This window comes from Haloferax sp. Atlit-4N (genome assembly GCF_003383025.1).
Classification (GTDB): Archaea; Halobacteriota; Halobacteria; order Halobacteriales; family Haloferacaceae; genus Haloferax; species Haloferax gibbonsii.
Genome location: NZ_PSYY01000001.1, coordinates 1,540,940 through 1,596,765, shown reverse-complemented (window position 1 = coordinate 1,596,765; position 55,826 = coordinate 1,540,940). Strand labels below are relative to the sequence as shown.

The following is a 55,826-nucleotide window of genomic DNA, read 5'->3' as shown; positions in this document are numbered from 1 at the left end:
CCTACCGGCCGCGGGTCGAACCGCTCCGCGACTGGCTCCGGGACCGCAAGCCGCGACACTACACCTACGACCTGACGAGAGAGCCGTCGGACGTGGAGAAATAGGAGCTACGACGCGCTGTCGCTGGTTTTTCTCGCTCTCACGACTCGAACGACGTACCCGACACCCGCTCCGAGACCGCCGAGCGCGAGTGAAAGCACCGCGCCGGCGACGAGCGGATACCCGAGCCACAGCGGCGACTCCATCGTCGATACCGGGGCGAACAGGTTGACCGCGAACGCGAGACACGGACCGAAGGCGAGCACGATACCCTCGCCGGCCCGTTCACCGACGCGCTCGCCTCGGGCGACGTGAGACGCGACGCCGGCGACGACGAGCACCGCGCCCGCGTCGACGACGAGCGACTGCACGTGCGTCGGCGGTTCGAGGTTCCACGCCCGAAGCGCGGTCAGGCCGCCGAGAACGACGACGAATGCGAGCGCCGAGACGCCGACGATTCTCGACCGGGGTCGCACTCTCATACCGAGACGACCCGTCGGCCGGGGTAAATGCCTTCGGGGAGTGACGTTCAGCGCGGTCGCTCACCGGTGGGAATCCGTACAAAGAAATCCGCCGTCGCGAGGAGACGGCCTACTCGTCGTCCGCGTCGGCTTCCACGTCGTCCGAATCGGCTTCCACGTCGTCCAGTTCCTCGTCTTCGGTCGTCATCGCGGCCGGAATCACGTCGACGGAGGCCACGTCGTCGCCGTCGTCGAGGTCCATCACGATGACGCCCATCGTGTTGCGGCCGACCGTCGAGATGTCCTCGACGGGCGTCCGGAGAATCTGTCCCTCGTCGGACATGACGACGAGGTGGTCGCCCTCGCCGACGGTGTTGATGGCGCAGACCGGACCGTTCCGCTCGTTGGTCTTGATGTCGATGAGTCCCTTGCCGTTTCTGGACTGCTTGCGGTAGGCGTCGAGGTCCGTGCGCTTCCCGTAGCCGTTCTCGGTGACGGTGAGAATCCAGCTGTGGTGGTCCTCGTCGATGGCGGCCACGCCGGCGACCACGTCGTCGCCGGTCAGTTTGACGCCGCGGACGCCGCGGGCCGAGCGGCCCATCGCGCGCACCTCGTCCTCGTCGAAGCGGATGGACATGCCCTGTTCGGTGCCGATGACGAGGTCGCTTTCGCCGTCTGTGACCTCCACGTCGACGAGTTCGTCGCCCTCGTCGAGTTTGGTGGCGATGATGCCCGTCGAGAGGATGTTCTGGAACCGGTCGGTGCCGGTCCGCTTGATGTAGCCGTTCTGGGTCACCATCGTCAGGTAGCCCTCGATATCTTCGAGGTCGTCGCAGTTGACGACGGCCGTAATCTCCTCGCCGTCGTCGAAGTCGAGCAGATTGACCGCCGACTTCCCGCGGGCGGTCCGCGACATCTCGGGCACCTGGTAGGCCTTCAGTTGGTAGACCTGTCCGTGGTTAGTGAAACAGAGCAGGTCGTCGTGGGTGTTCGTGACGAACACCGACGAGACGTTGTCGCCCTCCTTGAGGTCCGTGCCGATGATGCCCTTGCCGCCGCGGTGCTGGGCGCGGAACCGGGAGACCGGCATCCGCTTGATGTAGTCGTCCTCGCTGACGACGACGACCACGTCCTCCTCGGGGATGAGGTCGGCGCGGGTGACCTCGCCGGTGTTGGCGACGAACGAGGTCCGCCGGTCGTCGGCGTACTCGTCTTTGATGTCGAGCAGTTCGGACTCGATGACCGCGTCGAGTTCCGAGCGGTCCCCGAGGATGGTTTCGAGGCGCTCGATGGTCGCCTGCACGTCCTCGTACTCGTCTTCGATTTCGGCCGCCTCCATCGAGGTGAGCGAGCCGAGCTGCATCGAGACGATGTGGTTGGCCTGCTCTTCGGAGAAGTCGAACGTCGGCAGCGGTTCGCCGTCGACCTCGACTTCGACCTCGCCGCGGAGCGCGGCCTTCGCGTCGTCGCGGCTCTCGGAGTTCCGGATGGTCTCGACCACGTCGTCGATGTTGTCGAGGGCCTTCAGGCGGCCTTCGAGGATGTGCGCGCGGTCTTCGGCCTCGGCGAGTTCGTACTCGGAGCGCCGGCGGACCACGTCGCGGCGGTGGTCGAGGTAGTGTTCGAGCGTCTCCTTGAGCGTCAGCACCTGCGGCTGACCGTCGACGAGCGCGAGGTTGATGACGCCGAACGTGGATTCGAGGTGGTTGTCGAGCAGTTGGTTCTTGACGACCTCGGCCATCGCGCCGCGCTTGAGTTCGATGACGACGCGGATGCCGTCGCGGTCGGACTCGTCGCGGATGTCGCGGATGCCCTCGATTTTCCCCTCGTTCACGTCGTCGGCGATGCGCTCGATGAGGCGGGCCTTGTTCTCCTGATACGGGAGTTCGTTGATGACGATGCGGCCTTCCTCTTCGAACACGTCGTAGTCGGCGCGGACGCGGACGCGGCCGCGCCCCGTCTTGTACGCCTTGTGGACCGCGTTGCGGCCGACGATGTTCGCGCCGGTCGGGAAGTCCGGGCCCTTGATGTGTTCCATCAGGTCCGGAATGGTCGCCTCGGGGTTCTCGATGAGTTCGACCGTGGCGTCGATGACCTCGCCGAGGTTGTGCGGCGGGATGTTCGTGGACATCCCGACCGCGATGCCGGACGAGCCGTTGACGAGCAGGTTCGGGAACGACGACGGGAGGACCGTCGGCTCCTGCTTGCGGTCGTCGTAGTTCGACTGGAAGTCGACGGTGTCCTTGTCGATGTCGTCGAGGAGTTCCTCGGCGATGGGAGACATCCGGGCCTCCGTGTACCGCATCGCGGCCGGCGGGTCGCCGTCGACGGAGCCGAAGTTCCCCTGGCCGTCGACGAGCGGGTAGCGCATGGAGAAGTCCTGCGCCATGCGCGCGAGGGTGTCGTAGATGGCGGAGTCGCCGTGGGGGTGGTAGTCACCCATCGTCTCGCCCACGATGGACGAGGACTTGCGGTGCGACGAGTTGGAGGTCACGCCGGCCTGATGCATCGCGTAGAGGATGCGCCGGTGGACCGGCTTGAGGCCGTCGCGCACGTCGGGCAGCGCCCGCCCCGCGATGACCGACATCGCGTAGTCGATGTACGACTGCTCCATCTCGTCTTCGATGCGCGCGTTCTTGACTTCGGCCGCGATACCCGCGCCCGGTTCGAAGGAATCTGGTGCGTCAGAACTCATGTTAGATGTCCACCCACTCGGCGTCGTTCGCGTGGTCCTTGATGAACTGCTTTCGCGGCCCGACGGCGTCGCCCATCAGGATGTTGAACATCCGGTCGGCGGCGGCGGCGTCCTCGACGGTGATGCGCTTGAGGACGCGGTTCTCGGGGTTCATCGTCGTGTCCCACAGCTGGTCGGGGTTCATCTCGCCGAGTCCCTTGAACCGCTGGACCTGCGTGGGGTTGCCGTTGCACTCTTCTTCGATGATGCGGTCCCGCTCGGCCTCGTCCATCGCGTCGTAGGTGTTGCCGCGGTAGCGAACGCGGTACAGCGGCGGTTGGGCCGCATAGACGTAGCCGGCCTCGATGAGCGGGCGCATGTGGCGGTACAGGAGCGTGAGAAGCAGCGTCCGGATGTGCGCGCCGTCGACGTCGGCGTCGGTCATCAGGATGAGCCGCTGGTAGCGCGCCTTCTCGATGTCGAACTCGTCGCCGACGCCGCCGCCGATGGCGGTGATGAGCGCCCGTATCTCGTCGTTTTCGAGGATGCGGTCGAGACGGTGTTTCTCGACGTTCAGAATCTTCCCCTTGAGGGGTAAAATCGCCTGGAACTTGCGGTCGCGGCCCTGCTTGGCCGAGCCGCCCGCGGAGTCGCCCTCCACGACGAACAGTTCGGACTTCGAGGGGTCGCGGCTCTGACAGTCCGCGAGCTTCCCCGGTAGCGAGGTGGATTCGAGCGCGGACTTGCGGCGGGTGAGCTCCTCGGCCTGCTTCGCGGCCTTGCGGGCGCGGGCGGCCTCGACGGCCTTCGAGATGATGGCCGTCGCCGTGTCCGGGTTCTCCTCGAAGAACGTCCCGAGTTGCTGGTGGGTGACGCTCTCGACGATACCGCGCACCTCGGAGTTACCGAGCTTCGTCTTCGTCTGGCCCTCGAACTGCGGGTCGGGGTGCTTGACGGAGATGACGGCGGTGAGTCCCTCCCGGACGTCCTCGCCGCGGAGGTTGTCTCCGTCGAGGTCGTCCAGCATGTCGTGGGTGTTCGCGTAGTCGTTGACGACGCGGGTGAGCGCCGTCTTGAATCCGGTCAGGTGCGTGCCGCCCTCGCGGGTGTTGATGTTGTTGGCGAAGGCGTGAATCGACCCCTGCAGTTCGTCGGTCGCCTGCATGGCGATTTCGACCTCGATTCCCTCCGACTCGTCGTCGTAGTAGATGATGTCGTCGTGGAGGGCCGTCTTGGTCTCGTTGAGGTACTCGACGAACTCGCGGATGCCGCCCTCGAAGAGGAACGTGCTCGACTCGCCGGTCCGCTCGTCGCCGAGCGAAATCTCGACGCCGGAGTTGAGGAACGCGAGTTCGCGCAGGCGGTTTTCGAGCGTCTTGAAGTCGAACTCGGTCGTCTCGAAGATACCGTCGTCCGGCCAAAACCGGATGGTCGTCCCGGTGTCCTCGTCGGGTTCGAGGTCGCGCACGCGCTCGAACTGGTCGACCTGCGGCTCGCCGAACTCGAAGCGGTGTGTCCACACCGCGCCGTCGCGTTTGACCTCGACTTCGAGTTCGCTCGACAGCGCGTTGACCACGGAGACGCCGACGCCGTGGAGGCCGCCGGAGACCTGGTAGGACTTGTTGTCGAACTTCCCGCCGGCGTGGAGGACGGTCATGATGACCTCCAGCGCGGGTCGGTCGTACTGTTCGTGCGTATCTACCGGAATCCCGCGGCCGTTGTCGGTGACGCTGACAGAGCCGTCCTCGTGGAGGGCGACCTCGATGGCGTCGCAGTGGCCCGCGAGCGCCTCGTCGATGGAGTTGTCGACGACTTCGTAGACGAGGTGGTGGAGTCCGCGAGAATCGGTGGACCCGATGTACATCGCCGGACGCTTTCGAACGGCTTCGAGCCCTTCGAGGACCTGAATCTGTCCGGCCCCGTACTCGTTATCCTGTGACATCTGAACTGGCCTAGGATAGCCCGTCCCTTAAAGGCTCGCACGCGCGGGCGCGTACTACTTACTGGAGTCCCGCGTAGCGGTTTCCGCGCTCGCCGAGTTCGACTGGCCGGCGCGAACGTCGTGGGTGACTCTGTATAACACGATTCGGGTCTTCGTCGCGAGCGGGCCTCGAAGCGCGTCAACGTCGGAATTTCACTTTCACTCCGTTGCCGGTGAGTACTTAACGCGGGACTGGGTAGATGCGCATCAGGAAATGACCTCGTTCCAGTCGACACTCGGTGACGAGCCGGGGATCGCAGAGGAGCTGGCGAAGGGCCAGCGGGAGATCTCCATCGCCGAGTTCTTCGAGAAGAACAAGCACATGTTGGGCTTCGACAGCGGAGCCCGCGGGTTGGTCACCGCCGTCAAGGAGGCGGTGGACAACGCGCTCGACGCCACGGAGGAGGCGGGCATCCAGCCCGACATCTACGTGGAAATCGCCGAGGCGGGCGACTACTACCGCCTCGTCATCGAGGACAACGGGCCGGGCATCACGAAAGAGCAGGTGCCCAAAGTGTTCGGGAAGCTCCTCTACGGCTCTCGCTTCCACGCGCGCGAACAGTCCCGCGGCCAGCAGGGTATCGGTATCTCCGCGGCGGTCCTCTACTCGCAGCTGACGAGCGGGAAGCCCGCCAAGGTGACGAGTCGGACGCAGGGCTCGGAGGACGCCGAGTACTTCGAACTCGTCATCAACACGGACCAGAACGAACCCGAGATTCGCACCGAGAAGACGACCTCGTGGGACCGCCCCCACGGCACGCGCATCGAGTTGGAGATGGAAGCCAACATGCGCGCCCGCCAGCAGCTCCACGACTACATCCTCCACACGGCGGTCGTCAACCCCCACGCCCGCATCGAACTCCGGGAACCCGGCCTCGACGAGCCGATGAAGTTCGAGCGGGCGACCGACCAGCTTCCGAAACAGACGAAGGAGATTCGTCCCCATCCCCACGGCGTCGAACTCGGGACGCTCCTGAAGATGCTCGCGGCGACCGAGTCGTACTCCGTCTCCGGCTTCCTCCAAGAGGAGTTCACCCGCGTGGGCGCGAAGACATCCGACAAGATTCACGACGCCTTCCGCGACCGGCACTTCGGCCGCGAGATGACGTGGCGGACGCCCGACGCGACCGAGGCGGACGAACTCGTCGCCGTCGTCGAGGACGCCGTCGCCAACAAGGGCAAGGAGGCGACCGCGGCGTTCGCGGACGAACTGGTCGATGTCGTCGTCGGCAAGGACCGCATCGCCCACGGCGAACTCGTCACCATCGTCGAAAACGTCGCCGAGACGGTCGGCGAGGAGACCGACACCTCGTTCGGCGAGACGGTTCGGGAGAACGTCGTCGAGGCGCTGTGGCCCGTCCTCACCGACGATCGCGAGGGCGACGTGTACGCCATCGTCGACGACGTGACGACCACGCAGAAAGACGACGCCGGCAAGGTGTCGATGGCGCGCTCCATCGCCACGCAGTTCGCCGAGACGACCGGCCCGGCCGACCGCGCCACCCGCGACGACGTGGCCGAGTTCGTCGCGTGGGCCGCCGAGCGAACCAAAGAACGCGAAGACGAGACCTACGGCGAGACGGCACAGGAGAACGTCGCCGACGCCATCTGGTCGCGGATGCGCACCGTTTCCGACGAGGTGCCGAAGGTCCGCGAGATCGCCGACGACCGCGACGTGGCCCGCGACCTGCTCGACGCGATGCGCCAGACGGACATCCTCGCGCCGCCGACCGACTGTCTCTCTCCCATCTCCGCGGACCTCGTGGAAGCCGGCCTGAAAAAGGAGTTCGACGCCGACTTCTACGCCGCGGCGACCCGCGACGCCGAGGTCCACGGCGGCGACCCGTTCATCGTCGAGGCCGGCATCGCCTACGGCGGCGAACTGCGGTCCGAGGGGAAAATCGACCTGCTCCGCTTCGCCAACCGCGTCCCGCTCGTCTACCAGCAGGGCGCGTGTACCATCACCCACGTCGTCAAGGACATCGGCTGGCGGAACTACGGCCTCGACCAACCGGGCGGCAGCGGCATGCCGAACGGTCCCGCCGTCCTCATGGTCCACGTCGCCTCCACGAACGTCCCCTTTACGAGCGAGTCGAAGGACGCGCTCGCGGACGTGCCGGCGATTCAAGACGAGGTCGAACTCGCCATCCGCGAGGCGGCCCGCGAACTCAAGTCCTACCTCTCGAAGCGGCGGTCGCTCCAGAAGCGCCGCAAGAAACAGGACGTGCTCGGCCGCATCCTCCCGCAGATGGCGACGAAGCTCTCGGAGGTCACCGGGCGACCCGAGCCCAACATCGACGGCGCGCTCGGCCGCATCATGAACAACCTGACCGTCGAGCGGGCCGTCGAAGACGGCGAGGTGACGCTCACGGTGAAGAACTACTCCAACACGAACGAGTCGCCGGACATCACGGACATCGTCTCGGCGGAGCCGGCCGGCCTCGACGGCGAGGCGACGGTCGTCGACCTCGACGGGGAGTGGTTCGTCAAGTGGAACCCCGAGGTGTCGTCCGGTGAGACGGCGACGCTCACGTACTCGGTCGCACAGGACGCGTCGTTCGACATCAACGTCGACGGCGTCGAGACGGAGAAACTCACGGTGAACGTATAATGGCTCCAGAACCGAACACATCCGAGGAACGCGCCCGCGAGCGTCTCATCGACCTCGCGGCGGAGTTCTACGACCAGTTCGACGCGGGGGAGATTCCGCACATGACGCTCCCGACGCGGACGAAAAGCAACATCGAGTACGACGAGAACTCGAACGTCTGGGTGTACGGCGACCGGACCTCGACGCGCTCTGCGAACAGCGTCCGGGGGGCGCGAAAGCTCCTGAAGGCCGCCTACACCATCGAGTTCCTCGCGCGGCAGTTAGAGGAGGACCGCTCGTCCACCCTGCGTGAGCTGTACTACATCTCCGAGTCGTGGGACGCCGAAGAGGCGCACTTCTCCGACCAGGACGAGTCGAACCAGCTCATCGAGGACCTCGAAATCGTCTCCGAGGTCACCCGCGAGGACTTCCACATGCGGCCCGAGGAGTCGGGGGCGACCCTCATGGGCCCGCTCGAACTCCGCGAGCAGACCCGCCGCGGCGAGCGCGACATCCACTGCCAACTCGACGTGGGCGAGGGCGGCTACCAGATTCCGAACAACCCCGACACCATCGAGTTCCTCGACCACGACATCGACTTCGTCCTCTGCGTGGAGACCGGTGGGATGCGCGACCGCCTCGTCGAAAACGGCTTCGACGACGAGTACAACGTGCTCATCGTCCACCTGAAGGGCCAGCCCGCGCGGGCGACCCGGCGCATCACGAAGCGCCTGCACAACGAACTCGACCTGCCGGTCGTGGTCTTCACCGACGGCGACCCGTGGTCCTACCGCATCTTCGGCTCCGTCGCTTACGGCTCCATCAAGTCCGCGCACCTCTCGGAACACCTCGCGACGCCGGAAGCCAGGTTCGTCGGCATCCAGCCGCAGGACATCGTGGACTACGACCTCCCGACCGACCCGCTCGCGGACTCCGACATCAACGCGCTCCAGTCCGAACTGGAGGACCCGCGGTTCATGAGCGACTACTGGACCGAACAGATAGAACTGCAGCTCGACATCGGCAAGAAGGCCGAACAGCAGGCGCTCGCCTCCCGCGGTCTCGACTTCGTGACCGACGAGTACCTGCCGACGCGGCTCGACGAGATGGGCGTCATCTAACTCGGGCACCCCGGTCGCCGCTTTTCTAGGTCCCGGACCGATTGAACAGCGCCACGATAGTGTAGCCGCCGTAGAAGCCGAGGGTGTGAATCGTTACTTCGGTCGCGAACTCGGCGGCGGTTCGGACTGCTTGGACGTGGAAGAACAGCGCGTCGGTCGTCACGACGACGAGCGTGACGACGAAACAGACGAGGAGTCGGCGGCCGCTGAAAAGCGGGCTCGACCGGAGGGCGTCGCGCATGGCGGTTCGACGGCCGCCCGGCGTATGAGTCTGGTGCCGCGAGTGGTTTCGGGGTGTTACCCCTCCCGGTGCGAACTCACGGATAGAGCCCGTCGCCGCGGAACCCGTCGAAGTAGCGCCTGACGACGCCGTTCAGCGTTCGCGGCTCGCCGGTCGCGAGGTTGTGACCCGCTCCGGAGAACAGCGCGAGCGTCGCGTCCGCGACGCCGTCTTTGAGTTCTCGAATCCGCGGTTCGGGAAAGAGTCGGTCGGCCTTCCCGGCGGCGACGAGCGTCGGCGCGTCGATGTCGGCGAGTATCTCCCGGGAGTCGTGTTCGAGACAGGCCGTACAGGAGACGACGGCGTCGGCGGGAACGGCGGGCCGAAAGTCGACGACTCGGCCGGCCGCCTCGATGAGCGGCGGGGCGACGGTCGCTTCGAGGCCCGTCGCCGCCTCTCGCTCCGCGTCGGCGGCGACCTCGGCCCACCGTCCCTTGCCCGCCAACGAGCGCCAGCGCGTCACGACGTTCTCGCCGTGGCCGCCGAGTCGGGTCCCGGCGGAGACGACGGCCAGCGAGTCCACGTAGTCGCCGTAGTCGGCGGCGAGATACTGGGCGGCGAGGCCGCCCATCGAGACGCCGATAACGTCGGCCGGCCAGAGGTCCTGTTCGTCGATGACGCCGGCGTAGCCCGCGGCGATGTCGCGCGTGGTCGACCCGACCGGGAGGTGTCGCGGTCGGCCGACCACCCACACGTCGCGGTCGTCGAACTCGCGGAACAGGCCGGCGAGCGCCGCCGCGGTCGCGCGGTTCGGGTCGGTGCGCTGGAAGGCGTCCGAGAGGCCGGGAAGCACCACGAGCGGGTCGGCGTCGGCGTCGCCGAAGCGGTAGTAGGGCCGCCGGCCGCCGAGCATGCCGTAGTCGAGGTCCATACGCGAACGGACGGCCCGGCGCGGCAAAATCGTTCTGTCCGTCTGTCCGTCTGTCCGTCTGTCCGCCTCGCCGTCTCAGACTTGGTCGGGGTCGTCGAGGACGACCGGGATGCCGCGGTTCGCCACGTCGACGACGAAGGCGTCCGGGTCGGTTTCGAGAAGCGGAATCGTGTTGTAGTGAATCGGGAGCACGAGGTCGGGGTCGAGCGTCTCCGCGAGGTCGGCGGCCTCGTGGCGGTCCATCACGACCGAACCGCCGATGTTGGCGAGAAACAGCGAGACCTCGAGGTGTTTGTGGCCTTCGAGCACGTCGGAGTCGCCGGGCCAGAAGACGGTCCGGTCGGCGATCGAGATGTGGTAGCCGCAGCCGAAGCCCTGCGGGTGGACGATATCGCCGTCGCGGAGATGCGGCCCGTCGGGGTCGTTGAACGCCGGGAGCGACCACACGTCGACTTCGCCGACGGTGAGGTGGTCCTCCTCGCCGACGCGGACCGTCTCGTAGGGGAGTTCCTCGACCGGCACCACGTCGCGGTCGATGGTCGCGGCGTCGACCCCCTCGAAGGCGACGACCGTCGCGTCGGCGTCGGCGACCTGCTCGATGGCGTCGGAGTCGTAGTGGTGGTTGTGCGTGACCAAAATCAGGTCGCCGTCGCGGGCGTAGTAGTCGTCGAGGACGCCGTAGCGGCCGGGGTCGAAGTAGACGACGAAGCCGTCGGGCGACTCGATTCTGACGGTCGCGTAGCCGAGCCACGACACGTCGAGGCCGTCGTGTTTGATGGTCATACGCGACACCTCGAACCGAGGGGTAAAAAGCGCGGCTCTCGGGGCGAGGCGGTCGATGCGGACGGAGACGAGTGTCGGGCGGCGGGTGCGCGACCCCCGACTCAGACGAGCGTGTCGCGCAGGACGCCGAACACGACGAGGCTCCACAGGAACAACCCGGCCCCGTAGAACAGGAGGGTGAGGCGGAGCGAGGTGTCCGTCTCCACGGGCGACCACAGCCCCGCGTTCGAGACGACTCTGTTCGTCCCGCCCTTCTCGCCCGCGTGTTCGACGTTACTTGGGCCCATCTGTCCCACGGCCCCGCCGCCGAGTACGACGAGGAGTACGCCGGCTCCCGTCAACCCGAGTATGTACAATCCCGAGTGCGTCGCGAGATACACCGCGCCGACCGTGAGCAGACCGAGGAGGCCGGTGTAGAGGACGACCGGCTTCCAGAGGGCGTCAAGATTCATGGAGGACCACCGTCCGAAGCTGTCGGCACACAGATACTATATCTCTTTGGGCGACCCGCGGCGAGCGCCGGTCACTGCGAGTCGGCCAGTCGCTCGACGCGCTCCAGCGAGTCGGCCGTCTCGGCGGTCTTGTCCTCGCGGACGGTGACGAACCGCGGGAACCGGAGCGCGTAGCCCGAGGAGTACGTCGGCGACGCCTGAATCTCCTCGTAGCCGACCTCGAAGACGACCGAGGGGCGGATGTCGACTTCCTTGCCGGACTCCCGTTCGATTTCGGGTTCGAGGAGGTCGGTCAACTCGACTAACTCCTCGTCCGTGATGCCCGTGGCGACCTTGCCGATGGTCTCGAAGGCGTCGTCGCCGGACTCGGCTTCGACGCGGGCCGAAAGCAGGAACGTCCCGAGGAACTCCGCGCGGCGGCCCTCGCCCCACTCCGCGCCGGTGACGACGAGGTCCAGCGTCTCCACGTCGGGCTTGCGTTTCAGCCAGTTCTTCCCGCGGTCGCCCGGCGAGTAGGGCGCGTCGGGGTTCTTCAGCATGATTCCCTCGTGGCCGGCGTCGAGGGCGTCGGCCTCGTAGGCGGCGATTTCGTCGGCGTCGTCGGTCAGGAGGAGGTCGGAGACGGCCGCCGAGTCGTCGCCGAGGACCGCGGCCAGTCGGTCGTGCCGGTCGGACAGCGGGTCGGTCAGGAGGTCGTCGCCGCCGGCGTGCAGGCAGTCGAACGCCCGGAGTTCGACCCGGACCTCCTCGCGCATCCGGCCCACGTCGTGCTTGCGGCGGAAGCGCCGGAGAATCTCCTGAAACGGGAGGGGCTCGCCGTCGTCGTCCATCGCCACGACCTCGCCGTCGAGGATGACCGACTCGTCGACCGCGTCCGCGACGAACTCGACCACCTCGGGGAGCGCGCCGGTCACGTCCTCCATGTTGCGCGAGAACAGCGAGACCTCGCCGTCGGCGTCGCGGTGGACCTGCACGCGCGCGCCGTCGAACTTGGTCTCGACCGCGGCGGCGTCCCACTCGTCGAGCGCGTCGGCGGCGGTGCCGGCCTGCGCCAGCATCGCCTGTACGGGGCGGCCGACTTCGAGGCGGACCCCGTCGAGGCCGGCTTCGCCCTCGTCGCGGGCGAGTTCGGCGACCATGCCGTAGTCGTTCGACACCTGTAGGGCGCGGGCGACGGCGGCGACGGCCTCGTTCCGGCGGTCGCGGGCGGCGGCTTCGGTCTCCGCGTCGGCGTCGTCGTCGCGGATGGCGGCGGCGTCCGCGGGGTCGACCAAGAACGCCTCCGCGACGGCGTCGCGGACGGCCCCTTCGCCGACGCCGATGCGCATCTCGGAGAGGACGAGCCGTGCGAGGATGCGCGCCTCGTCGGGGTCGGTCCGATTGAACAGGCCGTAGAGCGTCTTGAGCTTCGTTTCTTCGCTCCCCGAGCCGGAAGCGGCCGCGAGCGCCCGGAGTTCTGAATCGACTTCGGCGACGGTTAGGCCGTCTTGACCACCCGAGCCGAAGGCGGCGAGGCCGCGCTGGCCGCCGAAGTCGTAGCTCGCGGCGACCGCGCCGATTTCGCCGCGGTCGGCGAGGCGGTCTTCCACGTCGTCGGCCGAGACGTTCGGGCCGGCGGCGCGGGCGATGGCCTCGTGGCAGAGCCGCGGGCCGATGTCGAGCGTGGTCGAGTCCCACGCCGGGAAGACGCGGCCTTGGACGAACCGGGCGACCGTCGGGAGGTCGTCGCCGGCGTCCGAAAAGAGGTCGGAGAGGAGCGAGACGACCGCGAGGTCCGCTGGCTCGGCTTCTATCTCGGCGGCGCGGGCGGCGAACTCGGCGAACTGCATCGTCCGTGGGTATCGCCGCGCGGGGCAAAAGCGTCTCGACAGTCGTCGGGGATGTGATTCGCTGCCGAACGACCGCGGTGCCGGGAAGTTGAAGGCGTTCGACGCCGGAACGCCGGGTATGAGCGACGACCTCGCAGAGCGCGTCGAAGACGTGCTCGCGGTCGACGCGGCCGAGTTCGAAGCGCAAGCGAAAGCCGACGCCGAGGTACTCAAGCGCGAACTGCGCGAGGGGACCTTCGACAACCACCAGTCCATCGTCGGCTTGGAGTACGAGTTCTACGCCGTCTCCGACGGTCGCTGGTCCGCGAGCGAAGACGACGTGCACGCGCTCATGCGGGTCCCGCGCCGGCTGCTCGGGCTCATGGGCTTCGAGAAGGAACTCGGGCTCCACAACGCCGAGATGACCACGAGCCCCCAGCCGCTGAACCCCCACGGGCTCCGCGCGCAGGAGTCCGAGGTCCGCGCCCGACTCGACGCCGCGCTCGACTGCGCCGCCGCCGAGGGGATGCGCCTCGTCTCCGACGGGATGTGGAGCATCCCGCCAGCCGGCGAGAGCGCCCGCGAGTACCTGACAGACTCCGTCACCGACGGTGGCGTCCGCCTCGCGACGAACATGAGCAACTCCGTGCGGTACCACGCGATGGCCAACGGGCCGACCGCCCCGGAGTCGTTCACGCTCGACGCGCCGCACGTCTCGCTCGAAGCGGACACCGTGATGCCCGAGGCGCTCATCACGTCTATCCAGCCGCACTATCAGGTCCCGCACGCGGCCGACCTGCCGTACCACTTCAACTACGCGCTGCGGGTCGCCGGGCCGCTTCTCGCGCTCGGCGTCAACTCGCCGTTTTTCCCCGCCGACCTCTACGACGAGGGCGTGACGGCCGACGAGATTCTCGCCGACGGCTGGGACGAAAACCGCATCGCGGTGTTCGAGTCGGTGCTCAACTCCGGCGACCACGAGAAGGTCGCCTTCCCCGGCGACCTCGACACCGTCGAAGACGCCGTCGACCGCGTCGTCGAGGACTCCACGATGGTTCCCATGTCGGTCGAACGCGGCGACCGCTTCGACGACGACTTCGCCACGCTCCGCCGTAAACACGGCACCTACTGGCGGTGGGTCCGTCCGGTGTTCGACGGCGCGTCCCGCTCGTCGGCCAACGCACGCATCGAGTTCCGCCCCATCGCGGGCCAGCCAACCGTCCGCGACTCCGTGGCGTTCCAGGCCGCCTTCGCGGGACTCATGGAGCGACTCCCCCGACTGGACCACCCCGTCATCGACCTCGACTGGGAGACCGCGGAGGAGAACTTCTACACCGCGATGCGCGAGGGCCCCCACGGCGACCTGCGCTGGATAGACGTCGACGGCGACGACGTGACCGGCGCGGACCTCTACGAGGACCTGCTCGTCCACGCCCGCGACGGGCTTCGGCTCGCGGGCTGTTCCGAGGAGGAGGCCAACTACTACCTCGAACCCCTTCGCAAGCGCGTCGAGACGGGCGTCACGCCGGCCGACTGGAAGCGCGCTCGCGTCCGCGACGCCCTCGACGACGCCGACGACTTCGAGACGGCGCTCCGCGAGATGCAACGCGAGTACGTCGAGCGCCAGTCCGACTCGCTGCTCGAAGGCGCGTTCGCCGACTGGTTCTGAGCCGGCGGGCGCACTCGGCTCCGCGCGCCTCGACGACGGCGGGGCGGTCTCGGCTTCACGCACTTTTGTCGGAGAAATAACTATTATCGCGCCGCTCGAACGCCGCGTATGGTCTCCCGCCGGACGAAAGCCGTCGCCGAATTCGGTCTCGCGCTTCTCACCGCGCTCTGGATGGTGTCGATGCGCCGTCTGCTCCGCTCCAGCGACGACGAGTCGTACGAGCCGACGCCGCTCTCGCCGGGCGGACTCGCCGTCGGCGGGGTGTGGGGAGCCGGGCAGGTGTGGGCGTACGACCGCGATAGCTGGAAGGTTCGCACACGCCGACGTCGCGCGCTGGTCGTCAGCTTCCTCGGTATCGCGGTCGAGCGCCGACTGCTCCCCCGAACCGAGTCGTTCCGGTACAGCCTCGGACTCGGGCGCGTTCTCGGCGTGCTCGGCTACCGGGCGTGGTACGGGCTCCTGCGGCCGCTTCCGGGCGACGAGTGAGCGGATTCTCCGCGGGGGTTCGGTCGCGGGAGTCCGACCAGTCCAGCCGGTCGCGACTCGTTAAAACGAAGAGAAACCGCCGACTGCGGGCGACTTATTCGAGGCCTTCGAAGTTCTGGTGGCGCTGGATGTCGACGCCGTCCTCGGTGACGACGGCGATGTTGATGCCGTTACCCGAGGCGAGGTCGCGCTCGACCGCCGAGCGGATGGCCTTCGTGGCGACCTGCTTCGCCTCGTCGATGCTGAGGCCGTCTTCGAACTCCTGTTCGAGCACACCGAGGGCGTACTGGCTGCCGGAGCCGGTGACGGTGTACTCCTCTTCGAGGATGGAGCCGGCGGGGTCGATGCTGTAGATGTGGGGGCCGGTCTCGTCGACGCCGCCGAGGATGGGCTGGACGACGTAGAACCCGCCCGAGCGGAGGAAGTTGCCGACGAGCGTCGACAGCGCCTGCATGCTCATGTCCTCGCCGCGGCGGGCCTCGTAGAGGCGGACCTCCGCGCGGAGGGAGCTGATGAGCGACTGGGCGGCCGAGACGGAGCCGGCGATGGTCAGCGCGCCCGTCGGGTGAATCTCTTCGACCTTCTGGACGTCCTTCGAGGAGACCATGTAGCCCATGCTCGCGCGCATGTCGGTCGCGAGGACGACGCCGTCTTCGGTCTTGATACCGACGGTAGTCGTTCCGGTCTTCGTCTCCTTGTCTCCGAGCGAGTCGGCGCGACGCTCGGCGTGTGGGAACTCGCCGAGCTCGGGACCGAACACGTTCGAGCGGTCGCCGTTCAGCGAGTCGAGACGGCCGGAGAACTCGTCGTGAGTCGGGGTACGCATTGTCAGCGATTGCACTTCGGCGCTGATAAATGCAACCCTTCACCTCGCCGTTGCCGGTGCCAAAGCGTCAGACGCGCGTCGGCGGCGGCCGCGCGGTGCGGTCGCTCGCGGGAAGTACCGTCGGGAGGAGGGAGGGCGCGCGAGTCGGCTTAGCGAGCCGCGGCGCGTTCGTAGGCGGTTCCGGTCGTTTCCACGAGCCGGCGAATCGGGAGGGTCACACCCATCCGGCGAGCGGCGAGCGCGACGGGGAGCAGCGCGATGCCCATCGCGACCGATAGCTGGTAGGCGGCGAACAGGACGTACTTCGTTAGGCGGGGTATCATCACCGTGTCCTCAGTCGAGGCTCGGGAGGTGTCGGTATATAAATCTTCTCTCAGCCGGCCGCGTGATACCCCGACGCTGTCTATCGATTAAAGTACACTTGTCTCTACACCAACTAGACCGACTATTCGGCGTGAGACGCGCGTGACCCGCGGAGCGCTTTTCCATAAGTTATAGCGATAATCCCCGTGGCATGCGCGGGTCGTGCGCGCTCCGGTCGGTGGACGGGAGTGTCGTGGATCCGGACGCGTCGCGGTCGGTTCGCGGCCCGGGTGTGTGAATCCCACGCGCCCCGGCGCTCGAACCACAAGACACGAAACCCCACCGGCGCGTAACGTGTGTATGAGCAACTATCTCGTCGCGATGGAGGCGGCCTGGTTGGTCCGGGACGTAGAAGACATCGACGACGCCATCGGCGTCGCGGTCAGCGAGGCCGGCAAGCGACTCAACCAGAAGGACAAGGAGTACGTCGAGGTCGAAGTCGGCGCGACGCCCTGTCCCGCCTGTGGCGAACCGTTCGACTCCGCGTTCATCGCGGCCAACACCGCCCTCGTCGGCCTGCTCCTCGAAATCAAGATTTTCAACGCGGACGGCGAGAAGCACGCCTCCCGCATCGCCAAAAGCGAGGTCGGCGGCGCGCTCCGCGACGTCCCCCTCGACGTCATCGACATCCGCGAGTTCGACTCCGACGAAGACCAGTAACCCCGCGCCGTCGCGCCCGGCCGCGTCGGGTCGTGCCAAACCGCACCGACCGGTGTACTTGGGGCGACCGCCCGACACGAGCGAGCGATTTTCGCGGCGCCTGCGAACCCCTGCCCCGATGAGCGACCGGAACACTTTTTCATAACTACGGGTTATCACTCCGGCATGGAACTCCCCACGCCGCAGGACCTCAGGGAACGGCGGAACTCCCTGGAGTTGACGCAGAGCAAACTCGCCGACATGGCCGGGGTCTCCCAGCCGCTCATCGCCCGCATCGAAGGCGGCGACGTCGACCCGCGCCTCTCGACGCTCCGGCGCATCGTCGAGGCGCTGGACGAGGCCGAGGGTCGCATCGTGCGCGCGGAGGACATCATGAACACGACCGTCCGGAGCGTCGCTCCCGACAACTCAGTCCGCGAGGCGCGCGATATCATGCTCGACGCCGGGTTCTCCCAACTGCCAGTCATCGAGAACGGCCGCCCGCTCGGCATCATCTCGAACGCCGACATCCGCCACGTCCAGGAGGACGACGTGACCGACCGCCCGGTCAACGAGGTCATGTCCGAGGGCGTCACGACCGTCGAACCCGAGACGACGCTGGACGAAATCGGCGTCTACCTCGACCACAACTCGGCTATCATCGTCGTCGAGGGCGGCGAGACGGTCGGCATCATCACCGAGGCCGACATCGCGGCCCACATCTGAGGTCGAGTCCGGCGACCGGCGAGACGCCGGAGGCGGTCCGCCGTCCGAAACTGCGAAACTGCGAAACACCGGCACTCCCACGGGACAGACTCAGCGCCGACGGACGACGAGCGGCGTTTCGCCCTTCGGTTGGGTCGTCATCTCGGGCGTGATTTCTAACTCTCCGTCGCCGCCCCAGCCGAGGTCGAAGTCGCGGAGGACGGTCGCGAGCACGATTTTCGCCTCCGTGAGCGCGAACGCCCGCCCGAGACAGCTCCGCGGCCCGGCCCCGAAGGGGAGGTAGGCGTAGGCGGGGCGGTCGGTCTCTCCGTCCCAGCGCTCGGGTCGGAACGCGAGCGGGTCGTCGTACCACCGGTCGTCGCGGTGGATGCGGATGACAGAGAGGTGGATGTCCGCGCCCGCCGGAACGGCCCGGTCGCCGGTCGGAAACGGCTTCGCCGTCTCCCGCGGGAGCGTGTGAACCGGCGGGTAGAGCCTGAGCGTCTCCTTGATGACGCGTTCGAGCACCGGGAGTTCCCCGGTCGCCTCGGCGGTCACGGGGCCGTCGCCGACGACGCGGTCGACCTCGTCGGCGGCGCGCTCGCGGACATCGGGGTGCGTCGCGAGCAGGTACAGCGCGTAGGTGAGCGCGAGCGCCGTCGTCTCGTGGCCGGCGAAAATCAGGCCCACGAGCTGGTTCTCCAGCGACTCGACGGTCGCCGGGTAGTCGGCGTCGGTCCCGAGCGCGTCGGCGAGTCGGCGCGTCAGGCTCTCCTCGTCGGCGGTCTCGACCAGCGTTCTGACCTCCTCGCGGAGGACTCGGTCGGCCCGGTCGAACCGACACCTGCTCGGCGTCGGGACCCACGACGGCAACACCCACGAGGCGGGCGCGAAGCGGCCGTTGAGGCCGTCGGCGGCCGAGCGAACTCGGCGGTCGCCGTCGAGGTCGAGTTCCCGCCCGAGGATGGTGGCGAAGATGATGTCCAGTGTGACGGACTTCATCTCGGCTTCGAGCGACAGCGTCCCCGAGTCGGGCCACGTCCACAGGCGGCGCTCGACCTGCCGGCGCATCACGGACGCGTACTCGTCGACCCGCTCCCAGCGGAAGAACGGCTCTAGCTCGTCGCGCTGTCGCCGCCACTCGTCCCCCTCGGCGGCGATGACGGCGTCGCCGAAGGCGGCCTCGAACTCGCCGCCCTTGACGATGGTATCGCGGTCGGTCACGAACGCCCGCTCGAAGTGGTCGGGGTGGGCGAGGACGTACAGGTCGCCCATACCGACCACGTCGAGTCCGACCGCGTCCTCGACGCCGTGGTCCGCGAGGAGGTCGGCGACGAAGCCGAACGGGTCGGCCGCGAAGCCGACGGTGTGGCCCACGAGCGGGAGGCCGTTCGGTGTCGGTGGCGGTGAAGTCACACCTCCACTATGGCGAACATCGATAAAATAGTGCTTCTAATCGAACAGTTCGATTTGGCAAGCTATCCGCGCTCAGAGGTCGAGGCCGCGAATCGAGACGCCGTCGCCCGCTTCGACGCGGCCGATGACGCGGCCGTCGGTCGCCTCGACCAGCGCCTCGGCGTTCGCCTCGGGGACGGCCGCGACGAAGCCGGTGCCCATGTTGAACGTCGTGTGCATCTCCTCGTCGGAGACGCCGCCGCGCTCCTGGACGAACTCGAACACCGGCTGGGGGTCGAAGGCGTCGTCGACGACGTAGCGGAACTCGCCCATGCGTTCGAGGTTGGTCCAGCCGCCGCCGGTGACGTGGGCCGCGGCGTTGGTCTCGGCGGCGCGCAGGTCGTCCAGCAGGTAGGTGTAGAGCCGCGTCGGTTCGAGGAGCGCCTCGCCGACGGTGTCGTAGTCGTCGCCGTCCCACGCGTCGTCGTAGTCGCCGTCGGCCGTGGCGGCCTTGCGGGCGAGCGTGAGTCCGTTCGAGTGGATACCCGACGACGGGAAGCCGACGAGCGCGTCGCCCTCCTCGGCCTCCCCGGGGAAGATAGCGTCCTTCTTCGCCAGTCCGGCGCAGGTGCCCGCGAGGTCGAGACCGTTGATGACCTCGGGCATGACCGCCGTCTCGCCGCCGACGAGTTCGATGTCCGCCTCCTCGGCACCCGCGGCGAGGCCCTGTCCGACCTGCTCGGCGAACGTCTCGTCGGGCGCGTCGACCGCGAGGTAGTCCACGAACGCGACGGGCCGGACGCCGGCCGCGACGAGGTCGTTGGCGTTCATGGCGATGCAGTCGATGCCGACCGTCGAGTAGTCGCCGAGCGCCTCGGCGACGAGCAGTTTGGTGCCGACGCCGTCGGTGGCGAGCCCGAGGTAGCGGTCGCCGATGTCGAGCAGGCCGGCGTAGTCGCCCGACCCGCCGCCGACCTGCGCGACGAGCGCGGCGGTCGCGGCCTCGCTCGCCTCGATGTCGACGCCCGCGTCGGCGTAGGTCATCCCTTCGGAGTCGTCGTTCGTCATGTTCGTGTACGAGATAGGCCGAAATATAAAATCACAGGGTACGAATCATACACGTTCTCGCATAAGTGAGCGTTCGCCGCCGGTCGGTCGTCGGTCGTACCGGGGGTCGCTCCTCCGGTTGTTCACATCCTGCCGGTCGCGCGCACGCTCTGACGACCCCGCTACGACCCTCCTAATCGACGGCTCTCCGAGCCGATTGTGTTGAATAATCTATAACTTTTGCAATATTTGCGAAAAAGCACCAGAGGACAGTATAAAATTTCTCGGCGCTTCTAGTGCCTTCATAAAACGTTACGAAAGAAGAATGTTCGCCCTAAGCCGGGTCTGAACAGTCGAAAAAGAAGCGAATTCACGGTAACGCTCGACCCCTTATATGATGGTCCCCGTCGTATGCAGGAGTGACGATGTCCGGAATCCCCTCCACGACCGACTCGATCGCGCTCGACTTCGCATCGACCATCGGCCGCCTCGCGTACGCCCCCCTCGAGACCGTCGCGTTCTGGTCGGCAGTCGCGCTGCCCCTCGCGTACCTGCCCGTCCTCAGCGGCGGTCTCTCAGCCGGCGAACTCCCCCTCTTCGCCGGGCTCATCGCCGTCCACGCCGTCGCGCTCGTTCTCGGGCGCGACCACGGCCAGCAGTAACCGCGACCCCGACGCGTACGACCAACCCGGATTCGTCTCGGTTCCCCGCCGACGCTTTCCCCTCCCCACGGCGCGCGTCAGCACCCCCTGCCCGACCGCGAACCGCCCGCAAACCAGCCCACCTGACACTGGCCCAACCCAACCCAGCCCAACCTGACTCCGACGCCGACTCCAACTCCAACTCCAACCTCGACGGCCCGACCTGTTCCCGTCGCACTCGCGCGGTCCCCTCTTCTCTCCGTTCGTTCCCGCAGACCCCGTCCCCCGCCGGGTCGTTCCCCCTCGTCTGTTTCATCCGTTGAACCCGTACGCCTCGGCAGTTCCTTCCGGTCTCCCGCTTTCGCCGCTTCGGTGAACCGGGGCCGCCGCCGCGTGAGGCCGCAGCTATCGGTTGTCGCTTCGGGGACGTGGCGGAGAAGTCGAAGCCGGATGGACCAGCAACCGAATTTCGGAGCCGTGCCGAATCTCGGAACCGCCCCGAATCCCCGTCAGTGGGTCAGAACCCGACGAACAGGAACAGACCGACCGTGAGGAGAACCGACAGGACGAGCACGCCGGCGAATGCCGGTGTGCTCCACGCCTTGACCGTCTTGCCGTCGAGCGACCCGAAGGGAAGCATGTTGAACGCCGCGAGGAAGGCGTTGATGATGAGCCCGCGAGAGCCGACGAGTTGGACCACGTCGGAGCCGACGAGGACGCCGACGACGAGCACCGGCGCGAAGGCGACGAGGAGCAGCAGGTTCGTCACCGGGCCCGCGAGGGCGATGAGGCCGTGTTCGCGCTCGGTGAGCACGCCGCGGTGGTAGACCGCTCCGGGCGCGGCGAAGATGAACCCGACGAGCGCGCTCATGATGGCGACTGCGAGCATGCCGTAGTCGGCGCGGAACTCGGCGACCTGATTGAACCTGACGGCGACGACCTTGTGTGCGACCTCGTGGAGGAGGAAGCCCACGCCGGCCGTCAGCAGGCTCACGACGAGCGCGAGGCCGAACGACCCGCTCGTCAGCAGTTGGATGGTTCGGTTGCCGCCGCCGGCGAAGAAGATGGCGAAGGCGAGGCCGAGTGCGACCCACGCGACGAGCAGGTCGCGGAGTTCGCGCGAGGAAAAGGAGACGTTCACGTCAGGGACCTCCAGATGAGGTCGGCGCTGTTACGCGCGCCCTCGAACATCAGGTTCGCCACGCCCGCGACGCCGCCGAGGTCGGAGGCGATGACGGGGATGACGTAGGTGACGAAGAGGAAGCTCGCGATGATGCTCCCGATGTTCGTCATGGCGACGACCATGATGAGCTTGAACAGCGGCACGTCGAACATCTGGCCGACGAGTTCGACGATGGGCGTCTCCTCGTCGGAGAGCAGTTCGTTCAGTTTGCCGATGTCGCCGACGTTGACCGGCGTGTGTCGGAGTTCGACGTAGCCGGTGAACCAGCCGGGCGCGAGAAGCGGGTTGATGGAGGTCATCCACGCGACGAGGCCGCCGACGAGGGCGGAGGTCCACCGCGCACCGGCGACCTTGGCGAGCGCGGCGGCGAACACGCCGTTGATGAGGAACCACGCGCCGAAGATGGTCAAGAGCCGCTCGTTGCCGACGCCGGCCATCGCCAGGAGGACGAAGAAGGCGATGAACACGGCGGTGACGCCGAAGCCGAGCAGTTTCCCCCACGGGAAGCCGTCTTTCTCCGCGACGCCGACGAGCGACTCCATCGGCGGGAGCGTCTCGGGGTGTGCGAGGTAGTTCTCGATGCCCTCGCGGTGGCCCGCGCCGACGATGGCGACGACGTGCCGACCGGACTGCCGGAGCGCGACGAGTTGGTGGGCGATGTAGGCGTCGCGCTCGTCGATGAGCGCCTCCGCGCCGCCGGGGCTGAACCGACGGAACTCCTCCATCATCGCCGAGACCACGTCGCCGTCGGTCAGTTCGGCCATGTCGAACTCCTCGTAGTCGGCGTCGCCCTCGGCGGGCACGAACAGGCCGAAGGCGTTCAGGACCGCGCCGGCGGTGACGCCCACGACGACGCCCGCGAGGACGCCGATGACGAGGCTCCCGACGATGGCGGTGCCGAGGCTCCCGAGGATTCCGGAGACGAGGCCGGTGCCGAGTCCGAGGCCGAAGCCGGCGACGATACCGATTGCCGCGCCGCCGCCGAGCCCCGCGAGAACCGCGTCGTCGCCGTCGAGGGAGAACGAGGCGGCGGTGTAGAGCAGGTACGCGGACGCGGCCCCGAGGACCGCGGCGGTCGCGGTGCGCGTCAACAGGAGGTCGGTGACGCCGACCGCGCCCCCGAACAGGCCGACGAGCGGCCCGAGGAAGACGCCGACGGCGATGCCCAACACCGCGCCGACCCCGCGGGCGTCGGCGACGCCGAACAGGAGGTCACCGGCCATGCGCACCTTTTCGAGCGTGCCCATCCGCCGCCAGAAGCGCTGGATGGTGACTTGGATGTCGCGGTCGACGAGCGCCACGTCGAGGCCCTCGTCTTCGGCGGTCTCGACCGCCGCGAGCATGTCCGCGCCGGGCTTTACGTCGAACTTGTCTCCCATCCGCGACTGGACGTACGAGAGCATCCAGTAGGCGATAAACTGGAAGACGGTGTTGCCGCGAAGCAGGTCGCGCGCTTCGATGTCGTCGGGCGTTCCGCCCTTCATCTGCCGGTAGCGACCCTCGTCGAGTTCGACCGCGACGACGTCGGGACGCTCTTCCCTGACGGTCTCTTCGACCTCTCTGACGCTGTCGGCCGAGACGTGGGCCGTGCCGACGACGCGGACGTGACCCTCGCCGGGCGACGAATCGTTCATCGCCGGGTTTACCGCCCCACGGTTTTTATCCGTGTCGGCATCTCCCACGAACTATGCAGGATTTCGACGCGCACACCCCGACGCCCGCCCACGAGACGGCCATCGACTGCCTGCAGGCCGGCGTCGAGGCCGTCCTCCCCGACCGCGTCGTCCGCGAGTCGGTGTCGCTCGACGGCGACACCCTGACCGTCGCGGACGAGACCTACGACCTGACCGCCTACGACCGCATCCTCGTCGTCGGCGGGGGCAAAGCCGGCGACGGCGTCGCCGACGCCCTCGAAGCCGTCCTCGGCGACCGCATCGACGATGGTGTCGTCGTGACGCCCGACCCGACGCCGAGCCCCGACGGGCGCATCGAGCGACTCCCCGGCGACCACCCGGTCCCCTCCGCGCGCGGCGTCGAGAGCACCCGGCGGCTCGTTGACCTCATCTCCGACCTCGACGACCGCACGCTCGTCCTCGCCGCCATCACGGGCGGTGCGAGCGCGGTTCTCCCGTCACCCGCCGAGGGCATCTCGCTCGCCGAGTTGCAGGAGACGACCGACAGGCTGCTCGAAAGCGGCGCGGAGATTCACGACCTCAACGCGGTTAGAAAGCACGTTTCGACGCTGAAAGGCGGCGGCCTCGCACGGCTCGCCGCCCCCGCGACGGTCGTCGGCCTCGTCCTCTCGGACGTGGTCGGAAACGACCTCGGCGTCATCGCCTCCGGCCCGACCGCGCCCGACGAGACGACCTACGACGACGCCCTCGACGTGCTGGACCGCTTCGACCTCGACGTGCCGAAATCGGTCCGCACGCGCCTCGCCCGCGGCTCCGCCGGCGACATCCCGGAGACGCCGAAACCCGGCGACTCGGTGTTCGGCCGGGTGACGAACCACGTTCTCGCGGACACGTTCACCGCGCTCGACGCCGCCCGCGAGGTGGCTGCGGACCGCGGTTACGACCCGCTCGTCCTCTCCTCTCGCGTGCGCGGCGAGGCGCGCGAGGCCGCGAAGACCCACGTCGCCGTCGCGGAGGAGTCGCTCGCGACCGGGAACCCGATTTCCGCGCCCGCCGTGGTCCTCTCGGGCGGCGAGTGTACCGTGACGGTCCGCGGGGACGGCGACGGCGGGCCGAACCTCGAATTCTGCCTCGCGGCCGCCGCCGAACTCCCCGAGGAGACCGTCCTCGCCAGCATCGACAGCGACGGGAAAGACGGCGGGACGGAGGTCGCGGGCGCGGTCGTGGACTCGTCGACCGTCGACGCCGGGGACGCCCACGACGCGCTGGCGAGAAACGACGCGCTCCCGGTGCTTCGGGAGGCCGGCGCGCTCGTCGAGTCCGGCGCGACGGGGACGAACGTCAACGACCTGCGCGTCGTCGTGGTCGGCGAGGGCGTCTGAGCGCCGACAGTTCCGCGGGCGACGGACAACAGGTTTGTATCCTCCGGCGGAGTACTCACCCCCATGGCCGGTTTGTTGCCCTCCACTCCCGACACCTCCGCCGCGGACGAATCCTCCCCGCGGGTCATCGGACTCGACGACGACGAGGCGTCGGACCTCCTCTCGGCGCTCTCGTCGGAGACGGCCCGCCGCGTGCTCGCCGCGCTCCACGACAAGCCGACGAACGCCGCGGACCTCGCGGAACGCGTCGACACGTCGCTTCAGAACGTCCAGTACCACCTCCGAAAGCTCGACGACGCGGGCCTCGTCGAGGTGGTCGACACCGTCTACTCCGAGAAGGGCCGCGAGATGAAGGTGTACGCGCCCGCCGACAGGCCGCTGGTCGTCGTCGCCGCCGGCGAGGAGACGCGGACGGGGCTGGCGTCCATGCTGACGAGCCTGCTCGGCGGCGTCGCCGTCTTGGGCCTGCTCTCGGCGTTCGTCCAGTGGGTCGCGTCGCGGGGCCTCGGCGTTCTCGGCGGTGCCGGCGGTGCCGCGGAGTCCGCCGACGCCGGGACGGTCTCGACGATGGCCGCGGAGGCCGCGCCCGCGGCGGCGCAGGGAATCCCGCCGGGGCTCGCCTTCTTCGCCGGCGGCCTCGCCATCCTGCTCGTCATCGCGGCCGTTCAGTTCGCCCGACGCTGAGCGCTCACGGGGAGCGACGGCGACCGGGTCGGCGACTCGTTCTGGGGTAACTATTCGTACTCCGGCCAACTACAGCATAGCATGAAACACCGTGCCGTGGTCCGCGGTATCGGGGTCGGCGTCGGCGAAGACGGCTCGAACGTGCCGGCGGTGGTCCTCGAAGCGCGCGACGAGTTCCTGCCCATCGTCATCACGTCGGACCAGGCTCAGGCCATCCAGCTCGGGCTCTCCGGCGAGCAGTTCGAGCGCCCGCTGACCCACGACCTCCTGGTCGAGATGGTGACCGAGTTCGGCGGGGCCATCGACAGCATCCGCATCGACGACCTCTCGAACGGCACGTTCCTCGCCAAGGTCGACGCCGAGCGGTACCACGACGGCGAGGCGCGGACGTTCGTCTTCGACGCCCGCCCGAGCGACGCCATCGCCCTCGCCATCCGCGTGGACTGTCCGATTCTCATCTCCGACGAGGTGCTCGACGCCGCCGGGCAGTCGCCCGAGGCGTTCGACGCCGACTTCGAGGAGTGAACCGGGGCCGTCGCCGCCGCGCCCCACGATTTCAAGCCCCCTCGGCGCGACCCTGCTCGCATGAGCGAATCCACCGCGACGCTCGACGAGTCGCGCACCGAGATGACCGAACTCCTCCTGCCGAACGACACCAACAACCTCGGGCGAGCCCTCGGTGGGGCGGTCCTCCACTGGATGGACATCTGCGGGGCCATCGCGGCGATGCGCTTTTCGAACCGCCAGTGCGTCACCGCGTCGATGGACCACGTCGACTTCATCAGCCCCATCGACCTCGGCGAAGTCGCCGTGATGGAGGCGTACGTGTTCAACGTCGGCCGAACCAGCGTGGACGTGAAAGTCGACGTGCACGCCGAGAACCCGAAGACCGACGAACTCCGCAAGACGACCACGTCGTTCCTGACGTTCGTCGCGCTCGACGACGACGGGAAGCCGACGCCGGTCCCCCGACTCGTCTGCGAGACCGACGAGGAAGCGGAACTCCGCGCCGAGGCGGTCGCCGCCCGCGCCGAACAGCTCGAATCCGTCATCGAGCGCATGGAGAACTGAGGAAACTGGCGTCAGCGCCGAACCCTTTTCCCGGACGGCGACCGACTGGCGACCATGCTCGACGTTCCCGTTCCGGACCCGCCGTCGCTCCCGACCGTCGACCCGAACCAGTACGACGACGCGCAGGTGGCGGCCGACGCCGACTTCAAGCGCGCCGAGTTGGAGGACTTCCTCGAAGCCGGCGCGTGGGCCGACGCCTTCGAGGCGTGGGCCGCGGAGACGCCCGTCACCGAGGCGCAGTGGGAAATCGTCCTCGACCTCGACCTCCTCTCCCACTTCGACTTCTTCTGGGACGACTTCGCCGACCGCGTCGGCTACCACGCGCCGGGCATCCCCGAGGACTGGAAGGAGCGCGAACTCCACCCCGAACTGACCTCGTGGGGCGAGGTGTCGTCTATCAACGCCGGCCTCACCGAACTCGGACAGGACGTGTGCGACGTGCTCAAAGACGACTACATCGACTGGGAGTCCGAGTACGAAGCGCCCGACGACCTGCCCGACTTCTGAGGCCGGTCTCCCCTCCCTTCGTTGGCTTCCGTGCGGACTCCGACGCCGCTTGGAACCCGGTTCCGAACATTCACAAAATAATGACGTTATATGTTGACATTCACGTAGGAAGGACATATTTCTGGAAGCATTGTGGCTGAATTTGGGAAAACGGTGATATTCCAATCGCCGCTCTCATCTCTCGTCACTATGACGAACATGAAACGCCGCGACGTACTCCGTGGATTCGGTGGCGTCGCCATCGCGGGCGGGCTCGCAGGTTGTATGGGCGGCGGCGGGACCGACGACGAGACGGAGACGACCACGACGGCGACTCCGACTCCCACCCCGACACCGACGCCGGAACCCGAGACGGCGATGCTCCGCGTCGCCCACCTCTCTCCCGACGCGCCGAACGTCGACGTGTACGTCGACGGCTCGGTAGCCCTCTCTGACGTGCCGTTCGGCGCGGTCAGCGACTACCTCTCGGTTCCCGTCGGGACCCGGACGGTGAAAGTCACCGCCGCCGGCGACGAGTCCACGGTCGCTTTCGAGGGCGACCTCGACGTCGCCGAGGCGACCTACACCGTCGCCGCGGTCGGCGAACTCACCGAGGAGACGTTCGAACCGCTCGTCCTCGAAGACGACGTGTCGCTCCCGGACGACGACACGGCCCGGGTCCGCGTGGTCCACGCCTCGCCCGATGCCCCCGCGGTCGACGTGACCGCCGGCGACACGGTGCTCTTCGACGGCGTGTCGTTCACCCAGTCCGGCAGCGTCGAGGTGCCGGCCGACACCTACGCGCTCCAGGTCAGGGGCGACACGGAGTCGAACGACGGCGACGCGGTCGCGGAGTTCGACGTCGAACTCGGCGGCGGCACCGTCTACACGGTGTTCGCGGCGGGCTACCTGACGCCCGACGACGAGCCGACCGACGAGGCGTTCCGGCCCGTCGCGGTCGTCGACGCCGGGTCCGGCGGCGGCGGGCTCGTCCAGCGCGACGTGTCCCTCCGCGCCGCGCACCTCTCGCCGGACGCGCCGAACGTCGACGTGCTCGTCGACGGCGCGGTCGCGCTCTCGGACGTGCCGTTCGGCGCGGTCAGCGACTACCTCGCGCTGACCGCCGGGTCCCACCAGGTGACGATTCGCGCGACCGACGCGCCCGACACGGTCGTCTTCGACGAGACGCTCGACCTCGCGGCCGGCGCGTACACCGCCGCGGCGCTCGGCGAACTCGACTCGGCGGCCGAGAACGGCTTCGCCGTCACCCTCCTCGAAGACGACCGCTCGGCCCCCGCTGACGACGCGGCCCGCGTCCGGGTGCTACACGCCTCGCCGGACGCGCCCGCGGTCGACGTGACCGTCGCGGGCTCCGGGGACGCTCTCGTCGACGGCGCGGCCTTCGGCGACGCCGCGACCGTCGAGGTCCCCGCCGGGGACTACACGCTCCAGATTCGGGGCGACACGGAGTCGAACGACGGCGACGTGGTCGCCGAGTTCGACGTCACCGTCGAGGGCGGTCGCGCGTACACCGCCATCGCGCTCGGCTACCTGACGCCCGACGACGAGCCGGCGGACGCCGCGTTCGACCTCAGCGTCGTCGCGGACAACTGACCCGGAGCGAGCCGCCCACCCGCCCTGCCGTCGCCCCCGCTCCGACGCCGGTTTCGAGCGAACCACCTCCCGAACGAATGACGCCGATGCGAACCCGACGACGTGAACCGCCTCGCGCCCAGCGGCGGCCATGAGCGTCTTGGTCGACGCCGCGCGGTTCGCGCTCGGCGCGAGCGCGGTGTTCCTCGTCGTCCTGCTCGGAATCTGGGGGCGGAACTACCTGCTGTTCCGGTCGAAACACGCGCTCGGCCTCGTCGTCTTCGGCGTCTTTCTGCTCGCGCAGAGCCTCTTCGCGCTGTACTACTACCTCGTGGACCCGACGCTGTCGGTCTGGTTCGCCACCGCCGTTCCCGCCGCGGCGTGGCGGGTGCTGATGGGCGTCCACGTCCTCCAGGCGGTGGCGCTGGCGGTCCTCCTGTGGATTACGTGGGATTAAACCGATAGCCGCCGTCAGCGTCGGACATGCACCGCCGAGCCCTCCTTTCGAGCGCTGCCGCGCTCTCGCTGGCGGGCCTCTCGGGCTGTCTCGCCGACGCCCGACGGACCGCGAGCGGTCGAATCCGCGCCGACACCGGCCACTCGAAACTCCACCCGGCAGACGAGCAGTACGTGAACGGGTCGTTCCCCGACGACGCCGACTTCCGCGGGTGGCTGTTCGCCGACCCGCCGGACGACCAGACGGACGTGTTCACCGACCGCGCGATGCAGGGGCAGTACTCGAACGACCTGCTGTGGGCCGAAGGCGACTCGTTCGTCCTGCTGTTCGAGGTCCGAATGCCCCGCGAGGACGCCGCGTTCTACAACGCCGCGGGGTCCCCGTCGTGGACCGGCTGGCGCGACGCCGACCTCCCGATTCGGCGGTCGCCGCCGTCAGACCTCGAACCGTTCGACGCGGACACGCTCGTCTGCACTCACCTCTCGAAGTTCGACGTGGCGAGGGGTGCCGCGCCGACGAACGCCACGCTCCGGATGTTCGAGCGCGACGACGAGTCCGGGACCACGCACGGGTCGGCGGTCGAGTCGGTCGTCGCGACCCACCGCGTCGGTCGCTGGTCGGACCGATAGCGTCGATGCCGGCGTCGATGTCGGTGTCGTCACCGGAGTAAGCGTTATGCCGCTTCCGAGACTTCGTTCGGATAGCATGCGACGACACCGGAGCCTCTCTCGCTCACCCGCGGTCGGCCAGTCCCGACCGTCGGTCGTCGCTCCGTCGCTCATTATTGCGGGGCAGTAGCCTCGCACACTCCTCATCCTCGACTTCCGTCCGTATCGACCTCCGAGCGACTGCAGTCCCTCCCGGTGTGACACACCGGAACTCCCATGGAGCGACACACGCACCACACCCGACAGGCGTATCGACAGCGACCAACAGACCGCCGACAGCGGAGGGTCTCCCGTGTCTGAGTCGGACCCGCCGGAACGCCCGACCGACGCGGACCAGACCCGCCGTTTTGATATATATCCGCGAGAAGGACGGGGTATGGAAGACATCGCAGACCAGTACACGCCGTCGGACGTGGAGTCCGTCGTCGGCGAGTACTGGGACGAGAACGACGCGTACGAGGCGACGAAGGAGGCACACGCCGACGACCCGTCGTTCTTCTTCGTCGACGGCCCGCCGTACACGTCCGGCCAGATGCACCTCGGCACGGCGTGGAACAAGACGCTGAAGGACGCCGTCATTCGGCACAAGCGCATGACGGGGCATCAGGTCACGGACCGCCCCGGCTACGACATGCACGGCCTCCCCATCGAGGTCAAAGTCGAAGAGGAACTCGGCTTCACCTCGAAGCGCGACATCGAGGAGTTCGGCATGGAGCAGTTCATCCAGAAGTGCAAGGAGTTCGCCGTCCGCAACCGCGAGGCGATGGACGAGGACTTCCAGTCCATCGGCGCGTGGATGGACTGGGACAACCCCTATCAGACGCTCTCGCCCGAGTACATGGAGTCCGCGTGGTGGGCCTTCTCGAAGGTCGCCGAGAACGGACTGGTCGAACAGGGCAAGCGCAGCGTCAACTACTGCCCGCGCTGTCAGACCGCCATCGCGGCAAACGAGGTCGAGTACGACGAAATCACCTCGCCGTCCATCTACGTCAAGTTCCCCCTGAAGGGCCGCGAGGGCAACCTCGTCATCTGGACGACGACGCCGTGGACCATCCCCGCCAACACGTTCGTCGCCGTCGACGGCGAGATGACGTACCAGGAGGTCCGCGCCGAGAAGGACGGCGAGAGCGAGGTGCTCTACCTCGCCGAGCCCTGCGTCGAGGAGGTCCTGAAGAAGGGCCGCTACGAGGACTACGAGGTCCTCTCGGAGGTCACGGGCGAGGAGATGGTCGGCTGGGAGTACGACCACCCGCTCGACGGCGTGGTCGCCGAGTACGCCGACTTCGAGGGCGCGGGACAGGTGTACACCGCCGACTACGTCGAGGCCGACCGCACGGGCCTCGTCCACTCCGCTCCCGGTCACGGTCAGGAAGACTTCGCCCGCGGGCAGGAACTCGGCTTGGACGTGTTCGTCCCCGTCGACGACAAAGGCGAGTTCACGGAGCAGGGCGGCGACTACGCGGGAACCTTCGTCCGCGACGCCAACCCCGAAGTCATCGAGGACCTCGACGAGCTCGGCCACCTGCTCCACGCCGGCGAGCACGACCACCGCTACGGCCACTGTTGGCGCTGTGACACGGACATCATCTTCCTCGCCACCGACCAGTGGTTCATCACGGTCACGGACGTGAAAGAACAGCTTCTCGACAACATCGAGGAGTCCGAGTGGCACCCGCAGTGGGCCCGCGACAACCGCTTCCGCGACTTCGTGAGCGACGCGCCCGACTGGAACGTCTCCCGACAGCGCTACTGGGGCATCCCGCTTCCCATCTGGGTCCCGCAGGACGCCGACGCCGAGGGCGCACAGGAGATGATTGTCGTCGGCACCCGCGAGGAACTCGCAGAGCGCGCCGACCAGGACGTCGACCCCGAGACGGTGGACCTCCACCGGCCCTCGGTCGACCCCATCACCATCACCGAAGACGGCGTGACCTACGAGCGCGTTCCCGACGTGTTCGACGTGTGGATAGACTCCTCGGTCGCCACGTGGGGCACGCTCGACTTCCCCGGCGAGACCGAGGCCTACGACGAGCTGTGGCCCGCCGACCTCATCATCGAGGCGCACGACCAGACCCGCGGGTGGTTCTGGTCGCAACTCGGCATGGGCACCGCCGCGACCGGCGAGTCGCCGTACAAGGAGGTCATCATGCACGGCTTCGCCAACGACAAGGACGGCCGCAAGATGTCGAAGTCCGTCGGCAACATTGTGACGCCCGAGGAGGCCATCGACCGCGCCGGCCGCGACCCGCTTCGCGCCTATCTCCTCAGCCACGACCAGCAGGGCGTGGACCTCTCGTTCGAGTGGGACGGCCTCGCCGACACCCAGTCGACGCTCAACATCTTCTGGAACGTCTTCCGGTTCCCGCTTCCGTACATGGACCTCGACGGCTACGACCCCGCCGAGGCCGACCTCTCGGAGGGCGAACTCACCGTCGTCGACGAGTGGGTGCTCTCGCGGCTCCAGACCGTCGAAGCCGAGATGGCGGACGCGTGGGACGACTACGAGGTCTCCACCGCGCTCAACACGCTTCTGGACTTCATCACGCAGGACGTCTCGCGCTTCTACGTGAAGGCCATCCGCGAGCGCATGTGGGACGAGGAGGACTCGGCGTCGAAGCTCGGCGCGTACGCCACGCTCTCGACGGTGCTCTCGGAGTCCATCCGGCTCATCGCGCCCTACGCGCCCTACATGGCCGAACGGATGTACCAGCGGCTCGACGGCTCGGAGACGACCGTCCACATGCTGTCGTACCCCGAGGCCGACGAGGAGCGCCGCGACGAGGAACTCGAAGCCAACATGGCCGTCCTCCGCGACGTGGAGGAGGCCGCGGCGCACGCCCGCCAGCTCGGCGGTCGCAAGCTCCGCTGGCCCGTCTCGCGCATCGTCGTCGAGTCCGAGGACGCCGAGGTCGCCGACGCGGTCGGAGCCCTCTCGGACCTCCTCGCGGAGCGCGTGAACACCCGCGACGTGCAGGTCGTCGAGGGCTTCGACGAGCTCGTCGAGACCGCGGAGCCGCAGATGAGCGTCATCGGGCCGGAGTTCGGCGCTGACGCCCAGAAAATCATGGAGGCCGTCGAGGGCCTCTCGCGCGCCGAAGTCGAGTCCGGCGTCGAGGTCGACGGCGAGACGTACGACCTCACAGACGAGATGGTCTCGTACCGCGCCGAACCCCCGGAACACGTCACCGGAGCCGACTTCGAGGGCGGCACGGTCTACGTCGACACCGAACTCACCGACGACATCGAGTCCGAGGGCTACGCCCGCGACGTCATCCGCCGCATCCAGGAGATGCGCAAACAGCTCGACCTCGACGTCGAGGCCGAAATCGACGTGTCGCTCGCGGTCGACGACGACCGCGTCGCCGGCTTCGTCGAGGAGAACCGCGACCTCATCGCCGAGGAGGTCCGCGCCCGCGAACTCGACCTCGGAAGCGCCGACGGCGAGACGGTCGAGACGTGGGACGTCGAGGACGTGTCCGTGACCATCGCGGTCACGCAGCTCGACTGAGGCGGCCCCGCGCGGTCCCCGGTCGCTGGCGGCGGTCGGCCGTCACTCGGTCGCCGCGCCCACCTCCCGCAAAATAGCGGGTGACGTGCCTCGATTTTCGCAGACGACGCCGGCTTCGACTTCCGGCTGACCAACACTTTTGGCCTCATCGACCGTGATGGACTGTGAGTCATGAAGAAACTCATCAACGAACCCGGAGCGGTCGTAGACGAGATGCTCGACGGGATGGTGGCGGCGCACCCCGAACTCCGCCGGCTCGACGGCACGAACGTCCTCGTCCGCGGCGACGCGCCGGTCGATGGGAAGGTCGCGGTCGTCTCCGGCGGCGGGTCGGGCCACGAGCCGACGCACGCGGGCTATCTCGGCGAGGGGATGCTCGACGGCGCGGCGGCGGGTGAGGTGTTCACCTCGCCGACGGCCGACCAGTTGAACGAGATGATTCAGGCCACGGACGCGGGCGAGGGCGTCCTCTGCGTCGTCAAGAACTACGAGGGGGACGTGATGAACTTCGACACCGCGGCCGAGATGGCCGCCATGGAGGGCGTCGAGGTCGAGCAGGTCGTCGTCAACGACGACGTGGCCGTCGAGGACTCGCTGTACACGTCCGGTCGTCGCGGCGTCGCGGGCACCATCTTCGTCCACAAGTGCGCGGGCGCGAAGGCCGCCGCGGGCGGCGACCTCGAAGCGGTCACAGCCGTCGCCGAGAAGGTCGTCGACAACGTGCGCACGATGGGGATGGCGCTCACCTCCTGTGTCACGCCGGAGAAGGGCGAACCGACGTTCGACCTCGGCGAGGACGAAATCGAACTCGGCATCGGCATCCACGGCGAGCCGGGCACCGAGCGCGCCGACATCATGAGCGCCGACGAGATAACCGAGCACCTGACCGAGAACGTCCTCGACGACCTCGAACTCGACGAGGGCGAGGAGGTCGTGACGATGGTCAACGGCATGGGCGGCACGCCGCTGTCGGAGCTGTACATCGTCAACCGCAAGCTCCAGTCCATCCTCGACGACCGCGGCATCGAGACGTGGGACGCGTGGGTCGGCGACTACATGACCTCGCTCGACATGATGGGTTGTTCGGTCTCCGTACTCCGCGTCGACGACGAACTGAAGGAACTGCTCGGCGCGCCCGCGGAGACGCCCGGCCTGACCGTCACCGAGTAAGCGGCGACGCTCGCCGAGCACGTTCGGGGGCGACTCCCGACGCGTCCACCGATTTTTCGCGGCAGAACAGTCCCGCGGGACAAGGGATTAACGACAGGCCGACGAAGGACAGCCATGGCTGACGCAGAGACACAACGCGAAGCGGTGCTGGACGCGCTCGACAACGTCGCCGAGCGCCTCGCCGAGGAGAAGGAGTACCTCACGGACCTCGACTCCGCCATCGGCGACGCCGACCACGGCGCGAACATGGAGCGCGGCTTCGGCAAGGCCGCCGACAAGCGCGGGGAGTTCGCCGAGATGGAGCCGAACGAGGTCGTCAAGAACGTCGGGACGACGCTCATCTCGAACGTCGGCGGGGCCTCCGGTCCCCTCTACGGCGGCTCTATCATGTTCGCCAGTCAGGAACTCGAAGGCGGCATCACCGCCGAGACGTCGGTGGCGTTCGCCGAGGCGTACCTCGACAAGGTCAAGGACCGCGGCGGCGCGCAGGTCGGCGCGAAGACGATGGTCGACGCGCTCGTCCCCGCCGTCCACACCTACAAGAAGTCCATCGAGCAGGACGACCTCCCGCCGCTCGAAGCCCTCGCTAAAGCCGTCGACGCGGCCGAGCGCGGCGTCGCCTTCACGGTCCCCATCAAGGCGCTGAAGGGCCGCGCGTCGTTCCTCGACTGGCGCTCGGTCGGCCATCAGGACCCCGGCGCGACGAGTACGCTGTTCATCCTCGAAGAGCTGCTTGAGACGGCCGAGGAGTACCTCGACGGCGAGGTCGACCGCGACGCTCGGGCCGAAGACGCTGTCGGGAGAGCGGAATGATTGGCCTCGTCGTCGTCTCGCACAGCGCGAAGGCCGCTGAGGGAATCGCCGAGGTCGCCGCGCAGATGGGCGGCGGCAACGCCCGCATCGTTCCCGCCGGCGGCGACGAGGACGGCATCGGAACCTCGCCGGACCGCATCCGCGAGGGCATCGAGGAGGCCGACGACGGCGACGGCGTCGTCGTCCTCGTGGACCTCGGCAGCGCCGTGATGAACGCGGAACTCGCCATCGAGATGGCGACGGATTCCGAGGCGGTCATCGCCGACGCGCCGATTCTGGAGGGGACGCTCAACGCGGCCGTCGAGACGACGAGCAAGAAGGCGACGCTCGACTCGGTCGTCGAGCGCGCCGAGGACGCCCGCGACTACCGAAAGCTGAACTGAGCGACCGTCTGGCGACCCGGCCGCAGCCGGCGACGCGTGCCGAGAAGAGACACCGCCGCGGGGCGCGGCGGACCCGGACCGGGGTTTCCTATTCTTCGTCGCCGGCTTCGGGCGTCGAGAGCACTGCTTCGAGGGCGTCGAGCGCCGCTTCCGCGTCGTCGCCCTCCGCGACGAGGCGAATCTCCTCGCCGTGACCGACGCCGAGGCCGGTGACCGCGAGCATACTGGCGGCGGGGACGAGGTCGTCCTCGTCGGCGCGGCCGAGTTGCACGTCGGCGTCGAAGGAGTTCGCGGTCTCGACGAACTGCGAGGCGGGACGAGCGTGGAGGCCGTCTTTCGGGACGACAGCGACGATGCGTTCCATACGTTCGGTATCGACCGGGGAGCGTTATCGCTACCGGTTGCGGAACGCGGCGAAGAAAAATCGTGAACGACGTGTGCGGGGCCGGAGGCGTCCGGGCTGTTAGGGACCGAGTCCGAGGTACGCCGAGTTGGGGATAGCCCCGAGCAGGAACAGCACGCCGATGATGAGCGAGTAGATGGTAATCGACATCGCCGGCGGGTCCACGTGGGTCCCGGAGTGGGCGTACGCGACACGCTGGGTGACTTCGCCGAGCAGCGCGCCGATGAGACCACCGACCGCGGCGGCGACGATGATGAGCGGTTCGCTCCCGCCGACCATCGGCGCGGCGACGGCTCCGAACGCCGACCCACCGAGGGTGATGTGGTGGGTGACGGGAATCTTCTCGACGCCGAGGTTCAAGAACAGCAGGCTGGCCGCGGAGATACCGTAGGCGAGGAAGAAGCTCTCCGTGATGAGCCACGTCCAGCCGCCGAGGATACCGGCTCCGAGACCGATGACGACGATGTTGACCCACTTGTACTGGTGGGGAAGCCACGGTTCGGTCGCGGGCCGACCGCTGCCGTCGCCGCGCATCGTTCCCTTCTCGAACGGCGACATGTCGAGGAGGCCGCTACCGGCGGGCGAGCCGATGAGCGGGTAGCCGAAGGCGATGCGCGCGATGAACGCCGTCGTCATGACGGACAGCGCGACGCTGTCGAGCGGGAGGCCGATACCGCCGGCGACGCGGGAGATGAGGAGCCCGAGGACGCCGAACAGACCCCCGACGGCGAGGATGTCGGGCTGCGTGCCGAACGCGTACGTGATGTCCTTACCGAAGTGGTAGCCGCCCTCGCTGGGGTTCATGTCCGCGTACCGCTTGCCCGCGTAGGCGCTGGCGGCGACGCCGCCGGCGAAGGCGATGTGCGGGCCGACGAACGGGCCGAACCCGATGCTGCCGGTGATACCCGTGCCGAGTTCGCCGGCGGTGATGAGGTCGGCACCTTCGAACTGTCGGATGACGATGCCAGCCGTCTCGCCGAGCAGCACGACGAAGCCGGTGAAGATGAACGACGGCAGTGCGCCGATGGCCGCGCCGAACATCCCGCCCGCGAACGCCGCGAGCAGGAGGACGACGAACCGCTCGGCGCTGACGCCGATGACCGGAATCTGGAGTGCGAATGCTTCGAACACGAGTTACTCCTCCCGTGCCCAGTCGAGCGAGCGGTCGACGGCCTCTTTCCAGCGGCCGTAGCGCGCTTCGACGTTCTGTGGGTCTTTCGGGGCGAACTCGCGGTCGACCTGCCAGTTCTCGCGGAGTTCGTCGAGCGTCTCCCAGTAGCCGACGGCGAGGCCGGCGGCGTAGGCCGCGCCCAGCGCGGTCGTCTCGTCGACCTGTGGGCGGACGATCTCCGTGTCGAGGATGTTCGACTGGAGCTGGCAGAGGAAGTTGTTCTTGACCGCGCCGCCGTCGACGCGGAGGCTGGAGAGGTCGATGTCGCTGTCGGACTCCATCGCCTCGGCCACGTCGCGCGTCTGGAACGCGATGGACTCGAGCGTCGCGCGGACGATGTGCTCGCGGCGGGTGCCGCGGGTCATACCGACGATGGTGCCGCGGGCGCGCTGGTCCCAGTGGGGAGCGCCGAGGCCCGTGAACGCGGGGACGAAGTAGACGCCGTCGGTGGACTCGACCGACCGAGCGAGCTTCTCGGACTCGGCGGCGTTGTCGATGAGCGTCATGTCTTCGAGCCACTCGATCGCCGCGCCGGTGATGAAGATGGAGCCTTCGAGGGCGTACTGGACCGGTTCACCGGAGCGCTGGAAGCCGACGGTGGTGAGGAGGCCGTGTTCGGACATGACGGCCTCGTCGCCGGTGTTCATCAGCATGAACGAGCCGGTGCCGTAGGTGTTCTTCGCGTCGCCGGCGTCGAAACAGGTCTGGCCGAACAGCGCGGCCTGCTGGTCGCCGAGCGCGCCGGCGACGGGGACTTCCGCGCCGAGGAAGCCGTCCGCGTCGGTCTCGCCGTAGTGGTCGTCGTCGGACGACGGGCGGACCTCGGGGAGGAGTTCGCGGGGGACGTTGAACTCGTCGAGGAGTTCGTCGTCCCACTCCATGTCGTGGATGTTGAACAGCATGGTCCGCGACGCGTTCGTCACGTCCGTGATGTGGTTCCCCGTCAGATTGTAGATGAGCCACGTGTCGATGGTCCCGAAGGCGAGTTCGCCGTCGGCAGCGCGGTCTCGGATATCTTCGGGTCGGGAGCGCTGGAGCTTGATGGGGTCGGAGTTGTCCAGCAGCCACTCGGCTTTCGTCGCGGAGAAGTACGCGTCGGGTTCGAGACCCGTCTTCGCGCGCACGTCGTCGGTCTTGCCGTCCGCCTCGAGCGTCTCGATGCGGTCGGTCGTTCGACGGTCCTGCCAGACGATGGCGTTGTGAATCGGCTGTCCGGTCTCACGGTCCCAGATGAGCGTCGTCTCGCGCTGGTTCGTGATACCGATGGCTTCCAACTGCTCGGCGTCGAGTCCGGCGCTTCCGAGCGCCTCGTCGATGACCTTCTTCGTGTTGTCCCAAATCTCGTTCGCGTCGTGTTCGACCCAACCGGGCTCTGGGTAGATCTGTTCGTGCTTCTCGTAGGCGTTGGCGACCACCTTGCCGTCGTGGTCGAACACCATGAACCGCGTGCCTGTGGTACCCTGGTCGATGGCACCGACGTAAGTTTCTCCTGACATTTCTAACCAACCTCGATACGAACTCTCGGTGTGAGAGTCCTACCACTACAAACGTGTACAAATTATATGATAAATGTTTCTTTACTACTGCCTCGCATATTGTGGAGAGCAAAATCACTCTATAGGGACTGAAACGCCAGAATACGGCGTCTACTATTTCACACGGGCACTATTTCACCCGTTTTAATCGAGGACAGAATCGGGCGGACAAAACGGACGATTCGGTCGAACGACGGACAAATCCGGCGATTAATGAGCAACAATCACCGGAAAGTCGCCGTCGAATCGTCGCGCGCGCCGAGCGCGACGGCGTTCGAGTGGTCCGGCGCTCGAACGAAGTCGTTCGTCAACCGTGCGCGCGTGTCAGACCAGCGCCTCTTCGAGGAGCTGGAGCGGGTGTTTGATGTCGTAGCCCGTTCCGTGCTCCATCTGCATCGAACAGGTGGGACATTCGGTCATGCCGACGTCCCCCTGGGCGTGCTCCATGTGGTCGAACATGTCCGCGCCGATCTGCATCGACTTGTCGTACTTCTCTTCCTTCCAGCCGTAGGTGCCGGAGATGCCGGAACAGGAGTCGCCCACGTCCTCGATGTCGACGCCGTCGAGCTGGCGGAACAGCTCGACCGCCTGCCGGTCGAGCCCCTGATTGCGGCCGTGACACGGCGCGTGGTACGCGAACGACTGGTCCTCGACGGACGCTTCTCGAACCTCACTTTCGAGGTCCTCGTGGATGCGCAGGTACTCGAGCGCCTCGTAGGTGTGCGCCGAGAGGTCCTCGATGCCGTCGATGTCGAACAGTTCGGGGTACTCCTGGCGGAGCGACATCGAACAGGAGGTACACGACGCGATGATGTCGTAGCCCTCGGGGATGAGCCCCGCGAAGTTCTCGACGTTGATGCCGGCGGCGCGCTTTGCGTCGTCGAGCATGCCGTTCGCGAACATCGGCGTCCCCGAACAGCGCTGTTTGGGGACGACGACCTCGTAGCCGAACGACTCGAAGAGGCGGACCATCGCCTTGCCCACCTCGGGCGTGTTGTAGTTGGAGTAACAGCCGTGGAAGTAGGCGACGCGCTTCTCCTCGGAGCGGACCTGCGGGCCGCCGCGTTCGTTCCACCACTCGCGGAACGTCTGGGTGGCGAACTCGGGGAAGTCGCGCTCGGCCGTGATGCCGAGCACCTTCTCGTTTATCCGCTGGACGACCGAGTTGCCCATGACGGCGTTCGCCAGCCGGGGGAACATGCTGCCCAACTGGGCGAGCGTGCCGTAGTTGGCGAGGATGCGGTTGCGGATGTACTCCCGCGAGAGCTTGTCCATCTCCTCGTCGACGTACTCGCCGCGGGCCGTGTTGTGCATCTGGCTGAGCGGGACGCCCGAGGGACAGGCGTCGTCACAGCGCATGCAGTTCGAACACGACATGATGGAGTCGTCGACGGCCTCGTCTTCCTTGCGCTTGAGCCGCCACTGCTCCGGGCCCTGGAACTTCGGCCCGGGGAACTCGTCGTCGACTTCCGCGACCGGGCAGGACACGTCGCAGGCGGTGCACTTGTAGCAGTTGTCCGCGCCCGGTCGGAGGTCCATGTCGGTGCTGTCGGGGAACACCTCGACGGCCTCGAAGTCGTCTGTCTGTGCGTCGGGAGTCAGCGTCGGGTTGCCTGGGGATTCTGCGTCACTCATCTGGTTGCCTCCTCGCCCGCGAGTCGGCCGGCGACGGCACCCGTCGCCAAGGAGACGCCGCTCGCGGATTTCTCGCGCGCCACGTCGGCACCGCCGACGACGCCGCCCGCGGCGCGCAGGTTCTCGAAGTGCGGTTCGCCGTCTTCGCCGGTCGGTCGGAGTCCGTCGTCGGGGACGACGCCGAAGCGTGCGAACGCGTGGTCGCCGAACGCCTCGGGTTCGGACCAGTCGTAGCGGTCCTCGGGGTGCGGGACGTGACAGCCGAAGACGGGCTCAGTGACCGATTCTCGGTCGGAGTCGAGGCCCTTGCCGACGAGGCCGCCCGTCGCGAGAACGACCTGGTCGGCCGAGTAGGGCGTCGGTCGGCTCTTCTGGTCGACGACGACCGTCTCGACGCGGCCGTCTTCGGCCTCGAAGTCGACCGCCGGGTTGCCCGCCGAGATTCGGACGCCCGCCTCGTCGAGCGCGTCGAACAGCATGTCTTCGAGCTTGAGCCCGAGCAGGCTCGGCGGGCCGGTCGGCACCTCGAAGACGGGGACGCCGAGGCGGTCCGAAAGCTCCGCGCGGACCTCCTCGTCGTGGTCGTCGCCGAGCATCGCCGGGAAGCCGACGCGCGACTCGCCGTCCAGTTCCTCGGCGACCGTGTCGGCGAGGGCCGAGCGAACCGTGCCGCCGTCGACGTCCTCGTCGCGGTCGAGCGCCTTGGCGAACCGCGTCACCTTCGCGTCGGCGCGGAACCGCTTGGGGAACTCGACGGTGACGCCGCGGGGCGAAAACGGCACGCCGGCGGCCGTCAGGTGGTCGGCCGCGACGGGCGCGTCGAAGTCCGTGAGGCCCGCGAAGCCGACCAGAAGCATGTCGCCGGAGGTGCTGGCGAGACCGGGCGCGACCGACTCGGGGTAGCGCGCGGTCGGCTTCACCGCGCCGCCGTGAGTCATCACGAGCGCGTTCGAGTCGGTGTGGCCGCCGCGGTAGGCGTCGCCGACCGCCTCGTCGAAGATGCGGAGGCCGGCGCGGACGCCGTCCTCGCCGACGACGTGGTAGGGGTGTCCCTCCGGGAGCGCGTCGAGACCGGCGTAGGGGTCCGAGAGGGGACCGTCGCCGCCGGCGTAGCCGAGCACGTCGACGAGGCCGCTGGCCTGCCGGAGCGTGCTCTTCTTGTGGGCGAGCAGGCGCACGCGAGCGCCCGTCTCCGCGGCCGAGAGCGCGGCCGTGCAGGCGGCGATGCCGCCGCCGATGACGAGCACGTCGTCAGTTATCGCCATCGGCACCTCCGAGCGCGTCGTCGTCCGCGCGGTCGGTTCGCTCGCGGCCGCCGTCCGCGACCGCCCCGCCGGACGCGACGCCCGAGGCGTCGCCCTCCGAGGCACCGCCGTCGTCGAAGGCGGCGAAGTCGATGTCGGCGTCGGCCGCCGCGGGGTCCTCGTCGCGGTTCATCGTCGCCGCGTGGAGCATGTGCTTCAGCGCGGTCTGTGAGAGCTGCGTGCCCCACATGGCGTGGCGCTCGCCCTTCCAGCGCTCCTGGTAGAGGTCGTCGAGGGACGCGCGAATGGTCTCCTCGTCGTACTCGGGGGCGAGTTCGTTCGCCATCCGGTGACAGCAAATCGCGCCCTGACAGTTGCCCATCGAGGCGCGCGTCTGGATGCGCACGGAGTTGAGTTCCGTACCCGCGGTGTCGAGAGAGTCCTGAATCTCGGCGCGGGTGACGGCCTCGCACTCGCAGACGACCGGGTTGGGGTCGACGCTGTTGAGCACCTCGTCGGCGCGCGAGCCGAGTCGCTGGGCCGACCGGCGGCCGATGGGCGACCGCAGGCCGAAGTCGTCCATGTAGTCGCGGAGGACGGTGAAGTCCTCGCTGCCCGGCAGCGGCACGTCGGCGGTGCGGCACTCGGCCTCCACGTCGAGCTTCTCGCAGACGTGGTCCGAAATCTGCTCGGCCATCATCCGGTAGGTTGTGAGCTTGCCGCCGACGATGCTCGTCATGCCCGGCAGGTCGTCGCGGTCGTCGTGGTCGAGCAGGAAGAACTCGCGGGTGATGTCCGTCGGGTCCTCCGTGCCGGTGCCCGGCGGCTCGTACAGCGGACGGACGCCCCAGAAGGAGCGTATCGTCCGCGCCTCGGCCAGCATGGGCACGAGCTCCGACAGCGTCTCTATCATCAGGTCGACCTCCCAGCCCTCCTCGGGGTAGTCCTCCGGGTCCTCGACCTCCTCGTCGGTCGTCCCGAGGATGCACGTCGTCTCGTGCGGGACGATGATGTCGGCGTCGCCCTTCGGCCGACAGCGGTTGACGACCGTGTCGACCTGCCGGGTGTTCATGATGGTCATGACGCCCTTCGACGGGCGGACTTCCACGTCGACGCCGGCGAGGTCACCGATTTGGCCGGCCCACGCGCCCGTCGCGTTGACGACGTAGTCGGCGCGGATTTCCTCGACTTCTCCGGGTTCGCCGTGGACGTAGGGCCCGGTGCCGGTCTGGTGGGTGACCTCGACGCCGACGACCTCGCCGTCCTCGACGAGCACGTCCGTGACCTCCGAGTGCGTCTCGATGCGCGCGCCGTGTTCGACGGCGCTCGCGGCGTTCGCCACGCAGAGACGGAACGGGTCGACCGCGCCGTCCGGCACCTTGATGGCGCGCTTGATGTCCTTCGCGAGGTACGGTTCTATCTCGCGCGCCTCCTCGGCTGACAGCACCTCGGCGGGGATGCCGCACTCGCGACAGCCCTCTAACTTCTTCTCGAAGTACTCGTCGGAGTCCTCGGGGCGCTGGACGAACAGTCCCCCCGTCATCTCGACGCAGTGGCCGGCGATTCGCCGCAGGACCCGGTTTTCCTCGATACACTCCTTGGCGGACGGCTGGTCCGACACCGCGTACCGGCCCCCGCTGTGGAGGAGTCCGTGCATCCGCCCCGTCGTCCCGTGTGTGAGATTCCCCTTCTCGACGAGGGTCACGTCCAGCCCGCGCATCGCGAGGTCGCGCGCGATGCCCGTGCCGGTCGACCCCCCGCCAATGACGAGGACGCTCGGCGATTTTTTCATCTGTCTTTCGTGAGGTAGGACCGACGGCACTTTATTTTACCTTCACTCGTCTCGCGCCCCGTTCGTCTCACGGAACGGACCACTTCGGCGGCCGGATTGCCATCGTACTGGCCGTAGAATACCGTAGCTCGGCGTTTCTACGCCTATTCGAAACGACGGTAATAATTCAAAATTATTGTTCTTATTAGTTACGTCCGGTATGGAATCTCCGCCGGCAACGAACCTCTCAACTGGCTTTGAAGCGCCCCGGACGGCCGATTTCCGTGTTTCATGTTCTCACTTCTCAGGGATGATGTCGGTAGTGGTCGATTTTTACGCGTGCGCCGGATACCGTCTGCCACGGACTTTCCACGCCATGCGCCTCGAAGACAGAATCACCAGGCGACGCCGCCGCGGCGGGACGAGACGTCGGCTCGTCCGGGACCTGAACGCGCTCGACCCGACGGCCCACCCCGAGGAGCCGACCGGCCGCGGGCCGACGCTCGAACGCATCCTCGACCACCTCGACCCGGTGTTCGACGGCGACCTGCCGTCCGACGCCCACGTCCACGGGCCGAAGGGAGCCGGGAAGTCGGCGGTCGTCGCGACGCTCTTCGAGCACCTCTCCAGCGCGCTCCCCTCCCAGCGGTCGGTCATCCACACCGCCACGCGCACCGCCGCCACGCCGACGACCTCCTTCGCCTACGTCGACTCCCGCGACGCCTCGACCGAGTTCGCGCTCCTCCACGCGGCGCTCGACGCGCTCTGCGAGGAGCCGGTGCCGTCGCAGGGCGTCGGCGTCGAGGCGCTCCGCGAGCGACTCACAGACCGTGTCGCCCACGACGAACACGCGGTCGTCGCCGTCGACCACGTCGGCGAGCCTGAGACCTACCCCGCGGCGACGGCGGTGGAGACGCTCTCGTCGGTATCGCCACACGTCTCGGTGCTCACGGTCGGCCGCGACCCTCGAAGCGACGCGAGCGAGCGCGACGACGGGGACGGGGCGACCGACGCCACCGACGCGGCGTCCATCGCGGTGCCGGCCTACGAGCGCCACAGCCTCGTGGACATCCTCGTCGCGCGCGCCTCGGACGGCGTCACCCGCAACGCGCTCCCGCACGAGGCGACGCGCGAGGTGGCCGAGTGGGCCGACGGCGACGCCCACGACGCGCTCTCGGCGCTCTACGGGGCGGCGACGCTCGCCGCCGCCGACGGCGCGGACGCCCTCGACACCGAGTACGTCTGCGCCGGCATCGACGCCGTCCCCGACGACGGCTGTTCGCTCGGCCGCGTGTTCGCGCTCCCCGAGAGCCGCCGGCGCGTCCTCCGGGCGTTCGTCGCGCTCGACGACGAGGCGACGGCCTCCGTCTCGGCGGCGACCGAGAACATCGCCGCGTCCCCGCGGGTGTCGCTGTCGCCCGCGACCATCCGGCGCGTCCTCTACGAGCTTTCGGACCTCGGCATCGTCCGCCGCGTCTCGGACTGCGACTCCACCGACGGGCCGGGTCGGCCGGCGACGCGGCCCATCCCGAACTTCTCGACGCTGGCGTTCCGCGGACTGGACGACGCCGAACGCTGAGCCGCGGGGGGCGACCTGCGAGAACGAGACCTGCGTGACCCGCGAGAGCGACGACCCGCCCGGGCCGTCCTGCGGCGCGCTTCTCCCCGACCGCTGAATCTTTTTCCCCCGTCTCCCAACTCCGGGTATGGTTCCGCCGCTCGTACTCGACATCGACGGGACGCTCACCGACGCGCAGGGCCGCCTCGACTCGCGCGCGTTCGAGGTGCTCCCGACGTGGGACGCGCCCGTCATCCTCGCCACCGGCAAGGCGTTTCCCTACCCGGTCTCGCTGTGTCACTACCTCGGCCTCCCGCAGACCGTCATCGCGGAGAACGGCGGGGTCGTCCTCGCCGACGGCGAGGTGACGTTCACCGGCGACCGCGAGGCCGCGCAGGCCGCCGCCGACGAGTTCGTCGCGCGCGGCGGCGACCTCGGATGGGACGCCGCAGACACCGCGAACCGCTGGCGCGAGACCGAGATAATCGCCCGTCTCGACGCCGACGAGGCGCTCCTCCGGGAGGTCGCCGACGAGTTCGACCTCGAAGTCATCGACACCGGCTACGCGTACCACATCAAGACCCCGGGCGTGGAGAAGGGCGTCGGCCTCGAACGCGTCTGCGAGACGATGGGCTACGACCCGGCGGAGTTCGTCGCCGTCGGCGACAGCGTCAACGACGCCTCGACGTTCCGCGTCGCCGGTCGGTCGTTCGCCGTCGCCAACGCGGACGACGTGGCCAAGGAAGCCGCCGACACGGTGCTCGAACAGTCGTACATGGACGGCACGCTCTCGGTGCTCGAATCGCTCCGGGAAGAAGACGCGGCGTAGCGCGTAGCCGCCGACCGCGCGCAGTTCGTCGGCGTCTCAGGCCGGCTCTTCGAAGGGAGCGAAGCGGCCGTTGATGTCCCACTCGTGGATGCAGTAGGGGCTTCCGACCCGTTTTTCGCCGTCCTCTTCGGCGACGACCCACGTCGCGGCGTCGTCGTCCCAGCGTTCCACCCGACCGCAGCGCTCGCAGACGCGTCGCGTCGGTCGTCGAAGTTGGGGTTCCATACGTGTGAGACTGACTGCCGGGCAAAAAAGCCCATCGCCGTCGGCAGTTTCGCGGTCGCACGGCCGACCGTCCCGACTGTCCGACTCCTCGCCGCCGGAGCGAACTAACCGGGGCGGTTGTGTGCGAGTCGAACACGCGTCTTCCGGAACCGATGGGACTTACGGGTCGGGACGCGGAGTGGTTCGCATGGGCTTTCACACCTTCGACGCCGACAGGGCGGCGAAACTCGACGACCCCGCGCGGTTCCGATTCGTCTCCCGAGAGGAACTGCTCTCGCACCTCGGCGTCGCTCCCGACCGGGTCGTCGCCGACCTCGGCAGCGGTACCGGCTTTTTCACCGACGAGGTCGCTCCCCACGTCGGCACGCTCTACGCCGTGGACGTACAGGAGGTCATGCACGACTACTACCGCGAGAAGGGCGCGCCCGACAACGTCGAGTTCGTCACGGCCGACGTGGCGTCCCTCCCGTTCGACGACGACCACCTCGACGCCGCGTTCTCGACGATGACCTACCACGAGTTCGCCACCGACGACGCGCTCGCCGAACTCGCCCGCGTCGTCCGCCCCGGCGGCACCGTGGTCGTGGTCGATTGGTCCACATCCGGTTCGGGCGAGGACGGGCCGCCGCTCGACGAGCGCTTCGGTCTCGGCGACGCCATCGACGCGCTCGAATCGGTCGGCTTCACCGTCGCTCACGGAGAAACGAGACGCGAGACCTTCGTCTGCGTCGCCCGGCGCTGACGCGACCGACAGGGCGGAAGCGAAAATCCCTCACAGGAATTGGAATGTGTGAGTCTGTGTGGTTGATGTAGTTTCCACTCACACACCAATTCGGTGTTGAATATTAACATGCTAGAGTAATTTGGTGAATATCAGGACAACGCTTACCACGAAAACTGTGGTAATTGGTGTCATGGCATTGCATAACTCAGTCATCGACGACTATCACCCGACAGAGGGGTACTACGAGTGTCGTTCCTGTCGCACGCGAACGGTCAGTGCGTCTCACCTGTCGGAATGCCCCGACTGCGGCGGGTCGGTTCGTAACATCGCCGTCGCCCGCGAGTGAGATTCGCCGCCGCCCGCGCGAGTCCGTGAGCGCATCGAGTCCGAACAGACAGCCGACTTCCTTCTCACCGGGTCGCCGTGGCCGCCCGCCACGACGGCCCGCTCAGGATTCGATGATGCCCGTGTACCGGTCGACAAGTAGGACGACCGCCGCGCCGACGACCGCGGCCACGGCGAACGCGGCGTAGAGCTCGGTCGACCACGACCGACCCGCGTCGACGAGCGCGTTGGTGCTCTCGACGACGGGAGCGCGGAGCGCCCCGACGATGAGACTCACGAGGAACGCCAGCGTCGCCCGGCGGTGGTGTTCGAGCGCCCAGCGGACGACGTGCGCGATGCTGAACAGGCCGACGACCGCCCCGAGCATGAACGTGATGACGACCGTTCCCGGTTCGACGATGACCGACAGCGACGCGCCGCCGGCGATGTCGATGAGGCGGTCGATGAACGTGTTGAGCGCCGCGTTCATGTACTCGTACTGGCCGAGAATCAACAGGAGAAGCGACCCCGAGACGCCGGGGAGAATCATGGCGCTGACGGCGATGCCGCCGGCGACCGCAATCGCCGGGAGCGAGTGCCCGAACGCGCCGCCGCTCCCGCCGGAGGCGACGAAGGCGAGGACGAACCCGGCGACGGCGGCCGCGATTTGTCGCGGGCCGTCGAGCGAGACCTGCGCGTACAGGACGACCGCCGACGCGGCGATGAGCCCGAAGAAGAAGCCGTAGGTGGGGACCGGTGCGTCGTTGAGCGCGATGTGTAGCACGCGCATCACGGTCACGATGGCGGTGGCGATACCCGCGCCGAGCGCGAGCAGGAAGCCGACATCGACCTCGCGCATCGCCGCGATTGCGTCGGCCCGGCGTCCCGGGACGACGACGCCGAGAGCGCGCTTGATGCGGCCGGGCGTGATGGCCGTCACCGCGCTGATGAGCCGTTCGTAGATGCCCGTGATGAGCGCGATGGTGCCGCCCGAGACGCCCGGAACGGCGTCGGCGGCACCCATACAGACGCCCTTCAGGTAGATGAGAAGCCACGAGAAACGGGATGTCGCCCCGTCTGAGTTCCTCGACATTTCGTTGTCGGATGCTCTCTCGGGAAGGATATCAGTCCACCGCTCTGTCGGTCGGCGGCGAGAAGAGAAACGCGTCGAAACGGCGGTCTGAAACCGGGCGACTGCCCGGCCCGGCTCGAAACCTTACGCGGCGACCGAAACCGCGCTGGCGTCGACTGACGCCGAGGTCGATGCCGACTCGTTCGTCTGCGAGTCGTCTGAATCGGAGTTCTCAGTCAGGTTGAACTCCTGTTCGTTCCGTTCGAGAGTGACCTGCACGGTTCCGTCTTCGGCACCGTTGACGAGGCCTTCCTCGACGGCGACGTTCTGCGCCTGGTAGCTGACGATGGTGTTGTTCCCGGCGAAGGTCGTCGGCCCGGTGAACGTGTAGTCGCCCGTCGCGCGGACGTCGACGTTCGTGTAGCCGTTGTCCGGACCGTACTCGTCGTAGCCGGTCGTGGAGTACGGGAGCGTCATCGTGAACTCACCGTCGGCGTCGGTCTGCGCCTGTTGCGTGTAGGTGAAGTTCGTGCCCGTGGTCTGGTCGCGCATCTGGACGCGGGCGGTCACCGTCGTGTTGGCCGGGGCACCGCTGCCTTCGACCGTCGCGCCGGGGACGCGCTCGAACGTCTTGACCCACGAGGGGTTGTTGGGAACGAGCGCCTGCGCTTGGATGCCGTAGGTGTTGCCCGCCCGGATGAACGAGTTCTGGTAGGACCCCGAACGGAGCGCCGAGTTGTTTGAGGACTTCACGAGGCGGTAGTGTTCGAGGGCGGCGACGCGTTCCTCGGGGAACGTGCCGATGCCGCCGATCTGCGAGGTCGGGTCGTTCGCGACGTACTCCTCGGCGGCGGTCATGTTGTCGAACACTCTGACCGCCTGCCCGTCGGACGGCGTCACCTTGAACGTGGTTTCGCCGTCGGCGGACGTTCGTTCTTCCCAGTCGACGACGATGGGCGACGCCTCACGGGCGCTGCCGTGGTACGCGTAGAGCCGGACCATCAGGCTCTCGTAGTACCGCTGGTCTTTGAGGCTCGACACGGCGGCGACTCTCGTCTGTCCCTCCTGCTCTTGCAGGCGGTACATCGTACTGTAGAAGTCGGACGTGGAGACGTTCGACTCGTCGTAGAAGACGGTCGGCGCACCGAACTTCGAGTCGGTCGAGGCCATCTGCCAGTCGACCATGACGTAGCGGGTCTCGTTACCCTCCTCGCTCATGTCGGCGAGGACGTCGGAGGCCTGCTCCTCGTTCGGCGCGAGGAGGAAGTTCGCGGCCTCGGTCGCGCCCTGCTGGAACGGGTTAGCGTTCGGGATGCGCTCGCCGAGGACCGTTATCCAGTGCCCGTAGTCCCACCACGACATGACGCCGTACGTTCCCTCGGCGTAGTCGAAGTCGTCGGTCCGTTCGTAAGTTCCGTAGTAGTCCATCTCGTTGGATGCGCCGCCGAACTGCCCCTCTTCGGGCGTGCTGTTCTGCATCCACTCGAAGCTGTCCTGCCACTGCGTCACCGTGCCCGGTCCGGTCTGGGACGACTGGAGGGCGTTGCTGCTGGTGCCGGCGTTGCCGAGCTGAATCGGCACGACGAGCACCGGGGTGAGGACGAGAAGCAGGGCGACGGCGACGACGGCGACCGTCCCGTACGACACGTCGTCGAGGCGGTCGGTGCCGGCGAGGTCGATGATACCGAGCGAGAGAATCTCGCGGAGGAGGTACGCGTTCATCACCGCGACCACGACCGCGAGGTAGTAGTTGAAGCGGACCTGCGTGAAGGCGGCCGAGGTGATGATGGCCGCCCAGACGAGGACGAACAGGTGTTCGCTCTCGTAGTCGGCCTGCAGCACCGCGCCGACGATGAGGGCGCTCGCGATGGCGAGGCTGACGAGCGAGGATTCGAGGCCGAGGAGCCCGCCGATGCCGGCCGGGATGGCCGGAATCAGGAAGATAACGCCGAAGGCGGCGAGGCTGCCGGCGACGTAGCCGATCTTCCGAGTGTCGCCGTCGCGGACGAGCGGCTTGCCGACGAGCCAGATGGCACCGACGAGGCCGGTGAAGAACGTGAAGCCGTACTCGGACATGATGCGCTCGGTCGCGGTCATGCCGCTGTTCTGCAGGACGCTCGCGGCGATGAAGGGCTGTGCCTCGCCGATGGTGCGCGTCGCCGCACCGGCGCTGAAGCCGACGGTGCGGAGGAAGTTGACGCTCACCTGGCGGAAGGCGTCGGGGAGGACGACGGCCGTGCCGATGACGGCGACGAGGCCGAGGGCGGCGACCGCGACGGGGTAGCCGCGGTCGTCGATGTCGTTAGACTCCCACCACCGGGCCAGCGCAGCGAGGAACACCGCGCCCGCGCCGATACCGAAGGCGAACACGGGGTGGAGGAGACTGAAGTTCGTCACGCTGAACGAGAAGTCGGTCAGCGGGACGAACATCAGGAGGCCGGTGACGAGCATCGAGACCGCACCGACAAACGCGACGTGTTCCGGGGACTGTCCGCCGACGTAGTCGGCGACCATCTGGAGGACCAGGTACAGGCCGAAGATACCGACCAGAAGGACGCCCGGCGGCCACGCCCACATGTAGAGCGCCATGCCCACGCCGGCGAGCGCGGACCAGATGAGGGTGGAGCGGAGGGCGTCGAAGTCACGGGCGGCGACGAGTTCCCAGACGGGCTTCTCGCGGTTCGCCACGGTGAGGGCGATCATGATGGCGACGACCGCGAAGCCCTGGAAGAACGGCTCGGCGATGTTGTGGTCGGCGAAGCCGACGAGGCCGCGCTGGAGGAACGTCCCGGGGAGCAAAGCGAGGATGACGACCCCGAAGATGCCGCCGAGGCGACCCCCGAGACGACGGCCGATGAGGAACGTCGGAATGGCCACGAGCGCCCCGAAGACGGCCGGCGCGACAAGCAGCGTCTTGGCCACGAGGTCGGCCGACGGACTGCCGAGGCCGACGACGAGGGCGGCCGTCGCGATAATCTGGTCGTAAACCGTCCCGAACTGGCCGACGCTCGTCCCGAACGGGAAGTAGGTCCACGGGTCGAACGGCATCGTCGACGGCCAGTTCTGGACGGAGTACGTCACCTCTCGGAGGTGATACCAGGCGTCGTTTCCGGAGAAGAGGACATCACCGTCCCTGATAAAGTTACTATACGACCGAAGACGGACGGCCAACATGGCGACCAGTATCACGAGGAGGGCGGGGACGTGATACCAGTCTTTGGCGAGGTCGAGGACCGACTTCGAGTCGGGGCCCTCGATGCGCTCTGTGTCTGCGCTCATCGCTTCGATGGACTGGGAAAACCCGCATAAGCCTTATGACTCGGTTTCATCGGCGAGACGGGCTCGCTCCCGTCGAGACCCGATTCAGCGTGGTTTTGCGGCCGTCAGGTCGCAGTTTCGCGGCCGATCGAGCGCCGACCCGCGCGAACGACACTCTTTATACGGGACCTTCTGATAGCACTCAGTATGGCCGACGGGGATACGGAAGACAGGAGCCACGAGGGCGCGTCGTACCGCGACGACACGGCGCGGGCGCTCGACGTGACCGCCACGCTCTCCGACGCGTCGCTCGTCGTCGCGAGCAACCGAGAGCGATGTTACTCCAGTGAGACCGCCCCGGAGTGGCTCGACGTCGTCGTCCGCACCGACAAGGGCCGCAACTACGCGCGAAACAGAGCCATCGAGGAGGCCGAAAACGAGTGGATAATCGTCGCCGACGACGACATCACCTTCCCCACTCGGCTCGCGGCACACCTCGTCGACTCGATGCACGAGTTCCAGGTCGTCGGGCTGGAGGACTTCTGGCCCATGCGGTGGACGCTCACGCGATTCATGATATTTCACCGAAGCCTGTGGGAGCGCGTCGGTGGCTTCGACGAGCACCGCGAACACGGCGGCGACACAGACTTCGCGATTCGCGCCGAGAAGGCCGGCGCGGAGGTTCACCGCCTGCCCCGTCGCATCGTCCCGCACCACGACACCGAGTCCGACTTCGACGTGGGGACCCACCTCGAATGGCTGTTCTACCTGTTCAAGCGCCACCCGAAGCAGGTCGCGGTCCCCGCGCTCAAACTGGCGCTCGCGAAGGTGAACGTCATCTCCCCGTCGAAAATCGAGTACGACGCGTCGTGGGCCGGTGACGTTTTCTCGCTCAGCGACACCGACGACGCACCGCTCGACCACTGAGTTTCAGACCTCCGAATCATGAATATCCTACTCCTCATCATGGACAGCGTCCGTGCGAGCAACACTAGCCTGCACGGCCACGAACACCGGACGACCCCGTTCTTGGAATCGCTCGCCGACGAGGCCACGGTCTACGAGACCGGTATCAGCCCCGGCTCGTGGAGCCTGCCGAGCCACACCAGCATCTTCACCGGCTACCACGTCGCCGAACACGGCGTCACCGGCGCGAAAAACAAGCTCGAACCCGGACACACCATTTTCGAGCGGCTCGCCGACGAGGGCTACTCGACCGGCATCTTCTCCGAGAACACGTGGGTCACCGAGATGGACGTGGGACTGAAAGAGACCTTCCAGACCGTCGAGGGCGCGCGGAACATCCCGTACGTCGAGGGTCTCGACCCGAGCAACTTCGTGCTCACCGAGGGACAGGGCAACTACGCCGGCTACCTCAAGCGGTGTCTGTCCCACGACCACCCGGCGAAGTCGCTCGCAAATGGGGTCGTCACGAAGCTCGCGTGGGACTACCCGCAGTACCTCCCCGACTCGCTGAAGGCGACTACGCCCGCGGACGTGTACGTCGACCTCTTTCTGGACTGGGAGGAGACGCGGAACGACTCGTGGGCCGCCTGCATCAACCTCATGGACGGTCACATGCCGTACGAACCCCGCCCGGAACACGACAACTGGGGCGGGAAACGCCTCCAGAAGCTCCAACAGGACGTCGACGACCAGGTGTGGGAGTACCTCGGTGGCCACCGACCCTGGTGGGAGAAACGCGCCATGGAGGGGCTGTACGACGGAACCATCCGACAGATGGACGCCCAAATCAAACGCCTCGTCTCGACGCTCAAAGAGCGCGGCGAGTACGAGGACACGCTCATCGTCGTCACCGGCGATCACGGCGAGGGCTTCGGCGAGAAGAGTCAGGTCAAGCCCGATGTGCGACTCGCCGGCCACGGCAAGGACGTACACGAGGCGGTCCTCCACGTCCCGCTCGTCGTCAAGTTCCCCGGGCAGGCGGACTCCGAGACGGTCTCCGCGGCGGCCTCGCTCACCGAGTTCCCGCGCGTGGTCGACGCCGTACTCGACGGTGAGTGGGACCGCGACGCGTTCGTCCCCGACGACGGGGCGGTCGTCGCCTCGACCCACGGCCTCGACGAACCCTCACAGGCGCTCGCCGAGGAGTTCTGTGGGTCCGTCATGCCCTACGGAGGCGTCTCACGGACCGTTTACGAGACGACCGACGAGGGCGTGGTGCAGTATCAGGCCTGGGAGGACGCCGCCAGCACGGTTCGCATCTTCGACGCGAAGACCGCGTGGAAGGCCGCCGATACCGACGACGGCGTCGTCTCGGAGACGTTCGGCGCGTTCGACGACCTCGGCGTCCGCGAGGAGAGCGAGGGCATCGATGCCGCCGAGGGTGCAACGAAAGAGCGCCTGAAGGACTTAGGGTACCTGTAGCGGGGCGTCTACGGTTGCGGGGCCGGTGTGACGGCGGGTCGTCGTCGTGGCCCGCCCCGTTCCGAAGCCATAGAAAGTTTTTCTTTGGTCGGTTGGGTCCGGTCCTCTATGTCGAACGCATTCGACCGGATCAAATACGGCCTCTCGCAGATCGCCGAGAACGGCCGGAGTTTGAACTGGTGGCGGGGGACGCTGATGCGGCGGGGAAACGGGGCGATTCAGACGAAACTGTATCCGGGCAGGCGCGGAATCGACGTGGTCGACGCGGATTGGGACACGCTCGTCGTCCTTGACGCGTGCCGGGCCGACCTCTTCGAGGAGTTCGTCGACCTCGACCAGTTCGACGACTACCGCGCGGAGACCAGTCGAGCGAGTGCGACTCCCGAGTGGCTCCCGGTCTCGTTCCCCGACGAGTACGGCGACATCGTCTACGTCTCGGGCAACCCGCAGGTCTCGAAGAAGGTGCCGGACAAGTGGCACAAGCTCTTCGAAGTGTGGCAGGACGCCTACGACGACGACGTGGAGGCGATTCTCCCCGGACCCATCATCGACGCCGCGATTCGAGCGCGCGAAGAGTACCCGGACAAGCGGCTCATCGTTCACCTGATGCAACCGCACGTCCCGTTCGTCGGCCGCCCGGACCTCCACTTCTGTACCTACCAGTTGTTCGAGGACCTGGACATGGACGGCGACGACCGCGCCGGAAACGTCTTCGAGGCCGCGGCCAAGGGCATCGTCGACGAAGAAGAGATGTGGCAGGCGTACGGCGAGAACCTGACCTACGCGATGGACGAGGTCCAACGGCTCATCGACGCGTTCGACGAGCGCATTGTCCTCACGTCCGACCACGGCAACGTGGTCGAAGCGAAGTCGTGGCCGCTGCCGTTCACCTACCACCAACACCTGCCGTACCACCGCCACCCCGGCCTCGTGACGGTCCCGTGGGCGGTCCTCGACGGCGAGCGGCCGACTATCACCGACGACGGCGTCGAGTCCAGCAGCCGCGCCACCTCCGCGGAGGTCACGGAGCGACTGGAGAATCTCGGCTACAAGTAGTCAGCCGGGGTTCCGATTCGAATTCGTTCGGCAGTCTCACCCGAGCACGTCGGAGACGCTCTCGATGCTCGTGAGGTCCGTCTCGAAGAACTGTCTGTTCTCTGCTACCTTCTCCTCCGACCAGTTCCACCACGCCGTGTCGAGCAGTTCCTCTCGGATGTGTTCGTCGAACCGCCACTTCTTTCGTTCGGCGGGGACGCCCGCGACAACCGCGTAGGGCTCTACGTCGCTCGTCACGACGGCCCCCGCGCCGACGATTGCGCCGTGGCCGATAGAGACTCCCGAGAGGACGGTCGCGTTCGAACCGATCCACACGTCACTTCCGACGTCGATGTCTCCTTTCGAGGTCCACGCCAACTCGTCGCCGGTGACCTGTCGGTACAGTTTCAATTGCAGCGTCGGATTCGCGGTCGTGTGGTTCTGCGACCGGAACTCCGCGCCGGGGGCAACGGCACAGTACCGTCCGATATCGACGGTCCCTCTGAGTGTGTTCCGACCGTTGAGATTCGTCCCCCGTCCGAGACCTACCGTCCCGTTGAGTACGCAGTCGGGACCGACGTGCACGTCGTCACCGAGTGAAATATCTCCTCGCATCGAACAGCCGGATTCGATGCCGACGTTCCGCCCCCGTGAGAAGTTCGTCTCCGCGGGCGACTTGTCGATGAGCGTCGTGGCGATCTCGGGGTAACCAAGCCGCGAAACCACGGATTCGACAGTCGTCTTTACGCTCCGCATTGTACGGAGTCTCCGCGTGGTACTATATTACCCTT

The 55,826-nt window shown here is 67.5% G+C and carries 51 protein-coding genes (1 of these 51 cut by a window edge); 27 read left to right on the top strand and 24 right to left on the bottom strand.

Annotated features, from left to right (window positions below):
- Nucleotides 1-104: the end of an NUDIX domain-containing protein gene (locus C5C07_RS08295; protein WP_004976857.1), read on the top strand. Its footprint begins 367 nt before the window's first position; 104 of the gene's 471 nt are visible here — the last part of the coding sequence; the start codon falls outside the window, past its left edge; it ends in the stop codon at nucleotides 102-104.
- Between the two features lie 3 nt (nucleotides 105-107).
- On the opposite strand, the gene C5C07_RS08290 is transcribed toward C5C07_RS08295, so the two are convergent.
- The 3 genes from C5C07_RS08290 to gyrB all read right to left on the bottom strand — a co-directional run bounded on the left by C5C07_RS08290 (nucleotide 108) and on the right by gyrB (nucleotide 5,116).
- Nucleotides 108-521: a hypothetical protein gene (locus C5C07_RS08290; protein WP_050459096.1), complete on the bottom strand. Its 414-nt coding sequence runs from the start codon at nucleotides 519-521 to the stop codon at nucleotides 108-110.
- Nucleotides 522-630: 109 nt separating this feature from the next.
- Complete coding sequence (gene gyrA / locus C5C07_RS08285) at nucleotides 631-3,195, bottom strand: DNA gyrase subunit A (protein ID WP_115804863.1); 2,565 nt, start codon at nucleotides 3,193-3,195, stop codon at nucleotides 631-633.
- A 1-nt stretch (nucleotide 3,196) separates the two neighbouring features.
- On the bottom strand, nucleotides 3,197-5,116 hold the full coding sequence (gyrB, locus tag C5C07_RS08280; RefSeq protein ID WP_004976862.1) for a DNA topoisomerase (ATP-hydrolyzing) subunit B: 1,920 nt from the start codon (nucleotides 5,114-5,116) through the stop codon (nucleotides 3,197-3,199).
- Nucleotides 5,117-5,369: 253 nt separating this feature from the next.
- Between gyrB and C5C07_RS08275 the strand changes: the two genes are divergently transcribed.
- On the top strand, nucleotides 5,370-7,766 hold the full coding sequence (locus C5C07_RS08275) for a DNA topoisomerase VI subunit B (RefSeq protein WP_115804862.1): 2,397 nt from the start codon (nucleotides 5,370-5,372) through the stop codon (nucleotides 7,764-7,766).
- Nucleotides 7,766-8,866 (top strand): DNA topoisomerase IV subunit A, encoded by a 1,101-nt coding sequence (locus C5C07_RS08270; RefSeq protein ID WP_004976866.1) that lies wholly within the window; start codon nucleotides 7,766-7,768, stop codon nucleotides 8,864-8,866. Before C5C07_RS08275 ends, C5C07_RS08270 begins: the two co-directional genes overlap by 1 nt.
- Nucleotides 8,867-8,891: 25 nt before the next feature.
- Here C5C07_RS08270 and C5C07_RS08265 read toward each other — a convergent pair whose 3' ends face one another.
- From C5C07_RS08265 to ligA, 5 genes are all read right to left on the bottom strand, one after another.
- On the bottom strand, nucleotides 8,892-9,107 hold the full coding sequence (locus tag C5C07_RS08265) for a hypothetical protein (RefSeq protein ID WP_004976868.1): 216 nt from the start codon (nucleotides 9,105-9,107) through the stop codon (nucleotides 8,892-8,894).
- Between the two features lie 76 nt (nucleotides 9,108-9,183).
- Nucleotides 9,184-10,017 (bottom strand): alpha/beta fold hydrolase, encoded by an 834-nt coding sequence (locus tag C5C07_RS08260; protein ID WP_004976870.1) that lies wholly within the window; start codon nucleotides 10,015-10,017, stop codon nucleotides 9,184-9,186.
- Nucleotides 10,018-10,092: 75 nt separating this feature from the next.
- Nucleotides 10,093-10,800 (bottom strand): MBL fold metallo-hydrolase, encoded by a 708-nt coding sequence (locus C5C07_RS08255; protein ID WP_004976872.1) that lies wholly within the window; start codon nucleotides 10,798-10,800, stop codon nucleotides 10,093-10,095.
- Nucleotides 10,801-10,901: 101 nt separating this feature from the next.
- Entirely contained in the window at nucleotides 10,902-11,252 is a 351-nt protein-coding gene (locus C5C07_RS08250) for a hypothetical protein (protein ID WP_004976874.1), read from the bottom strand.
- 71 nt (nucleotides 11,253-11,323) lie between these two features.
- Entirely contained in the window at nucleotides 11,324-13,081 is a 1,758-nt protein-coding gene (ligA, locus tag C5C07_RS08245; protein ID WP_004976876.1) for an ATP-dependent DNA ligase LigA, read from the bottom strand.
- A 118-nt stretch (nucleotides 13,082-13,199) separates the two neighbouring features.
- On the opposite strand from ligA, the gene C5C07_RS08240 reads away from it, so the two are divergent.
- Nucleotides 13,200-14,729 (top strand): hypothetical protein, encoded by a 1,530-nt coding sequence (locus C5C07_RS08240; protein ID WP_115804861.1) that lies wholly within the window; start codon nucleotides 13,200-13,202, stop codon nucleotides 14,727-14,729.
- A gap of 108 nt (nucleotides 14,730-14,837) precedes the next feature.
- Nucleotides 14,838-15,215, top strand: a complete 378-nt coding sequence (locus tag C5C07_RS08235; protein ID WP_115804860.1) for a hypothetical protein — start codon at nucleotides 14,838-14,840, stop codon at nucleotides 15,213-15,215.
- A 94-nt stretch (nucleotides 15,216-15,309) separates the two neighbouring features.
- On the opposite strand, the gene psmB is transcribed toward C5C07_RS08235, so the two are convergent.
- The gene (gene psmB / locus C5C07_RS08230) at nucleotides 15,310-16,041 is read right to left on the bottom strand and encodes a proteasome endopeptidase complex subunit beta (RefSeq protein WP_004976882.1); all 732 of its coding nucleotides are present in this window, start codon (nucleotides 16,039-16,041) and stop codon (nucleotides 15,310-15,312) included.
- Between the two features lie 149 nt (nucleotides 16,042-16,190).
- Nucleotides 16,191-16,364, bottom strand: coding sequence for a hypothetical protein (locus C5C07_RS21660; protein ID WP_004063248.1), 174 nt, complete (start codon nucleotides 16,362-16,364; stop codon nucleotides 16,191-16,193).
- 340 nt (nucleotides 16,365-16,704) lie between these two features.
- On the opposite strand from C5C07_RS21660, the gene C5C07_RS08225 reads away from it, so the two are divergent.
- Both C5C07_RS08225 and C5C07_RS08220 read left to right on the top strand, forming a co-directional pair.
- A complete protein-coding gene (locus C5C07_RS08225; RefSeq protein WP_004970698.1) occupies nucleotides 16,705-17,064 on the top strand; it encodes a DUF555 domain-containing protein in 360 nt (119 codons plus the stop codon).
- A gap of 165 nt (nucleotides 17,065-17,229) precedes the next feature.
- Nucleotides 17,230-17,769, top strand: coding sequence for a CBS domain-containing protein (locus C5C07_RS08220; protein ID WP_004976886.1), 540 nt, complete (start codon nucleotides 17,230-17,232; stop codon nucleotides 17,767-17,769).
- Between the two features lie 90 nt (nucleotides 17,770-17,859).
- Here the strand turns inward: C5C07_RS08220 and C5C07_RS08215 are convergent, their stop codons facing one another.
- Together C5C07_RS08215 and purM are read right to left on the bottom strand one after the other, a co-directional pair.
- Nucleotides 17,860-19,164: a cytochrome P450 gene (locus C5C07_RS08215; RefSeq protein ID WP_081605238.1), complete on the bottom strand. Its 1,305-nt coding sequence runs from the start codon at nucleotides 19,162-19,164 to the stop codon at nucleotides 17,860-17,862.
- Nucleotides 19,165-19,236: 72 nt separating this feature from the next.
- Nucleotides 19,237-20,211, bottom strand: a complete 975-nt coding sequence (gene purM / locus C5C07_RS08210; protein ID WP_004976889.1) for a phosphoribosylformylglycinamidine cyclo-ligase — start codon at nucleotides 20,209-20,211, stop codon at nucleotides 19,237-19,239.
- A 404-nt stretch (nucleotides 20,212-20,615) separates the two neighbouring features.
- On the opposite strand from purM, the gene C5C07_RS08205 reads away from it, so the two are divergent.
- Nucleotides 20,616-20,852, top strand: a complete 237-nt coding sequence (locus tag C5C07_RS08205) for a hypothetical protein (protein WP_004976891.1) — start codon at nucleotides 20,616-20,618, stop codon at nucleotides 20,850-20,852.
- 496 nt (nucleotides 20,853-21,348) lie between these two features.
- Here the strand turns inward: C5C07_RS08205 and C5C07_RS08200 are convergent, their stop codons facing one another.
- Nucleotides 21,349-21,972 carry a hypothetical protein gene (locus C5C07_RS08200; protein WP_004976894.1) on the bottom strand — a complete coding sequence of 208 codons (624 nt, stop codon included), beginning with the start codon at nucleotides 21,970-21,972 and terminating at the stop codon, nucleotides 21,349-21,351.
- A complete protein-coding gene (locus tag C5C07_RS08195; protein ID WP_004976898.1) occupies nucleotides 21,969-23,648 on the bottom strand; it encodes a TraB/GumN family protein in 1,680 nt (559 codons plus the stop codon). Before C5C07_RS08195 ends, C5C07_RS08200 begins: the two co-directional genes overlap by 4 nt.
- Nucleotides 23,649-23,701: 53 nt before the next feature.
- On the opposite strand from C5C07_RS08195, the gene C5C07_RS08190 reads away from it, so the two are divergent.
- The 12 genes from C5C07_RS08190 to dhaM all read left to right on the top strand — a co-directional run bounded on the left by C5C07_RS08190 (nucleotide 23,702) and on the right by dhaM (nucleotide 35,863).
- The gene (locus C5C07_RS08190) at nucleotides 23,702-25,030 is read left to right on the top strand and encodes a glycerate kinase (protein ID WP_115804859.1); all 1,329 of its coding nucleotides are present in this window, start codon (nucleotides 23,702-23,704) and stop codon (nucleotides 25,028-25,030) included.
- Between the two features lie 63 nt (nucleotides 25,031-25,093).
- Entirely contained in the window at nucleotides 25,094-25,714 is a 621-nt protein-coding gene (locus C5C07_RS08185) for a winged helix-turn-helix domain-containing protein (protein ID WP_004976902.1), read from the top strand.
- 81 nt (nucleotides 25,715-25,795) lie between these two features.
- Nucleotides 25,796-26,239, top strand: coding sequence for a bifunctional nuclease family protein (locus C5C07_RS08180; RefSeq protein WP_004976905.1), 444 nt, complete (start codon nucleotides 25,796-25,798; stop codon nucleotides 26,237-26,239).
- Nucleotides 26,240-26,299: 60 nt separating this feature from the next.
- Complete coding sequence (locus C5C07_RS08175) at nucleotides 26,300-26,785, top strand: acyl-CoA thioesterase (protein ID WP_004976908.1); 486 nt, start codon at nucleotides 26,300-26,302, stop codon at nucleotides 26,783-26,785.
- A 54-nt stretch (nucleotides 26,786-26,839) separates the two neighbouring features.
- A complete protein-coding gene (locus tag C5C07_RS08170; RefSeq protein ID WP_004976910.1) occupies nucleotides 26,840-27,292 on the top strand; it encodes a hypothetical protein in 453 nt (150 codons plus the stop codon).
- Between the two features lie 189 nt (nucleotides 27,293-27,481).
- Nucleotides 27,482-28,885, top strand: a complete 1,404-nt coding sequence (locus tag C5C07_RS08165) for a DUF4397 domain-containing protein (protein WP_115804858.1) — start codon at nucleotides 27,482-27,484, stop codon at nucleotides 28,883-28,885.
- 130 nt (nucleotides 28,886-29,015) lie between these two features.
- Nucleotides 29,016-29,321 carry a hypothetical protein gene (locus tag C5C07_RS08160; protein WP_008093441.1) on the top strand — a complete coding sequence of 102 codons (306 nt, stop codon included), beginning with the start codon at nucleotides 29,016-29,018 and terminating at the stop codon, nucleotides 29,319-29,321.
- Between the two features lie 26 nt (nucleotides 29,322-29,347).
- Nucleotides 29,348-29,950: a hypothetical protein gene (locus tag C5C07_RS08155; RefSeq protein ID WP_115804857.1), complete on the top strand. Its 603-nt coding sequence runs from the start codon at nucleotides 29,348-29,350 to the stop codon at nucleotides 29,948-29,950.
- A gap of 415 nt (nucleotides 29,951-30,365) precedes the next feature.
- Nucleotides 30,366-33,497 carry an isoleucine--tRNA ligase gene (gene ileS, locus C5C07_RS08150; RefSeq protein WP_115804856.1) on the top strand — a complete coding sequence of 1,044 codons (3,132 nt, stop codon included), beginning with the start codon at nucleotides 30,366-30,368 and terminating at the stop codon, nucleotides 33,495-33,497.
- A gap of 171 nt (nucleotides 33,498-33,668) precedes the next feature.
- Entirely contained in the window at nucleotides 33,669-34,667 is a 999-nt protein-coding gene (gene dhaK / locus C5C07_RS08145; RefSeq protein ID WP_004976917.1) for a dihydroxyacetone kinase subunit DhaK, read from the top strand.
- Between the two features lie 114 nt (nucleotides 34,668-34,781).
- The gene (dhaL, locus tag C5C07_RS08140; RefSeq protein ID WP_115804855.1) at nucleotides 34,782-35,480 is read left to right on the top strand and encodes a dihydroxyacetone kinase subunit DhaL; all 699 of its coding nucleotides are present in this window, start codon (nucleotides 34,782-34,784) and stop codon (nucleotides 35,478-35,480) included.
- Nucleotides 35,477-35,863: a dihydroxyacetone kinase phosphoryl donor subunit DhaM gene (dhaM, locus tag C5C07_RS08135; protein ID WP_004976921.1), complete on the top strand. Its 387-nt coding sequence runs from the start codon at nucleotides 35,477-35,479 to the stop codon at nucleotides 35,861-35,863. Before dhaL ends, dhaM begins: the two co-directional genes overlap by 4 nt.
- An 88-nt stretch (nucleotides 35,864-35,951) precedes the next feature.
- Here the strand turns inward: dhaM and ptsH1 are convergent, their stop codons facing one another.
- The 6 genes from ptsH1 to glpA all read right to left on the bottom strand — a co-directional run bounded on the left by ptsH1 (nucleotide 35,952) and on the right by glpA (nucleotide 43,643).
- Nucleotides 35,952-36,227, bottom strand: a complete 276-nt coding sequence (gene ptsH1, locus C5C07_RS08130) for a phosphocarrier protein HPr (RefSeq protein WP_004976923.1) — start codon at nucleotides 36,225-36,227, stop codon at nucleotides 35,952-35,954.
- Nucleotides 36,228-36,326: 99 nt separating this feature from the next.
- Nucleotides 36,327-37,397: a hypothetical protein gene (locus tag C5C07_RS08125; protein ID WP_049905200.1), complete on the bottom strand. Its 1,071-nt coding sequence runs from the start codon at nucleotides 37,395-37,397 to the stop codon at nucleotides 36,327-36,329.
- A 3-nt stretch (nucleotides 37,398-37,400) separates the two neighbouring features.
- Nucleotides 37,401-38,933, bottom strand: coding sequence for a glycerol kinase GlpK (glpK, locus tag C5C07_RS08120; RefSeq protein WP_050459082.1), 1,533 nt, complete (start codon nucleotides 38,931-38,933; stop codon nucleotides 37,401-37,403).
- A 363-nt stretch (nucleotides 38,934-39,296) separates the two neighbouring features.
- Complete coding sequence (locus tag C5C07_RS08115; protein ID WP_004976926.1) at nucleotides 39,297-40,607, bottom strand: anaerobic glycerol-3-phosphate dehydrogenase subunit C; 1,311 nt, start codon at nucleotides 40,605-40,607, stop codon at nucleotides 39,297-39,299.
- Nucleotides 40,604-41,872, bottom strand: coding sequence for a glycerol-3-phosphate dehydrogenase subunit GlpB (gene glpB, locus C5C07_RS08110; RefSeq protein WP_115804952.1), 1,269 nt, complete (start codon nucleotides 41,870-41,872; stop codon nucleotides 40,604-40,606). The genes C5C07_RS08115 and glpB overlap by 4 nt, the downstream gene beginning before the upstream one ends.
- A complete protein-coding gene (glpA, locus tag C5C07_RS08105; protein WP_004976931.1) occupies nucleotides 41,859-43,643 on the bottom strand; it encodes an anaerobic glycerol-3-phosphate dehydrogenase subunit GlpA in 1,785 nt (594 codons plus the stop codon). The genes glpB and glpA overlap by 14 nt, the downstream gene beginning before the upstream one ends.
- Before the next feature lie 355 nt (nucleotides 43,644-43,998).
- Between glpA and C5C07_RS08100 the strand changes: the two genes are divergently transcribed.
- The gene (locus tag C5C07_RS08100) at nucleotides 43,999-45,201 is read left to right on the top strand and encodes a Cdc6/Cdc18 family protein (protein WP_004976933.1); all 1,203 of its coding nucleotides are present in this window, start codon (nucleotides 43,999-44,001) and stop codon (nucleotides 45,199-45,201) included.
- 127 nt (nucleotides 45,202-45,328) lie between these two features.
- The gene (locus tag C5C07_RS08095; protein WP_004976934.1) at nucleotides 45,329-46,009 is read left to right on the top strand and encodes a phosphoglycolate phosphatase; all 681 of its coding nucleotides are present in this window, start codon (nucleotides 45,329-45,331) and stop codon (nucleotides 46,007-46,009) included.
- A gap of 36 nt (nucleotides 46,010-46,045) precedes the next feature.
- On the opposite strand, the gene C5C07_RS08090 is transcribed toward C5C07_RS08095, so the two are convergent.
- The gene (locus tag C5C07_RS08090; RefSeq protein ID WP_049905201.1) at nucleotides 46,046-46,234 is read right to left on the bottom strand and encodes an HEWD family protein; all 189 of its coding nucleotides are present in this window, start codon (nucleotides 46,232-46,234) and stop codon (nucleotides 46,046-46,048) included.
- Nucleotides 46,235-46,421: 187 nt separating this feature from the next.
- Here C5C07_RS08090 and C5C07_RS08085 point away from each other — a divergent pair, with 187 nt between their 5' ends.
- Together C5C07_RS08085 and C5C07_RS08080 are read left to right on the top strand one after the other, a co-directional pair.
- Entirely contained in the window at nucleotides 46,422-46,976 is a 555-nt protein-coding gene (locus tag C5C07_RS08085) for a class I SAM-dependent methyltransferase (RefSeq protein WP_115804854.1), read from the top strand.
- A gap of 172 nt (nucleotides 46,977-47,148) precedes the next feature.
- Nucleotides 47,149-47,304: a rubrerythrin-like domain-containing protein gene (locus C5C07_RS08080; protein ID WP_115804853.1), complete on the top strand. Its 156-nt coding sequence runs from the start codon at nucleotides 47,149-47,151 to the stop codon at nucleotides 47,302-47,304.
- A gap of 102 nt (nucleotides 47,305-47,406) precedes the next feature.
- Here C5C07_RS08080 and C5C07_RS08075 read toward each other — a convergent pair whose 3' ends face one another.
- Nucleotides 47,407-48,375, bottom strand: coding sequence for a DUF368 domain-containing protein (locus tag C5C07_RS08075; RefSeq protein ID WP_004976937.1), 969 nt, complete (start codon nucleotides 48,373-48,375; stop codon nucleotides 47,407-47,409).
- 123 nt (nucleotides 48,376-48,498) lie between these two features.
- The gene (locus C5C07_RS08070) at nucleotides 48,499-51,633 is read right to left on the bottom strand and encodes an oligosaccharyl transferase, archaeosortase A system-associated (RefSeq protein ID WP_115804852.1); all 3,135 of its coding nucleotides are present in this window, start codon (nucleotides 51,631-51,633) and stop codon (nucleotides 48,499-48,501) included.
- Between the two features lie 186 nt (nucleotides 51,634-51,819).
- On the opposite strand from C5C07_RS08070, the gene C5C07_RS08065 reads away from it, so the two are divergent.
- From C5C07_RS08065 to C5C07_RS08055, 3 genes are all read left to right on the top strand, one after another.
- Nucleotides 51,820-52,539, top strand: coding sequence for a glycosyltransferase family 2 protein (locus C5C07_RS08065; RefSeq protein ID WP_004976940.1), 720 nt, complete (start codon nucleotides 51,820-51,822; stop codon nucleotides 52,537-52,539).
- A gap of 18 nt (nucleotides 52,540-52,557) precedes the next feature.
- Complete coding sequence (locus C5C07_RS08060) at nucleotides 52,558-54,000, top strand: sulfatase (RefSeq protein ID WP_115804851.1); 1,443 nt, start codon at nucleotides 52,558-52,560, stop codon at nucleotides 53,998-54,000.
- Nucleotides 54,001-54,108: 108 nt separating this feature from the next.
- On the top strand, nucleotides 54,109-55,056 hold the full coding sequence (locus C5C07_RS08055; RefSeq protein WP_008093414.1) for a hypothetical protein: 948 nt from the start codon (nucleotides 54,109-54,111) through the stop codon (nucleotides 55,054-55,056).
- A gap of 36 nt (nucleotides 55,057-55,092) precedes the next feature.
- Here the strand turns inward: C5C07_RS08055 and C5C07_RS08050 are convergent, their stop codons facing one another.
- Complete coding sequence (locus tag C5C07_RS08050) at nucleotides 55,093-55,791, bottom strand: CatB-related O-acetyltransferase (protein ID WP_049905203.1); 699 nt, start codon at nucleotides 55,789-55,791, stop codon at nucleotides 55,093-55,095.
- Nucleotides 55,792-55,826: the final 35 nt, after the last annotated feature.

What these genes read in the sequence shown, in the direction of transcription:
- C5C07_RS08290 (WP_050459096.1), bottom strand. Translation starts at nt 521, where the DNA reads ATGAGAGTGCGACCCCGGTCGAGAATCGTCGGCGTCTCGGCGCTCGCA.
- gyrA (WP_115804863.1), bottom strand. Translation starts at nt 3,195, where the DNA reads ATGAGTTCTGACGCACCAGATTCCTTCGAACCGGGCGCGGGTATCGCG.
- gyrB (WP_004976862.1), bottom strand. Translation starts at nt 5,116, where the DNA reads ATGTCACAGGATAACGAGTACGGGGCCGGACAGATTCAGGTCCTCGAA.
- C5C07_RS08275 (WP_115804862.1), top strand. Translation starts at nt 5,370, where the DNA reads ATGACCTCGTTCCAGTCGACACTCGGTGACGAGCCGGGGATCGCAGAG.
- C5C07_RS08270 (WP_004976866.1), top strand. Translation starts at nt 7,766, where the DNA reads ATGGCTCCAGAACCGAACACATCCGAGGAACGCGCCCGCGAGCGTCTC.
- C5C07_RS08265 (WP_004976868.1), bottom strand. Translation starts at nt 9,107, where the DNA reads ATGCGCGACGCCCTCCGGTCGAGCCCGCTTTTCAGCGGCCGCCGACTC.
- C5C07_RS08260 (WP_004976870.1), bottom strand. Translation starts at nt 10,017, where the DNA reads ATGGACCTCGACTACGGCATGCTCGGCGGCCGGCGGCCCTACTACCGC.
- C5C07_RS08255 (WP_004976872.1), bottom strand. Translation starts at nt 10,800, where the DNA reads ATGACCATCAAACACGACGGCCTCGACGTGTCGTGGCTCGGCTACGCG.
- C5C07_RS08250 (WP_004976874.1), bottom strand. Translation starts at nt 11,252, where the DNA reads ATGAATCTTGACGCCCTCTGGAAGCCGGTCGTCCTCTACACCGGCCTC.
- ligA (WP_004976876.1), bottom strand. Translation starts at nt 13,081, where the DNA reads ATGCAGTTCGCCGAGTTCGCCGCCCGCGCCGCCGAGATAGAAGCCGAG.
- C5C07_RS08240 (WP_115804861.1), top strand. Translation starts at nt 13,200, where the DNA reads ATGAGCGACGACCTCGCAGAGCGCGTCGAAGACGTGCTCGCGGTCGAC.
- C5C07_RS08235 (WP_115804860.1), top strand. Translation starts at nt 14,838, where the DNA reads ATGGTCTCCCGCCGGACGAAAGCCGTCGCCGAATTCGGTCTCGCGCTT.
- psmB (WP_004976882.1), bottom strand. Translation starts at nt 16,041, where the DNA reads ATGCGTACCCCGACTCACGACGAGTTCTCCGGCCGTCTCGACTCGCTG.
- C5C07_RS21660 (WP_004063248.1), bottom strand. Translation starts at nt 16,364, where the DNA reads ATGATACCCCGCCTAACGAAGTACGTCCTGTTCGCCGCCTACCAGCTA.
- C5C07_RS08225 (WP_004970698.1), top strand. Translation starts at nt 16,705, where the DNA reads ATGAGCAACTATCTCGTCGCGATGGAGGCGGCCTGGTTGGTCCGGGAC.
- C5C07_RS08220 (WP_004976886.1), top strand. Translation starts at nt 17,230, where the DNA reads ATGGAACTCCCCACGCCGCAGGACCTCAGGGAACGGCGGAACTCCCTG.
- purM (WP_004976889.1), bottom strand. Translation starts at nt 20,211, where the DNA reads ATGACGAACGACGACTCCGAAGGGATGACCTACGCCGACGCGGGCGTC.
- C5C07_RS08205 (WP_004976891.1), top strand. Translation starts at nt 20,616, where the DNA reads ATGTCCGGAATCCCCTCCACGACCGACTCGATCGCGCTCGACTTCGCA.
- C5C07_RS08195 (WP_004976898.1), bottom strand. Translation starts at nt 23,648, where the DNA reads ATGAACGATTCGTCGCCCGGCGAGGGTCACGTCCGCGTCGTCGGCACG.
- C5C07_RS08190 (WP_115804859.1), top strand. Translation starts at nt 23,702, where the DNA reads ATGCAGGATTTCGACGCGCACACCCCGACGCCCGCCCACGAGACGGCC.
- C5C07_RS08185 (WP_004976902.1), top strand. Translation starts at nt 25,094, where the DNA reads ATGGCCGGTTTGTTGCCCTCCACTCCCGACACCTCCGCCGCGGACGAA.
- C5C07_RS08180 (WP_004976905.1), top strand. Translation starts at nt 25,796, where the DNA reads ATGAAACACCGTGCCGTGGTCCGCGGTATCGGGGTCGGCGTCGGCGAA.
- C5C07_RS08175 (WP_004976908.1), top strand. Translation starts at nt 26,300, where the DNA reads ATGAGCGAATCCACCGCGACGCTCGACGAGTCGCGCACCGAGATGACC.
- C5C07_RS08170 (WP_004976910.1), top strand. Translation starts at nt 26,840, where the DNA reads ATGCTCGACGTTCCCGTTCCGGACCCGCCGTCGCTCCCGACCGTCGAC.
- C5C07_RS08165 (WP_115804858.1), top strand. Translation starts at nt 27,482, where the DNA reads ATGACGAACATGAAACGCCGCGACGTACTCCGTGGATTCGGTGGCGTC.
- C5C07_RS08160 (WP_008093441.1), top strand. Translation starts at nt 29,016, where the DNA reads ATGAGCGTCTTGGTCGACGCCGCGCGGTTCGCGCTCGGCGCGAGCGCG.
- C5C07_RS08155 (WP_115804857.1), top strand. Translation starts at nt 29,348, where the DNA reads ATGCACCGCCGAGCCCTCCTTTCGAGCGCTGCCGCGCTCTCGCTGGCG.
- ileS (WP_115804856.1), top strand. Translation starts at nt 30,366, where the DNA reads ATGGAAGACATCGCAGACCAGTACACGCCGTCGGACGTGGAGTCCGTC.
- dhaK (WP_004976917.1), top strand. Translation starts at nt 33,669, where the DNA reads ATGAAGAAACTCATCAACGAACCCGGAGCGGTCGTAGACGAGATGCTC.
- dhaL (WP_115804855.1), top strand. Translation starts at nt 34,782, where the DNA reads ATGGCTGACGCAGAGACACAACGCGAAGCGGTGCTGGACGCGCTCGAC.
- dhaM (WP_004976921.1), top strand. Translation starts at nt 35,477, where the DNA reads ATGATTGGCCTCGTCGTCGTCTCGCACAGCGCGAAGGCCGCTGAGGGA.
- ptsH1 (WP_004976923.1), bottom strand. Translation starts at nt 36,227, where the DNA reads ATGGAACGCATCGTCGCTGTCGTCCCGAAAGACGGCCTCCACGCTCGT.
- glpK (WP_050459082.1), bottom strand. Translation starts at nt 38,933, where the DNA reads ATGTCAGGAGAAACTTACGTCGGTGCCATCGACCAGGGTACCACAGGC.
- C5C07_RS08115 (WP_004976926.1), bottom strand. Translation starts at nt 40,607, where the DNA reads ATGAGTGACGCAGAATCCCCAGGCAACCCGACGCTGACTCCCGACGCA.
- glpB (WP_115804952.1), bottom strand. Translation starts at nt 41,872, where the DNA reads ATGGCGATAACTGACGACGTGCTCGTCATCGGCGGCGGCATCGCCGCC.
- glpA (WP_004976931.1), bottom strand. Translation starts at nt 43,643, where the DNA reads ATGAAAAAATCGCCGAGCGTCCTCGTCATTGGCGGGGGGTCGACCGGC.
- C5C07_RS08100 (WP_004976933.1), top strand. Translation starts at nt 43,999, where the DNA reads ATGCGCCTCGAAGACAGAATCACCAGGCGACGCCGCCGCGGCGGGACG.
- C5C07_RS08095 (WP_004976934.1), top strand. Translation starts at nt 45,329, where the DNA reads ATGGTTCCGCCGCTCGTACTCGACATCGACGGGACGCTCACCGACGCG.
- C5C07_RS08090 (WP_049905201.1), bottom strand. Translation starts at nt 46,234, where the DNA reads ATGGAACCCCAACTTCGACGACCGACGCGACGCGTCTGCGAGCGCTGC.
- C5C07_RS08085 (WP_115804854.1), top strand. Translation starts at nt 46,422, where the DNA reads ATGGGCTTTCACACCTTCGACGCCGACAGGGCGGCGAAACTCGACGAC.
- C5C07_RS08080 (WP_115804853.1), top strand. Translation starts at nt 47,149, where the DNA reads ATGGCATTGCATAACTCAGTCATCGACGACTATCACCCGACAGAGGGG.
- C5C07_RS08075 (WP_004976937.1), bottom strand. Translation starts at nt 48,375, where the DNA reads ATGTCGAGGAACTCAGACGGGGCGACATCCCGTTTCTCGTGGCTTCTC.
- C5C07_RS08070 (WP_115804852.1), bottom strand. Translation starts at nt 51,633, where the DNA reads ATGAGCGCAGACACAGAGCGCATCGAGGGCCCCGACTCGAAGTCGGTC.
- C5C07_RS08065 (WP_004976940.1), top strand. Translation starts at nt 51,820, where the DNA reads ATGGCCGACGGGGATACGGAAGACAGGAGCCACGAGGGCGCGTCGTAC.
- C5C07_RS08060 (WP_115804851.1), top strand. Translation starts at nt 52,558, where the DNA reads ATGAATATCCTACTCCTCATCATGGACAGCGTCCGTGCGAGCAACACT.
- C5C07_RS08055 (WP_008093414.1), top strand. Translation starts at nt 54,109, where the DNA reads ATGTCGAACGCATTCGACCGGATCAAATACGGCCTCTCGCAGATCGCC.
- C5C07_RS08050 (WP_049905203.1), bottom strand. Translation starts at nt 55,791, where the DNA reads ATGCGGAGCGTAAAGACGACTGTCGAATCCGTGGTTTCGCGGCTTGGT.